Raw genomic sequence first — 53,762 nt, forward strand, 5'->3', positions numbered from 1 at the left:
TGTCCACGCGTAACCGATGCCGGCCGGCAGTTCCTTGGCAATGCGCTCGACTTCCGCCATCGCGTCACCGGTACTGTAGCCAGGCGCCGGCGTGCCGAGGATTTCCATCGCCGCTACACCGTTATAACGCGAGAGCTTCGGCGAGCCGTAGATCCACTTGCCCGACGAAATGGCCGACAGTGGCACCATTTTCCCGGAGTCGGCGCGCACGTACCATTTGTCCAGGTCTTCCGGCGACATACGGCTGGCCGCATCACCCTGCACATACACCTTCTTCACACGACCACGGTCGATGAAGTCGTTGATGTAGCTACCGCCCAAGGCGATGGCCAGGGTCTGCTGGATGTCCGAGAGGCTGATGCCCTGGGCGCTGGCTTTCTCGTCATCGACGGTCAGTTCGTACTGCGGCTCATCGTTCACGCCGTTGGGCCGCACGCCTGCCAGTATCTTGCTTTGGGCTGCCGCACCGAGGAACTGGTTACGGGCTGCCATCAGCTTGTCATGGCCGACACCACCCTGGTCTTGCAGGAACACGTCGAAGCCGGTGGCGTTACCCAATTCCAGAACCGACGGCGGCACGATGGCAAAAACCATGGCGTCCTTGAAGGTCTGCATGAAGTAGCCCTGGGCGCGCTTGGCAATCTCGAATACCGACGTGGACGCATCACGCTCGTCCCACGGCTTGAGCATCACGAAGGCCAGACCCGAGCTTTGACCACGACCGGCAAAGTTGAAGCCGTTCACGGTGAACACCGATTTCACACCCTTGCCTTCGCCTGGCTCGCCTTCCTTGTCATGCAGCAGGAAGGCCCGCATGTCGTCGATGACTTTTTGCGTGCGTTCCGCCGAGGAGCCTACCGGTGTCTGCACCTGGGCAAAGATCACGCCCTGGTCTTCTTCAGGCAGGAACGCGCTTGGAATACGGGTGAACATCCAGATCATGCCGGCCAGGATCAGCACATACACCAGGAAGGCCGGGATTTTGTGCTTGATCATCGCGCCCACGCCGCGCTCGTACTTGAGTACGCCGCTGTCGAAGGTGCGGTTGAACCAGCCAAAGAAGCCGCGCTTGGGTTGGCCGTGTTTTTCCGGGTCGATCGCCTTGAGCATGGTGGCGCACAGGGCTGGGGTGAAGATCAGGGCAACCAGTACCGACAACGCCATCGCCGACACGATCGTGATGGAGAACTGGCGGTAGATCACACCGGTGGAACCGCCGAAGAAGGCCATCGGCAGCAGTACCGCCGACAGTACCAGGGCAATACCCACCAGGGCGCCCTGGATCTGGCCCATGGACTTGATCGTCGCTTCCTTGGGCGACAGGTGTTCCTCGGCCATTACCCGTTCGACGTTTTCCACCACGACGATGGCATCGTCCACCAGCAAGCCGATGGCCAGGATCATGCCGAACATGGTCAGGGTGTTGATGGTGAAGCCGAACGCCGCCAGGATCCCGAAGGTACCCAGCAATACCACCGGTACGGTCATGGTGGTGATGATGGTGGCGCGGAAGTTCTGCAGGAACAGAAACATCACCAGGAACACCAGCACGATCGCTTCGACCAGGGTGTGCACCACACCGGAGATCGATTCGGTCACCACCGGGGTCGTGTCGTACGGCACCACGGCTTTCATGCCCGGCGGGAAGAACGGTTCCAGGGACGCCACGGTAGCGCGGATCGCTTTACCGGTGTCCAGGGCGTTCGCACCGGCTGCCAGCTTGATCGCCATACCGGAGGCCGGCTTGCCGTTGAACTGTGCACTGATGCTGTAGTTCTGGCCGCCCAGTTCGATACGCGCAACGTCGCCCAAGCGCACTTGGGAACCGTCGGCGTTCACCTTCATCAGGATCTTGGCGAACTCTTCAGCGCTTTGCAGGCGGGTCTTGCCAATGATGGTGGCGTTCAGCTGCGTGCCGGGCAGGGCAGGCAGGCCGCCCAGTTGGCCGGTGGCCACCTGCACGTTCTGGGCCTTGATGGCGTTGCTGACATCCACCGGGGTCAGCTGGAAGTTGTTCAGCTTGGCCGGGTCGAGCCAGATACGCATGGCGTACTGCGAACCGAATACCTGGAAGTCACCCACACCCGAAGTACGGGAGATCGGGTCCTGGATGTTGGACACGATGTAGTTGGAAAGGTCGTCCTTGGTCATGCTGCCGTCTTCCGACACCAGACCGATCACCATCAGGAAGTTCTTCACCGACTTGGTCACGCGGATACCCTGCTGCTGCACTTCTTGCGGCAGCAGTGGGGTCGCCAGGTTCAGCTTGTTCTGCACCTGGACCTGAGCGATGTCCGGGTTGGTACCCTGGTTGAACGTCGCGGTGATGGTCATGCTGCCGTCGGAGTTACTGTCCGAGGCCACATAGCGCAGGTTGTCGATACCGTTGAGCTGTTGCTCGATGACCTGCACCACGGTGTCCTGCACGGTTTGTGCGGACGCGCCTGGGTAGGTCACCTGGATATCAATAGCGGTTGGCGCAATGGCCGGGTATTGGTTGATGGGCAACTTCAGGATCGACAGTGCCCCGACCAGCATGATTACCAGGGCAATTACCCAGGCAAAAATGGGACGGTCGATAAAAAATTTCGACATGGATTACTCCCCTTGACCAGCAGCGGCAGCAGGCGCTGCAGCAGTACCGGCGGGTTTGGCGTTGTCGGCGTCCTTGACCTTGACTTCAATGCCCGGCTTGATGAATTGCAGGCCCTCGGTGATCACGCGGTCGCCGGCGTCCAGGCCTTTTTCCACCAGCCAGTAGGCGCCTGAAGTCCGATTGGCAACCAGTACGCGTTGCTCGACCTTGTTGTCCTTGTTCACGATCAGTGCGGTCGGAATGCCCTTCAGGTCACGGGTCACGCCTTGTTGCGGCGCGAGAATGGCCTTGCTGTTCACACCGGCTTGCAGTTGGGCGTGCACGAACATGCCGGGCAGCAGCACATGGTCAGGGTTAGGGAACACGGCGCGCAGGGTCACGGAACCGGTGGTCTGGTCGACCGACACCTCAGAGAACTCCAGCTTGCCTGGGTGGCCGTAGTCGCTGCCGTCTTCCAGGGTCAGCTTGACCATGGCGGCGTTGTCGCCGGCTTTTTGCAATTGGCCGCTTTCCAGGTCGCGGCGCAGTTTCAGCATTTCTGCCGAAGACTGGGTGACGTCGACGTAGATCGGGTCCAACTGCTGGATTACAGCCATGGCATCGGCCTGGCCGTTGCTGACCAGCGCGCCTTCGGTCACCGAAGAACGGCCAATGCGCCCGGAAATCGGCGCGAACACCTTGGTGTAGCGCACATTGATCTGCGCGCTCTGCAGGTCGGCCTCGGCGGTCATGCGGTCGGCGACGGCAGTGTCGTATTCCTGGCGGCTGACGGCTTGCTCATCGACCAATTGCTTGTAGCGATCGGTGATCGACTTGGTCTGGGTCAGCTTGGCCTGGGCGCTCTTGAGCGTGGCCTCATACACCGACGGATCGATCTGGTAGAGCTGCTGCCCTTCCTTCACGTCGGCGCCTTCCTTGAACAGGCGCTTGAGAATGATGCCGTTCACCTGCGGGCGCACTTCGGCAATGCGGTAGGCCGTAGTGCGGCCTGGCAGCTCGGTGGTCAGGGTAAAGGCTTGCGGTTGAATGGTGACCACGCCGACCTGAGGGGTTTGAGCGGGCGGTGCCGCTTCTTCCTTTTTACATCCGCTGAGCAGCGATGCCAGGGCGACGGCAGTGACCAGAGCGGTAACAGCTGGCTTAAGTTGCATGAAGATCCTCGGGTCAGGCGCGCAGGGTGCGCACAAGAAGTGTGGAAGGGTAAAAAACAAGCTGTGAGTAGATAAGTAGCTTGCTACGCAATATACTTACGTTCATGGTTGTTTGTAAACTCTTGACAGGCAGGGCGGAATGTAGACAAAGCACCGCCCAAAGCCTCGATTTTAGTACGTTCGGCGCCCATGACGGTGTCGTCCCACAATTATTCTGATGATCGTTCGCGTCTATTAACGTTGCGTTAACGATAGTCCCAAGTGTTCTGATTGAGGTTTTACTGCCATGGTTCGTCGCACCAAAGAGGAAGCTCAGGAAACGCGCAGCCAGATCCTCCAAGCCGCCGAGCAAGCCTTTTATGAACGGGGCGTTGCGCGGACCACGCTGGCGGATATCGCCGCCCTGGCCGGCGTGACGCGCGGTGCCATCTACTGGCATTTCAGTAACAAATCCGACTTGCTGCAGGCGCTGCTCGACACGCTGCACGAACCCTTGGACGAATTGGCCCGGGCGAGTGAAAGCGAGGATGAAGTCGACCCGTTGGGGTGCATGCGCAAGCTGCTGATTCATCTTTATCATCAAGTGGCTCTGGACCCGAAAACCCGGCGCATCAACGAGATCTTGTTCCATAAGTGCGAATTCACCGATGAAATGTGTGACATGCGCCGCCAGCGCCAGGCCCATAGCCTGGAGTGCAACCTGCGCATCGGCCTGACGTTGCGTAATGCGGTGCATCGCGGGCAATTACCGGCAAATCTTGATACCACCCGTGCAGCGGTGTGCATTCATGCCTACATCCACGGCCTGATCGGCCAGTGGCTATTGGTGCCTGACAGCTTTCAGTTGCATCAAGACGCCGAACGCTGGGTGGATGCAGGGCTGGACATGCTGCGCCTGAGCCCCAGCCTGCGCAATTGAGACAAAATGCGTAATTACGTCCAGTTGTGTCAACAGTAAAGCCTAAGGATGGTCAATCGTCCTTCTGCCTGATTGAAGGGATGACTTTATATACGGGCTGGTGGGCGGTTGATAGGTAGCGGCCTAAGTATTTTGTAGCGATTTTGTTGCGGTTCTGTGAAGCGATGTTTCCAAGGGACTACACACAGGCAAAATGTGGGAGGGGGCTTGCTCCCGATAGCAGTGGTTCAGTCAACACTTCATTGACTGACAAACCGCCATCGGGGGCAAGCCCCCTCCCACATTGTTCCATGTTTCAATCAGTTAGATCGGCAGCGTTGGGTAGTCGATATAGCCAACTGGCCCTTTACCGTAGAAGGTTTCCGGGTGCGGCTCGTTCAGTGGCGCATCGGCCTTTAAGCGTGCCGGCAGGTCCGGGTTGGCAACGAACGGTATGCCGAAGGCCACCGCATCGGCCTTGCCGGCGGCCAGCCAGGCGTTGGCGCTGTCTTTGGTGAAGCGCTCGTTGGCGATGTAGACGCCGCCGAAGGCTTTCTTCAATTGTGGGCCAAGGCTGTCGGCGCCTTCTTTTTCACGGGAGCAGATAAAGGCGATGCCACGCTTGCCCAGTTCGCTGGCCACGTAGGTGAAGGTTTCCGCCAGGTTGGCGTCACCCATGTCGTGAGCGTCAGCGCGCGGTGCCAGGTGCACGCCCACGCGGCCGGCGCCCCAGACTTCGATGGCGGCGTCGGTCACTTCCAGCAGCAGGCGCGCTCGGTTTTCCAGGGAACCGCCGTACTGGTCGGTGCGCTGGTTGGTGCTGCTTTGCAGGAACTGGTCGAGCAGGTAGCCGTTGGCACCGTGGATTTCCACGCCGTCGAAACCGGCGGCCTTGGCGTTTTCGGCGCCGGTGCGGTAAGCGTCGACGATATCGGCGATTTCAGCGGTTTCCAGGGCGCGTGGGGTCGGGTAGTCGGCCAGTGGGCGCACCAGGCTGACGTGGCCTTTGGGCTGGACCGCGCTCGGCGCCACCGGGGTTTCGCCGTTCAGGTACGACTCATGGGAGATGCGCCCGACGTGCCACAGTTGCAGGAAGATCTTGCCGCCCGCGCCGTGGATCGCCTTGGTCACATTGGACCAGCCGCGAACCTGGTCGTTGGACCAGATGCCCGGCGTGTCGGGGTAGCCCACGCCCATGGGCGTTACGGAGGTGGCTTCGCTGAGGATCAGCCCGGCAGACGCACGCTGCACGTAGTACTCGGCCATCAGCGCATTGGGCACGCGGCCGGCGTCGGCACGGCAGCGGGTCAGCGGCGCCATGATGATGCGGTTTTTCAGTTCCAGGTCGCCCAGTTTGATGGGATCGAAAATAGTCGGCATGGGAAAGCACCTTTGTCTCAAGTTGATCAGTGGGTCGTGGGGGCCAGCTCGGCATCGCCGGGGGCGCTGAGTTCGGTGAAGAGCGCAGTGAGGAAAGCTTGGATCACGTCCTCATTGCGTTTGAAAAAATGCCACTGCCCGGCCTTCTGGCTGGTGATCAAGCCCGCCCGTTGCAAAGTGGCCAAGTGGGCCGACACGGTCGACTGGGACAAGCCGCAGCGCTGGTCGATCTGCCCGGCGCAGATGCCGTATTCGTGATTGTGCAGTTGCTCGGGAAATTGCACTTTCGGGTCTTTCAGCCAGGTGAGAATGTCTCGTCGTACTGGGTGCGCCAGGGCTTTTATTATGTCGTCGAGGTCGAAGGGCATGGCAGAGGCTCGGTGTCGTAAAACGTTATATCGCGATGAGGCGAACCTTAAATCGTTATATCCCGATATACCAATATGATTTTGCTCTGAGGTCAGTCGAATTGGGTATATCGGGTTATAACGATACGTTGGCGGCAGTGGTAGACTGCGCGCCATGAATTATCTCGCACACTTGCACCTGGGCGGCCAACTGCCTGCGCAACTGCTGGGCAGCCTGTATGGCGACTTCGTCAAAGGCCGCTTGCAGGGTCAGTTCAGTCCCTCGATCGAAGCGGCGATCCAATTGCACCGTTCCATCGACCGCTTCACCGACAGCCACCCGTTGGTAGGGGAGGCGTTGTCGCGTTTCAGCCTGACCCGCAGGCGCTATGCCGGGATCGTGCTCGATGTGTTTTTCGACCATTGCCTGGCGCGAGACTGGGCGCGGTATGCCGACCAGCCGCTGGAGCACTTCACCGCGCAGGTGTACCGCGTGCTGGCGGCCGAACCGCAGTTGCCGGGGCGGCTGGCGCAGATTGCACCGTATATGGCGGCGGATGATTGGTTGGGCTCGTATCGTGAGTTCGCGGTGATGGAGCAGGTATTGCGCGGGATTTCGCGGCGGCTGACCCAGCCTGAGGAGTTGGGATATGCGATGCAGGAGTTGCGTGTGTTGTATGAGCCGCTGAGCGAAGACTTCCGACTGTTCTACCCCGAGTTGCAGAAATTCGCCCAATCCCAACTGACAACGCAAAACTAAATGTGGGAGGGGGCTTGCTCCCGATAGCACTGTGTCAGTCACTGTATATATTGACTAAACCACTGCTATCGGGAGCAAGCCCCCTCCCACATTTGACCGTGCCCGCTTCAGGCCGCATAGGCGGGGCGAGTGTCTTCCAATTCGGCTTCCGGCAACGGCCCAAACAACGCCCTCTGCACCGCCTGTTGCGCCTGATACGCCAGCGCCGCGCGTTCCTGCCCGGTGCAGGCAATCGGCTTGAGCAGGTGAATCTCCACATCGCCCTGGTCATGGGCAAACAGCCGCATCAGATGCGACAGCAGATCATCATCGCCGATGAACGGTGCCAGTGCGTCCACCTCGCCGTTGCGCAGATAACGAATCGCCACCGGCTGCAGCGACACATCCGCATCGATCGCACTGGCCAACAACCGCCCGTGAAACGTGCGCAGGCTGCGACCGTCAGTGGTGGTGCCTTCCGGGAACATCAACAGCGGGTGCTGTTGCTCCAGATGGCGGGTCATTTGTTTGCGAATCAACTGGCTGTCACCCGCGCCGCGGCGGATGAACAGGCTGCCGGCCTTCGCCGCCAACCAGCCGGCCACCGGCCAGGTGCGCACCTCGGCTTTGGACAGGAACGACAGCGGCGTCACCATGCCCAGCAGCGGAATATCCGTCCAGGACACATGATTGCTGACCCACAGCATCGGCGTTTGCGGCAACTGGCCGTGCACCGTCACGCGAAAGGGCAGGGCGTGGGTCAACCGCGCCATGAAGAACCGCGACCAACGCTGGCGCCGCACCATCGAATTGGCCACGCCCAAACGCTCGAACAGGCCAAACACACTGGCCATGGTCAAGCCCAGCGCCACCACCAGCAGCACCCGGGCGATGCGCCCGTACACGCGCAGGCGGCCCATCACATGGCTGCCTTGAAGTGACGCGCATAGCGCGGGCACAGCTCATCGCGCTTGAGCAGGATGAACACGTCGGCCACCTGGAAGTCTTCATCCCAGCACGGCTCGCCGCAAATCTTCGCCCCCAGGCGCATGTATGCCTTGAGCAGCGGTGGCATTTCGGCGATGACGTTGGACGGCAGGTCCATCGCCGGCAGGGGGTTTTTCGGTTCGGCGCGCAGGTGTTCATTGCACAGGTAGCGCTCGCGCAGACGCTGCATGATCGCGTGGGCCTGGATGCCGCCGTCGTGCATCGGGATGCTCGCGCACCCCATCAGGTAGCTGTAGCCGCCCTCGTTGAGCACTTCGGCCAACTCGCCCCAAAGCACCGCGATGGTGCCGCCGTTGCGGTAGGCCGGGTCGACGCAGGTACGGCCGATTTCCAGGATCGGGCCCTGCAAGTGCAGCAGCCCGTGCAGGCTGAATTCCTCTTCGCTGTAGAACCGGCCCAAGGTGCTGGCGGCCTGGTGATCGAGCAAACGGGTGGTGGCCACCAGTCGACCGCTGTTTAAGTCACGCACGCCGATGTGGCTGCAGTGAACATCATAGTCATCCATGTCCAGACCCAGTTCCGCGCCTTTCAGCTTGGCGTTGAACTCGCCGCTGAACACGTTGAACCGCAGGGCCTGGGCTTCCTGCAAGGCCGCGGCGCCAACCAGGCGTTCGGCTTGCAGGCGGCGTTCATTGCCGGTGTCGCTGATGCGGGCGAGCTGAGTCATAGCGAGTCTCCGAGTGCCGGCCAGGTTGCGGCCAGTCGACTTTGTTGTCCAAACTCAGGCTATGTAGCCTCGGTGTCATCTCCATGAAGTTACGGTGACGGTTGGATGACAGGCCAGTTGTCGTCAATCTGTCATCGGCCTGGATTAGGCTCGCGGGCTTGAATGCCCCTTGAGTTTGCGTCCATGGTCAAAGGCCTGCTGTGCGTTGTCTTGTTATTCATCACCGTGAGTGCGCGTGCTGAAACCTGGCCTGGCCATGACTGGGTGACGGGCAGGTTGATCGAAGGCCCTGCTGTCGACGCGCTGAATGCCTTCGCTTTCCCGCCCCGTGACGACAACACTCGCCAAGGTATCCGTACCGACGCGCTGTTGGTGATCCGCGACGGCCAGATCATCTATGAACGCTACGCAGCACCCACTAACGCCAGCACGCCGCACCTGACTTGGTCGGTCAGCAAAAGCCTGATGGCGACCGTACTGGGCGTGGCCTACGGCGAAAACCGCTTCAAATTGAACGACCCCGCCGCACGCTTTTACCCACCAATGAAACAGCACCCCAAGGTGACGATGGCCGACCTGCTGCACTGGGCCTCGGGCCTGGACTGGCAGGAAGACTATGAATACGCGCCGCTCAAATCCTCGGTAGTGGCGATGCTCTACACCCGTGGCCGCGCCGATATGGCGCAATTCGCGGCCGAGACCGAGGCCGCCGATGCACCCGGCCAGGCTTTTCGTTACTCCAGCGGCGACAGCAATATTCTGTCGGCAGCGCTCAAAGGCATGCTCGGGCACAAGGCTTATATGAGCTACCCGTGGGAGGCGTTGTTCAAGCCATTGGGCATTCGCACTGCAACCTGGGAAACCGATGCCGACGAGACGTTTGTCGCCTCATCTTATGCCTACCTCACCGCCCGCGATCTGGCGCGGGTCGGGCTGTTGATGGAGCGGGACGGGCGTTGGGAAGAACGACAATTGCTGCCCAAGGAGTGGGTCGCGTTCAATCGCCAACCCTTCGCCAATTACAAAGCGGGCCAGGATGAAGCCGTGCCAGGCGGGCAATGGTGGCTCAACCAGGGCACCCCCGCACCCTGGCCCGACGCACCGGCCGACACCTTCGCCGCATTGGGGCACTGGGGCCAGGCGCTGTTCGTACTGCCCGACGAACACTTGGTCATCGTGCGCTACGGCGATGACCGCGACGGCAGCTACCGGCATAACGAACTGCTCAAACGCGTGCTGGCGGCGGTGCGATCATGATTCGGCGCCATCCGCTTATCAGCGTTTTGCTGGTGCTGTTGCTCGTGTTGTTGGGCTGGGTTTGGCATGAGCGCATCAACCTGCAAGCCTTTCCCGACATCATCGCGGCGTACACGGCCAAGGAGTATTGCTCGTGTCGCTACGTGGAAAACCAACCGGCCAATTACTGCCGTGGCTATGTGAAGCAATACGTGCCGACCAGTGCCTTCAGTGATAACCCCGAGCGCAGTGAAGTGACGGCGAGCGGGTTGGGGCGCACGCATACGGCGCGGTGGCTGGGCGACCGTCAGGGCTGTCGCCTGAATCCCTGAAGCCCACACATCACCCCTCCCACATTGGATTTGCGCCGGTCGGGACATTGCGCTTACTGTTCGTGCAGATTTTTCGCCCCTGAGTCCTTATGTTCAATGTCAAACCCCTTGTCTTCGCATTGCTGACCTGCGTCGCCGTGCCTGCCCATGCCGACTGGTACCTGGATAACGAGTCTTCACGCTTGTCGTTCGTCACCACCAAAAACACCGAAATCGCCGAAGTGCAGCGCTTCCTCGTGCTGCACGGCAAGGTCGACAGCAACGGCGCGGCACAGGTGCAGGTAGAGCTGGAGTCGATCAACAGTGGTGTCCCGCTGCGTGACGAGCGCATGCGCAAAGAGTTGTTCGAGATCAAGCAGTTTCCCGAAGCGTTGGTCAGCACTCAGATCAACCTGCAACCGATCAATGACTTGGCCTCTGGCGCGCAACTGGAGTTACGCCTGCCGCTGAGCATCACCTTGCATGGCAAGACCCAGACCTACACGGCCGAGCTATTGGCCACGCGCCTGGATGACCGGCGCTTCCAGGTGGTGACCCTGGAGCCGGTGGTGGTGCATGCCGAGGATTTTGACCTCGCGCCAGGCGTGGCCGCGCTGCGCAAGGTCGCAGGTCTTAAATCGATCAGTTTGTCGGTGCCGGTGGGTGCGGTGCTGATCTTTACGGCGCGCTGACGTGGGCGGCGCGGTGTTCCCGTGGCGCAGCGCCAACCGTTTCGAGTTGCTGATCGACGGGCCGAGTTTCTTCCCGCAGATGTTGGTCGGGATTGCGCGGGCTGAGCAGCAAGTCGATCTGGAGTTGTACCTGGTGGAAGCCGGCGCCTGTGCCGAGGCGATGGTGCAGGCATTGGTACTCGCCGCCGAGCGGGGGGTGCGGGTGCGTTGCCTGTTCGATGATTACGGCAGCCTGGCGTTTACCCTTGGGCTGCGCAAGCGGTTGACCGACGCGGGTGTGGAGCTGCGGTTCTACAACCGCCTGAGCTGGCGGCGCTGGATGCGCAACCTGTACCGTGACCACCGCAAGGTGTTGTTGGTCGACCAAGGTATCGCGGTGATTGGCGGCACCGGTGTGACGGATGAGTTCTGGACGCCGGGCCAGGACACCGCCGACTGGCATGAAGTGATGGTGCAGATCAGCGGTCCGCTGGTGCTGGATTGGCAGGCGCTGTTCGATCGTCAATGGCACGCCAACGCTGCCCGCCGGGAGTGGAAACCCGCGACGCATTTCGGCCTGCCGCGGTTGCCCAAGGTGCCGGCGACCGGGCCTGGCCTGGGCCGGGTGGCCTATGCCGACGCCCGGCAGCACCGGGATATTTTGCAATCGCTGATCCGTGCCTTGAACAGCAGCAAGACGCGTATCTGGCTGGCCACGCCGTACTTCCTGCCCACCTGGAGCGTGCGCCGTGCCTTGCGCCGCGCGGCCGGGCGCGGGGTGGATGTGCGCTTGCTGCTCACCGGCCCGCGCACCGATCATCCGTCGGTGCGCTACGCCGGGCACCGTTATTACCCGCGTTTGCTGCGTTCGGGGGTGCAGATCTTCGAGTATCAGCCGTGCTTCCTGCACTTGAAGATGGTGCTGGTGGACGATTGGGTCAGCATTGGCTCGTGCAATTTCGACCACTGGAATCTGCGCTTCAACCTGGAGGCCAACCTGGAGGCGTTGGACCCGGCATTGACGGCGGCGGCGGCGGGCAGTTTCGAGCGTGATTTTGCCCAGAGCCTGGCGGTCAGCCTGGAAGCGTGGAAGGCTCGGCCTTTATGGCGGCGGGTGAAGCAGCGGGTGTGGGGATGGATTGATCGGTTGGTGGTCAATCTGCTGAATCGGCGCGGCTAACGATCGTTCCCACGCTCTGCGTGGGAACGCCGCCCTGGACGCTCTGCGTCCGCTTTTGTGACGCAGAGCGTCACGGTATGCATTCCCACGCAGAGCGTGGGAACGATCAGTTACAGCAGTTCAAAACTCTGCTGCTGCACATCCTGGGAATCCAGCCCGATCTGCACATTGAACTCACCCGGCTCCGCAGCGAATTTGAGCTGGCTGTTGTAGAACTTCAAATCTTCCTCGGTAATGGTGAAGTGCAGCGTGCGCTCCTCTCCAGCCTTGAGCATGACCTTCTGGAAGTTCTTCAGCTCTTTCACCGGGCGGATCATCGAGCCGGCCACGTCCTGGATGTACAACTGCACCACGGTTTCGCCCTCCACCTTACCGGTGTTTTTCAACGTGACGCTGGCGTCGAGCTTGCCGGTCTTGTTCAGGGTGGTGGACGACAGCGCCATGTCCGACAGGTCGAACGTGGTGTAGCTCAGGCCATAGCCAAATGGGAACAGGGGGCCTGTGGTGTCATCGAAGTACTGCGAGGTGTAGTTGCCCGGTTTGCCCGGCGTGAACGGCCGGCCGATGCTCAGGTGGTTGTAGTAGGTGGGAATCTGCCCCACCGAACGCGGGAAGGTGATTGGCAGCTTGCCCGACGGGTTGTAGTCACCGAACAGCACGTCGGCGATGGCGTTGCCGCCTTCGGTCCCGGAGAACCAGGTTTCCAGAATCGCGTCAGCCTGTTGGTTCTCTTCGAGAATCGACAGCGGCCGGCCATTCATCAGCACCAGTACCAGCGGTTTGCCAGTGGCCTTGAGGGCCTTGATCAGGTCGCGCTGGCTTTGCGGAATGTTCAGGTCGGTGCGGCTGGAGGACTCGTGGGACATGCCACGGGACTCGCCTACGGCCGCGACGATGACATCGGCGCTCTGCGCAGCCTTCACCGCTTCATCGATCAATACCTGCGGCGCACGCTTGTCATCCACCACTTCCGGGGCGTCGAAGTTGAGGAAGTTGAGGTAGTCGACCACGGCCTTGTCGTTGGTGATGTTGGCGCCGCGAGCGTAGATGATTTTGCCTTTATCGCCGATCACGGCGTTCATGCCGTCCAGCAATGTCACCGACTGTTCCGGCTTACCGGCGGCGGCCCAGCTGCCCATCATGTCGATCGGCGCCTTGGCCAGCGGGCCGACCAGCGCGATGGTCGCCGATTTTTTCAGTGGCAGGGTCTGGTTCTGGTTCTTCAGCAACACCAGGCTGCGGCGCGCGATGTCACGCGCGTCGGCACGGTGCAGGCGGCTGTCGGCATAGGTATCGGCCGGGTCATCCTCGGCCTTGCCGATGCGCAGGTACGGGTCCTTGAACAGGCCCATGTCGTACTTGGCGCCGAGCACTTCGCGCACGGCGTTGTCGATGTCGCTCTGTTCGATCTCGCCGGACTTGAGCAGCCCCGGCAGTTCCTTGCCGTACAGCGTGTCGTTCATGCTCATGTCGATGCCGGCCTTGATCGCCAGTTTGGCGGCTTCACGCCCGTCCTTGGCCACGCCGTGCTTGATCAGTTCGAAGATCGCACCGTGGTCGCTCACGGCCAGGCCCTTGAAGCCCCAGTCCCTGCGCAGTAAGTCGTTCATCAGCCAGGTGTTGGCGGTGGCGGGTACGCCGTTGATCGAGTTGAGCGCTACCATCACGCCGCCGGAACCGGCCTTGATCGCCGCGTGGTAGGGCGGCAGGTAGTCCTGGTACATCTTGACCGGGCTCATGTCGACCACGTTGTAGTCGCGCCCGCCTTCCACCGCGCCGTACAGGGCAAAGTGCTTGACGCTGGCCATGATGCTGTCGGCGTTCGCGGCGCTGGCGCCCTGGAACGCCTTGACCATGACTTCGGCAATGCGCGACACCAGGTACGTGTCTTCGCCGAAGCCTTCGGAGGTGCGGCCCCAGCGCGGGTCACGGGAGATGTCGACCATCGGCGCGAAGGTGATGTCGAGGCTGTCGGCGGCGGCTTCCTGGGCGGCGATGCGCCCGGAGCGGCCGATGGCGTCCATGTCCCAGCTGGAGGCCAGGGCCAGGCTGATCGGGAAAATCGTGCGGTGGCCGTGGATTACGTCGTAGGCAAAGAACATCGGGATCTTCAACCGGCTGCGCATGGCCGCGTCCTGCATGGGACGGTTTTCCGGGCGAGTGATGGAGTTGAACGTGCCACCGATGCGGCCGGCGGCGATTTCCTTGCGGATCAGTTCGCGGGGCATCTCGGGGCCGATGCTGATCAGGCGCAATTGGCCGATCTTTTCATCGAGGGTCATCTGTTTGAGCAGGGCGCTGACGAAGGCGTCCTTGTCGTCAAGCGCAGCAGGCTTTGTTTCTGCCCATGCGGGGTGGCTGGCCAGAGTGGCAACAAGGCCGAGCAAACACAGCTTCTTCATGAATATCCTTTTTCGGCTCACTGCACAGCGGTCAGGCTGATCGGCCAAAATGTGGGGAGCGTCTATTGTTGTTCGGGTGTTGTTCAGATAAATGCAGCACACTCTGAACTCTTTTTCGCGCTGGGCATCTTTGTAGCTGATTGGCTCGAAGCATTCCAGTGGTGGCGGATTATGCCCCAAGCGCGTGGTTTATAGGGTTAGTCATCACATTCCATCCAGATTGGCAGGAGATACACCATGCAAGCAGCACAAGGTTACCGCTGGGGCTTGAAAGCCGCGGCGCTGTTATTGATCAGCAGCGTATTGAGCGGTTGCGGCATCAACAACATTCCGACTCTGGACGAACAGGCCAAGGCGGCCTGGGGCCAGGTGCAGAACCAGTACCAACGCCGTGCCGACCTGATCCCCAACCTGGTGGAAACGGTGAAGGCCTATGCCGCCCATGAGCAGGACACCCTGACCGCCGTGATTGAAGCGCGGGCCAAGGCCACCTCGATCCAGGTCGATGCCAGCACCCTCGACAACCCGGAAAAACTCAAGCAGTTCCAGCAAGCCCAGGACGGCCTCAGCGGCGCACTCAGCCGTTTGATGGTGGTGTCCGAACGCTATCCGGACCTGAAAGCCAACCAGAACTTCCTGGCCCTGCAATCGCAACTCGAAGGGACTGAAAACCGTATCGCCGTGGCCCGTCGCGATTTCATCCAGACCGTGCAGGCCTACAACACCGAAATCCGCACCTTCCCAGGCCGCCTGTGGCACAGCGTGATGTACAGCGACTTGCCAATTCGCGCCACGTTTGAAGCCACCAGTGCCGATGCCGATAAGGCGCCGCAGGTGAAGTTCAAATAACGCTGCCTTGAGGTATCGATGCGTTTATTACGGATAGGCCTGGCGCTGTGGCTGCTGGCCTGCGTGGGCATGGCCCAGGCGGCCTTGACCTTCCCGGCGTTGACCGGGCGGGTGGTGGACAACGCCCAGATGATCGACCCGGCGGTGCGCCAGCAACTGACGCAGCAATTGCAGGCGCTGGAACAGACCTCCGGTGACCAGATCGTGGTGGTCACCGTGCCCGACCTGCAGGGCGTGCCGATTGAAGACTACGGTTATCAATTGGGCCGCCAGTGGGGGATCGGCCAGAAGGGCAAGGATAACGGCGCGCTGTTGATCGTCGCCCGTGACGAGCGCAAGTTGCGCATCGAAGTTGGCTACGGCCTGGAAGGCGTGCTGACGGATGCGCAGTCCTGGGTGATCATCAACCAGGTGATCGCGCCCAAGTTCAAGGCCGGCAATTTCAGCCAGGGCATCAGCGACGGTGTCGCGGCGATGATCCAGGTGGTGGGCGGTGAACCGCTGGCCGTGCCGGCCCGTGTGGCGGATCCGTGGTCCGCGCCGAAGGACAATCCCGCGCTCTCCATCGGTTTCTTCATCCTGCTGATCGGCGTGTTGTGGCTGTGTCATCGCATGGGCCTGCCGGTGGGCACTATCCTGCTGGTTATCCTCAGCCTCATCGGGCGTGGAGGGGGCGGCGGTGGCGGTGGCGGCGGTGGTAGTGGGGGAGGCGGTGGAGGAGGTTTTCGCGGCGGCGGTGGTGGTTTCGGCGGTGGCGGGGCGTCGGGCGGCTGGTAATGACAATAACGAGAAAAGAGCATCTACAACCATGGCATTACTGACTGAACACGAGCAGCGCCAAGTGGCCGAAGCGATCGCCCGGGTCGAGCAACAGACCGACGCCGAACTGGTCACGGTGCTGGCTGCGCGCGCTGATGACTACGCCTACATTCCGTTGCTGTGGGCCAGCCTGATCGCATTGGTGGTACCCGGGGTGGTGCATTACCTGTCGGGCTACCTGACCATGTACACCTTGTTGTTGGCGCAGTGGGCGACCTTCATTGTGTTGTGCCTGCTGTTTCGCCTGCCCAAGGTCACCACCCGTTTGATCCCGCGCTCGGTCCGCCACTGGCGCGCCTCGAACCTGGCACGCCGCCAATTCCTCGAGCAGAACCTGCACCACACGCTGGGCAGCACCGGTGTGCTGATTTTTGTCAGCGAGGCGGAGCGTTATGTGGAAATCCTGGTGGATGAAGGCATCTCCAAGCGCCTGGACGACAGCTGCTGGGATGGCATCGTCAAGGCATTCACCCAGCAGGTGAAGCAGGGGCAGACGTTGGCGGGGTTTATCGCGTGTATCGAGGCCTGTGGTGAAGTGCTCAAGGTGCATGTGCCAGTGACGCAGACGCGTAATGAACTGCCGAACCGTCTGGTCGTACTGGAGTAGCCCAGTCAACAAAATTCCAAATGTGGGAGGGGGCTTGCTCCCGATAGCTATGGTTCAGTTAGAACATCTCTGACTGACACACTGTAATCGGGAGCAAGCCCCCTCCCACATTTGGATCTACTTTGGCTGTTGGAACGTACCATTGGTCAAATAACTCCGTGCCCTGGCCAGTTATCCCCCCTAAAATGCCCCGCATTCTTTGCCCGAGGCGTTTTTGTTCATGTCTGTCACCGCTCAACCTGCCAGCCCAGCGCCGGATCATCACGCCCAGTTCATCGAACTGCTGAGCGCAAGCCTGGCGCAGAACGCCTTCATCAAGCTGGTGCTGGCCAAGTACGTGGGCACGGAGGCCGAACTGCAGCGGCTGATCGTCAAGCCCGTGACGGTCAAGGAGCAGCCCTGCCTGTCCTTCGTCTACCGCTACAAGACCCGCGACATCACCAAGAACTTCCCGCTGGCGGACGGCGTGGCGGCGATTGCCGAGCTGCTGCCAGCCTCGTTCAAGAACGCACACTTGTTGTCGCTGACGGACGAAGCCCAGCTGGAATACAGCAAGAAGAACAAGAGCTCGCTGTTCAAAAGCAAGCCGCAACAATTGCGTGAGGCGCCATCGGCCGAGCATAACCGCGAAAAAAATCGCTTCCTCGACCTGAGCCGGCCGTTCCTTGCCGACCTGGGCGTGACCGACGCCAGCCAAGCGCTGATCCCGTCGATGTCGCGCAAGTGGAAGCAGATCAACAAGTTCATCGAAGTGTTCAGCCATGCGCTGACAGCCTCGCCGCTGCAGCTGGACCAACCCGTGCGCGTCGCCGATTTCGGCTCGGGCAAGGGCTACCTCACGTTTGCCATCCACGACTACCTGCGCAATACCCTCAAGGCCGAAGGCGAAGTGACCGGTGTCGAGCTGCGTCAAGACCTAGTGACCCTGTGCAACGCCGCCGCCGCACGCTTGGAACACCCCGGGTTGGTATTCAAGTGCGGCGACGTGCGCAGCGTCGCGCCGAGCGAGCTGGACGTGATGATCGCCCTGCATGCCTGCGATATCGCCACCGATTACGCGATTCACACCGGCATCCGTTCCGGCGCGTCGATCATCATGTGCTCACCGTGCTGCCACAAACAGATTCGCCTGCAGATCCAGAGCCCGGTGTTGCTCAAGCCTATGCTGCAATACGGCCTGCACCTGGGCCAACAGGCAGAAATGGTCACCGACAGCTTGCGCGCCTTGTATCTCGAAGCCTGTGGCTATGAGACCAAGGTGTTCGAATTCATCTCGCTGGAGCACACCAACAAGAACAAGATGATCCTGGCGATCAAGCGCGCGCAGCCGTTGGACAACGCGCAACTGCTGGGGAAAATTCAGGAGCTGAAGGCGTTCTACCACATCACCGAACATTGCCTGGAAACCTTGCTGCGCGCCGATGGTTTCTTGAACTAGGCAGGGGATCAGTGTGGGAGCAAGCCCCATCCCACATTTGATCTTTTTTGTTCACTGGATCAGTGTTCGACAGGCACCGACAGCGCCGGGTTACCCAGCGGATGGGTGCGCGCCGCGAAGAATTTCAGCTGCGCCCCAGTACCTGCAAACAGCTGCGAATACCGCTGCTTTTGCTGGCGAATGAACCCGTCGCTGCGCCCCGATACCGAAATCGCCAGGGTGGTGATGCTGGCCTGGCGGATGGCGTCCACCAAGTGTTTATCCTGCGGCCCCAGGCCATGGCCGAAGATGCACAGCGCGCCTTCGTGGGTGAGCAACTGTTCATAACAGAACGACAGATAATCCGAGCTGCGGATGGTCTTGAGCTTCTCGTGCACCGGGCCTTCACTGACGAACAGCGGCACGTCGTCCAGGGTCTTGATCGTGTTGTTGATCGCGAAACTGCTGAGCAACGTGCTGTCGGTGGACGGCAGTTTGCGCGCGGTGCCGTCGAGGTTGCGCACCAGGTGCAGGCCGCCGTGCAGGTACAAAATACGTGTGGCGTCGGTGCGGGTATCGCGCAGGTCGAAGCTTGAGTCGGCGCTGCGGAACAGGTCGTCGATACCCGGCGTGTGCAGGATCGCCCAGTAGTTGAGCAGGTCGTAGTTGCTGGTGAAGACCGTAGCGTAGCGGGCCAGTTCGGTGTTGAGCGTCGCCAGGGTCGAGGGCTGCACCAGGCGCCAGGGGATGTGCACGGCGTGGATCGTATTGATCAGCGCTTCCTTGATCGCATAGTAGCGATTGCGTGGCGCCGCCGAGCTGACCGCCAGGGCCTTGTTGACGCGGCTGGTGGTTTTCAGCGCGCCAAGGGCCTGCTCGAAGCTGCGGGTTTGCAGCGCGTCGAATACGCTGAGTTCGGATTGGCCCAGGGGTTTTTCTTCCACTGTGCGGGCGTTTTCAAACAGTGAGTCGTAGGCAAAGTCTTCCCAAATCGTGCGGCTTGCGCCGTTGCCGATCAGAATCCCGTTGAAGTCGATGGCGCCACGCAGTGCGCTCCAGTCTTCAAGGTGGGCGTCAATATCCTGGAAATCCTTCATTGCGGCGGGTCTACTCGAAATCGGCTGGACGGTGACTTTATCACGAGCCGGCGTTGATCCTGGTCAAGATGCGGCAAGTGGTACCGGTGGATTCTGTGGGTATAAAGCCCCTGAGGATCGACCATGAGCAGCACGTTCTTTATTCCCGCCGTCAATATCATGGGCATCGGCTGCCTCGACGAAGCCATGATCGCCATGCGCAACTACGGCTTTCGCAAGGCGTTGATCGTCACTGACCAGGGCCTGTGCAAAGCCGGCGTGGCCAGCATGGTCGCCGAAAAGCTGGCGCTGCAGGACATCGATTCGGTGGTCTACGATGGCGCCAGGCCCAACCCCACGGTGGAAAACGTCGAAAAAGGCTTGGCGCTGCTGCAACAGAGCGCCTGCGATTTTGTGGTGTCCCTGGGCGGCGGCTCGCCCCATGACTGCGCCAAGGGGATCGCCCTGTGCGCCACCAACGGCGGGCGTATCGGCGACTATGAGGGTGTCGATCAATCAAGCAAGCCGCAACTGCCGCTGGTGGCGATCAACACCACCGCCGGCACGGCCAGTGAGATGACCCGTTTCTGCATCATCACCGACGAAACCCGCCACGTGAAAATGGCCATCGTCGACCGCAATGTCACGCCGCTGCTGTCGGTCAACGACCCGGCGTTGATGGTTGCAATGCCCAAGGGCCTCACCGCCGCCACCGGTATGGACGCCTTGACGCATGCCATCGAAGCCTATGTGTCCACCGCCGCCACACCGATCACCGACGCCTGCGCAATCAAGGCGATCGAACTGATCAGCGCCAACCTGCGCCTGGCCGTGCGCGATGGCAGCGACATAGCCGCGCGGGAAAACATGGCGTATGCGCAGTTCCTCGCGGGCATGGCGTTCAACAACGCGTCGCTGGGATTTGTGCACGCCATGGCGCATCAGCTCGGCGGCCTGTACGACCTGCCCCATGGCGTGTGCAATGCGGTGCTGCTGCCCCACGTGCAGAGTTTCAATGCCAGTGTCAGCGCCGAGCGTTTGAGTGACGTGGCGCGCGCGTTGGGGGCCGATATCAAGGGCGTTACCCCGGAAGAGGGCGCGCAGGCCGCTATCGTCGCGATTCGCGCCCTGTCCCAGGACGTAGAAATCCCCGCCGGCCTGCGCGAACTTGGCGCCAAATTGCAGGATATTCCGCTGCTGGCGAGTAATGCGCTGAAGGATGCATGTGGCCTGACCAACCCACGACGGGCGGATCAGCGTCAGATCGAGGAGATTTTTCGCAGCGCGTTTTGATAGGGGGCAGCTTTGGGCTGCAAGCGTTAAGCTAAAGGTTGAACGCGTTCAACTTGAGCTTGAAGCTTGCGGCTTGCCGCTGAGGTCCCCCATGAGAGTTCTATTATTCGGCGCCACCGGCATGGTCGGTCAGGGCGTACTGCGCGAGTGCCTGCTGGCGCCTGACGTGCAGGAAGTCGTTGCCGTCGGCCGCACGTCGTTGACCCAGGAGCACGGCAAACTGCATCAGGTGTTGCACAGCGACATGCTGGATTTCCAACCCTTGGAAAACCTGCTGCAAGGCTTTGATGCGTGTTTCTTCTGCCTGGGCGTTTCCTCGGCGGGCATGAATGAAATCAACTACACCCACCTCACTTATGACCTGACTTTAGTCGCCGCCAGCACCCTGGCGCGGCTCAATCCGCAGATGACGTTTATCTATGTCTCCGGCGCCGGCACTGACAGTTCCGAGACGGGCAAGTCGATGTGGGCGCGGGTCAAGGGCAAGACCGAGAACGCCTTGCTGCGCTTGCCGTTCAGGGCGGTCTATCTATTCCGGCCGGGGATCATCCAGCCGTTGCACGGTGTGCGTTCGAAGACGCCGCTGTACCAGGCGTTCTATAGCGTGCTCGGGCCGTTGCTCTCTTTTGTACGTCGGATAAAGCCGAGCTGGGTCGTCAGCACCGAGACCGTCGGCCGTGCGATGTTGCAGGCGGTGAGCCATGGCGCGCCGCAGCCTGTGGTGGAGCAGGCCGAGATCAATCGCTTGGCGGCCGAGCGTCGCTGATGCTGCACAAAAGCCTGGTGCGCCGCCTCGACTTGATCACCCTGCAACTGTTTGTCGCGGTGTTCGAGGAGGGCACCTTGACCCGTGCCGCCGCCCGTGAGGCTATCGCGGTGTCGGCAGCCAGCAAGCGCTTGATGGAGCTGGAGCAAGTGCTCGGCGTCAGCCTGTTTGTGCGCCGCGCCAAGGGTATGGCACTGACGGCGGCCGGCGAAACCCTGCTGCACCATGCGCGGCAGATGCTGTTCAATGTCGAGAAAATGGGCCTGGAACTGAGTGAACACAGCCATGGCGTGCGCGGCTATGTGCGGATGTTGGCCAACCTCTCGGCCATCATTCAGTTTCTTCCCGAAGACTTGCGCGACTTTTGCGCGTCGCACCCGCAAATACAAACCGACCTTGAGGAACGCCCCAGCAACGGCGTGGTGCAAGGCGTGCTGGACGGTGTGGCAGACCTGGGCATCTGCTCCAGTGATACCGACACCAAAGGTTTGCCTAGCGTGACCTATCGCCATGACAAACTGGTGGTGCTGATGCCTGTCGGACACCCGCTGGCATCACGTGAGGCGCTGGCTTTCAGTGAGACCCTGGGCAGCGATTATGTCGGCCTGCACGCCGCCAGCTCGATCAATATGCGCACCCATGCCGCCGCGCGCGAGGCCGGCCAGATGCTGCGCCTGCGTATTCACGTGCCGGGGTTCGATGCGATGTGCCGGATGGTCCAGGCGAATATGGGCATCGGCATCCTGCCGCAAAAAGCCTATGAATTGTTCGGCCGTACGCTGGGTTTGCATGCGGTGCCGCTGACAGATGCCTGGTCGAACCGCAGCCTGATCCTGGTGGTGCGCGATGAGGCGCAGTTGTCGCCGGTCAGCCGGTTGCTCTTTGATTACCTGAGTAGCGCGGCGGATTCCTAGAGATAATGCTTTGTTCGTTCGCGTTTCGCGAACGCTCCTTGCCAACTGACGGTTGGATTTCTTCTACGGCTGTCCTCTAGCCTTGGCGACACATTCCAAGAACAAGAGGTACACCCGATGACGGCTCCCCTGAACGGTATCAAGGTGATCGAGATCGGCACCCTGATTGCCGCGCCGTTCGCGGCGCGGATATTGGCCGAGTTTGGTGCCGAGGTGATCAAGATCGAAGCCATGGGGCAGGGCGATCCGCTTCGCAAATGGCGAAAGCTGCACGAAGGCACGTCGCTGTGGTGGTACCTGCAGTCGCGCAACAAGCAGTCTCTGGCCCTGGATCTCAAGTCGGCAGAGGGCTTGAGCCTGATCAAGCAACTGCTCGGCGATGCCGACGTGCTGATCGAAAACCTGCGCCCCGGTGGCCTGGAAAAACTCGGCCTGGGGTGGGACGTGTTGCATGCCCTCAACCCCAAGCTGACCCTGGTGCGCATCTCCGGCTATGGCCAGACCGGGCCCTATCGCGACCGCCCGGGTTTCGGTGCGATCGGCGAGGCCATGGGCGGCATTCGCTACACCACCGGCAACCCGGATTCGCCACCGGCGCGGGTCGGCGTGAGCCTGGGGGATTCGCTTGCGTCGTTGCACGGTGTGATCGGCGCGCTGATGTCGCTGCTGCGGGTCAAGACCGGCCAGGGTGACGGGCAAATCGTCGACGTGTCCCTGGCGGAAAGCGTGTTCAACCTGATGGAAAGCCTGGTGCCCGAATACGACATGCTCGGCCATGTACGTGAGCGCAGCGGCGGTGCTTTGCCCGGTATCGCGCCGTCCAATACCTACCTGACCGCCGACGGCGCCTACGTGGTGATCGCCGGCAACAGCGACCCGATCTACAAGCGCCTGATGACCGCCATCGGCCGCGCCGACCTGGCCGCTGCGCCTGAGTTCGCCCACAACGATGGCCGTGCGGTACAGAGTGGTTTGCTCGACGCGGCAATCACCCACTGGACCAGCAGCCTGCCCATCGAGCAGGTGCTCAGCGCCCTGGAGGCCGCTGAAGTGCCGGCCGGGCGCATCTACTCTGTGGCGGACATTGTCAGCGACCCGCACTACCAGGCGCGGGATATGTTGCTCGATGCCGATTTGCCCGGTGGTGTGTCGGTAAAGATGCCCGGCATCGTACCCAAACTCTCGGAAACGCCCGGCGCGGTGAACTGGCAAGGTCCTGCGCTGGGCCAGCACACCGATGACATCCTCGGCGGTCTGGGCCTGACAGGCGCCGAAATCCAACGTCTGAAAGCTTTGGGAGTGGTGCAGTGATCACTGATTATTCCGACTCGCTGATCGTGCAGGAAGTCTCCCCGCGCGACGGGCTGCAGATCGAGCCGACATGGGTCGAAACCGCCGACAAGATCGCGCTGATCAACCAGCTTTCCCTCGCCGGTTTTTCGCGTATTGAAGCGGGTTCGTTCGTCTCGCCCAAGGCCATTCCGGCATTGCGTGACGGTGAGCAGGTATTCCAAGGTATCGAGCGCAAGCCCGGCGTGATCTACGTGGCGCTGATCCCCAATCTCAAAGGCGCCCAACGCGCCATCGAGTCCCGCGCCGATGAGTTGAACCTAGTGATGTCTGCCAGCCAGACCCACAACCTGGCGAACATGCGCATGCGCTGCGAGGCGTCCCTGGCAGCCTTCGGCGATATCGCAAGCTTTGCCGCCGACCACCCGGTGCGCCTCAACGGCAGCGTCGCCACCGCCTTCGGTTGCCCGTTCGAAGGCCGCATCGATGAAGACCGGGTGTTGCGGATTGTCGAGGCGTATCGAGAGTTGGGCATCCAGGGCATCACCCTGGCGGACACCACTGGCATGGCCAATCCGCGGCAGGTCGAACGCCTGGTCAAGCGCGTGTTGGCACATATACCCGCGTGCGACCTGACCCTGCATTTTCACAATACCCGCGGCCTGGGTTTATGCAATGTGCTGGCCGCTTACGAAGCCGGGGCCCGACGTTTCGACGCGGCGCTGGGCGGCCTGGGTGGTTGCCCGTTTGCACCGGGTGCGTCGGGCAATATCTGCACCGAAGACCTGGTCAACCTGTGCGAAGAGGTAGGCATTCACACCGGTATCGACCTGCCGCACTTGCTGCACATGTCGCGGCGCCTGCCAGCGTTGCTGGGCCATGAACTGCCCGGCCAGGTGGCCAAGGCCGGGCGCAACAGCGACCTGCACCCAACGCCTGAATACATCGCCGGTTTGTAATTTCGCACCAGACAACAAAAACAATCGGACGCCTCTGAGCAGTCCGCTGGAGAGACACATGAGCACTAATACGTTAGAGGCCGGCGCGCGCCCGGCCGCTGAGATCGACGCGGAAAAAGCCCTGGTCAGCAAGGTCGCCTGGCGGCTGATGCCGCTGATCATGGTCTGCTATCTGTTTGCGTTTTTTGACCGCATCAACATCAGCTTCGCCAAGTTCCAGTTACAAGCCGATCTGAGCCTGAGTGACACCGCCTACGGGCTGGGCGCAGGGTTATTTGTGGTGGGTTATGTCATCTTCGAAGTGCCCAGCAACATGATGCTGTACAAGGTCGGCGCGCGGCGCTGGATTGCGCGGATCATGATGTCCTGGGGCCTGGCCACGGCGGCCATGGTGTTTGTCACAGCCGAGTGGCAGTTCTATGGTTTGCGCTTCATCATCGGCGCGATGGAAGCCGGGTTTGCGCCGGGGGTGTTGTATTACCTGACGCTATGGTTCCCGCAACACTTTCGGGGGCGCATCACGTCGATGCTGTTCCTGGCGTCGGCGTTTGCAGGCCTGGTGGGCGCACCGTTCTCCGGGCTGGTGCTGGAACATCTCGACGGCGTGCTGCATATGCGCGGCTGGCATTGGTTGTTCCTGCTCGGTGGCTTGCCGTGCATCGGCCTGGGCTTGCTGGTGTTAATGCTGCTCAAGGATCGTATTGAAGACGCCCATTGGCTGACGTCGGCGGAGAAGGTTTTGCTGTCGAGCCGGATCGCCAAACATGAGCCCAATCAACATGGCGGTTCGCTGTGGTCGGCGATCCGTATTCCTGGTTTTCTGATGCTCGGCTTCATCTACTTTCTGATCCAGGTGGCGTCCTACGGCCTGAACTTCTGGGCCCCGCAATTGATCCGCAGCGCCGGCACGCAGAGCCCGGTGATGATTGGTCTGCTCACTGCGATTCCTTATATATGCGGGGCGATCAGCATGGTGGTGATCGGACGTCTATCGGATGCGACCGGTGAGCGCCGCAAGTTTGTCTGCGGGCTGGTGGTCCTGGGCGCGGTGGGCTTCTTCAGTGCCGGCATCTTCGCTGACCACACCACCTTCTTGATCATCGCCTTGGGCATGCTCGGCGCGGGCATCATCGCCTCGATCCCGACCTTCTGGACCCTGCCGCCCAAACTGCTCGCCGGTGCTGGCGCGGGTGCGGCGGGTGGGATTGCGGTGATCAATACCCTCGGCCAGTTCGGCGGCATCGTCAGCCCGGTGATGGTGGGACGCATCAAGGACCTTACCGGCAGCACCACACCGGCGCTTTATGTGATCGGCGTGTGTGCGTTGCTGGCGGCCGCGTTACTGCTGTGGGGGTTGCCACACAAGTTGCGCACATTGGATAAAGGCTGATCAGCCAGTCGTTGCCAATGCGCGGGCCGGCGTCGCGCTGAACTGAATCAGTGCGACGCCGCCGATCAACAGCAATGCCCCCACCACGCGGGGCGTTGTGAGTTGGCGCTCCACCAGGCCGAACAGGCCGAGATGGTCGAGCAGCAACGACGCGAGAGTCTGCCCGGCCATCGCCAGGGCAACGAAGCCTGATGCGCCCAGCGTGGGCATCAGCACCAATGCCAGCGAGATAAAGCACACCCCGAACGCGCCACCGGCCCACATCCACAGCGGCGCCTGGGTGATAAAGGCCAGGCTCGGCAAGGGCAGCCGTAGGGCGATGATCACCGGCAGCAACACAATGATGCTCACCAACAGCGAAGCCAGCGTCGCCCACAACGGGTGACCGAGGCCGCGACCCAGGTTGGCGTTGATCGCACTTTGAAACGGCACCACGGCACCAGCGATCACCGCCAGCAGCAATAAACCCAGCCAATGCAATGTCGTCATGTCGAATCTCCCAGAGGTTTTGCTGGACTCTAAGTTATTCATCGCGCAAATTTAAATTCCAAGTTCTTATGGCGGGTATGCAGCTGATGAATGATCTAAGGCGCATCGACCTCAACCTGTTGGTGATCCTCGACGTGTTGCTCAGCGAGCAACACGTCACCCGCGCCGCCGAACGCCTGCACCTGAGCCAACCGGCGGTCAGCCACGCGCTGGCGCGCTTGCGTGACCTGCTGGGCGACCCGTTGCTGGTGCGTCAGGGCGGCTCATTGATACCAACGGCGCGTGCGCTGGAGTTGGCTACGCCGTTGGCGGAGGCGCTGGCCCAGGTGCAAGCGCTGCTGGCGCCGAACCGCTTTGACCCGGCGTCGGCCAAACGCCGCTTTCGCGTGGCAATGTCGGACTACAGTGCAGCGATTTTCCTGCCGGGATTGGTGCGTTTGTTGCGCCGTGAAGCGCCGGGAATCGACCTGCAAATCATCCAGGCCAGCCGCGAAGGCATGGTCGACGGCGTGCTCAATGGTGATCTCGACCTGGCCGCCGGGGTTTTCCCTGACATGCCTGCCGAACTGCGGACTACGCCCTTATTCGAAGAGCATTACACCTGCCTGGTCGACCGCGACAGCTTGCCGGCAACGGGTGTGCTGGACCTGCCTACCTACCTGTCACGCCCCCATGTCTTGCTGGAAATGCGCGGCAGCGGCACGCCGGAAATCGAGCGTGCGCTGACCGCGATTCGTCAGCGCCGGCATGTGGCCGTCAGCCTGCCGCACTGGGGCGTGGCGCCGCAGTTGATTCAGGGCACAGACCTGATCCTGACCGTCTCCTCCCGAGGCCTGTTGAATATCGATCATGCGCATCTGATCGCCGTGCCGCCGCCGTTTCGTATTCCTTCGTTTGCATTTGAGCTGGCATGGCATGCGCGACGGGGTGGGGATGCGGGGTTGCAGTGGTTGAGTGGGCGGGTGCAGGGTGTGCTAAAGGGCTGATCAGCCGCTACCAGGAGGTCGGTGGTTGGCGGCGGGTATGAAAAATTCGCATCACCTGTAGTCGCCCTTCACGAATACGGTAAGGGACAATGTAGGGCCACCGGGGCACCACCCATTCACGCGTCCCTGGGACGCGCCCGGTTTTTCCCAGCGCGGGAAATTGCGCAATGTGTTCAAGCCCGGCCAAAATCGCCTGGACGAACTCGTAGGCGGCTTTGGGGTTTTCTTCAGCAATAAAGGCCGCTTCATCATCCAGGTTTCTGAGGGCTGTCCTCAGCCACTCAACCTGCATTGTTGCGCCATTTGTCAGCGACGGCTTTTACCTCGGCAGCCGTCGCGAAATCCCCCGCATCAGCTTCTTTCAGCGCCTTTTGAATCTCTTCGATTTGCCATGCTTCACGCGTCAAGTATTCACGTAGCGCGTCAACAGCGAGGAACGATTTGCTGCGACCGGTCGCTTTGGCCAGACTGGCAAGCGTATCGGCGACATCGTCCGGTATCCGCAGGGACATAACAGACATACGAACCTCAATGTAGTGATAGGTAGTGCAACATACTACAGCGTCATCTCATTGATCGATTGTCCCGTTCGTCAGAGGCATTCCGAACAAGGAAAAACTTATGTTATCCGGGCTGAATCACCTCACCCTGGCCGTCACCGATCTGCAGCGCAGCATCCGTTTCTACCATGAGCTCTTGCAGCTTCGGCTTGACGCCACTTGGGATAACGGCGCCTACCTTTCGTTGCCTGGGCTGTGGTTATGTTTGTCGCTGGACCCGTTACGTAACCCGATCCCGGCCGCCGATTACACGCATTACGCGTTGACCGTCGAAGCGCACGATTTCATTCCCCTGGTCGCACGCTTGCGAGCCGCTGGCGTGGGGGAGTGGCGCGACAATCGCAGTGAAGGCGCCTCGTTCTATTTTCTCGACCCCGATGGTCACAAGCTCGAAGCCCATGTCGGCGATCTCGCCTCGCGGTTGCAAGCCTGTCGCGCCAAGCCTTATGCCGGAATGAAGTTTTACCCCCTGCCCGAGAACGTGCAGAATCCCTGAACCTTTCAACTGCTATCAGAGCCACGCCCATGACCCCATCTTTGTTGCTCGCGGTCCTTGCGTCCGGGTTTATCTACGGTATTACGCCCGGTCCCGGCGTGTTGGCCGTGTTCGGTATCGGCGCCGCCCGTGGCCGGCGTGCCGGGGCAGGCTTTTTGGCTGGGCATTTGCTTGGCGACGTGGTGTGGTGCAGCACCGCATTGATTGCGATTGTGGGCGCTCGGGAAGTCGGCAGCAGTGCGTTTGATGCACTGGGCGTGCTCAGCGGGCTGTATCTGTTCTGGCTCGGCTGGCGTGCGATTCGCACCCAGCGGCGTAGCAGCGAGGCCCCTCAGGGAGCGGCGCGGCATCCGTTCTGGCACGGGATTCTGTTCGGCCTGACCAACCCCAAGGCGTACCCGGTGGCTGTTGCGACATTCACTGCATTGCTCTCCAGTCGTGCCGAATTGCTGACGTGGTCGATGCTGCCATGGCTGATTGTCCTGAGCTTCATCGGGGGCCTGTTGGCCTATGCGATCCTGATCGGCGTGGTCGGTGCCCAACGTGTGCGCACGCTGTATCAGCGTCATGAAATCCTTATCACGAGACTGTGCGGCGTGATGTTTATCGGGTTCGCCATCAACGCGTTGGCGCATGCGTTGCCGGGTCTGTTTGCCAGCAAGCCCGCCTGACTCAACAACGACCGTTCGTCGCACTGGAAAGTTTTTTCTAAACCTTTGCCGTGAGCAAAATTCGAATCCAGGGCGAGGCGCTGTTTCCTCGCACCTATTTTTGCCCTGGAGGAACCCATCATGAGCCGCATGGCTATCCGGTTACGCACCGCCAGTTTCGCGATGCTGCTGGGCCTCGGCGCCAGCAATGCTTTCGCCCAGTCACCTGCCGAATTCATCGAGCAGGCTTCGGCCAAAGGCATGGCCGATATCGAAACCAGTCGCATGGCCCACGCCAGAACCTCGTCCCAGGAGATCAAGGATTACACCATCGAGGTGATCAATGAGCGCACCCTGGCCAACCAGCATCTGGCGGCTATCGCCAAAAAGCTCGACTTGCCGGTAGCCCCACGTGAGAAGATCGTCGACAAGGCCGAAACCCTGATGCCCGAACTCAAGGACGGCGACTCCTTCGACGCCGCCTACACCGCGCAGCAGGTCAAGGAAACCGAAGACGCCATCGCCCTGTTCAAGCAGGAAGGCGCAGCGTCGCAGGTGCCAGAGATAAAAGCGTTGGTGGATGAGACGCTGCCCAAGCTGCAGGAGCGTCTGGAAAAGGCCCGCGCCCTGGCCTCGACCTACGGCAAGGGGCACCAAGGCGACGGTTGAAGCTCCCTTTGAAAATAAAAACGGCGGTTGGATCATCTCCAACCGCCGTTTTTTTCAGGCCTGGTTCAAATTTGTTTTCGGTGCCGCCGCGTCGTCGGCGGCAGGGCCGCAGCTGCTGTTGAGGTTCAAGCTGCCGGCTTTGCCGATATCGCGATATTCCTGGCGTAGCTTTTCAAGCTCCTTACGGTCCAGACCGTCCAGGCTCAGCACCGCGTTCTGCGCATCCTTGGACACACGCAACAGCTCGTCGATCTTGATATGCAGGATGTCATTGTCGCGGTTCTGTGTGTTCTGGATCAGGAACACCATCAGGAACGTGATGATGGTGGTCGAGGTGTTGATGATCAATTGCCAGGTGTCGTTGTAATGAAAGTATGGCCCGCTCAGGCTCCACGCCAGGATCAGCGCCACCGCCGTGTAGAACGTCCGGGGGCTGCCGGCCCAGCGCGACAGGGTTTGGGAGACTGCAGAGAAGTTCATGACCGTTTTCCTCAAAAAGGGTGATGAAACTACTGACAGCAGTCGCTCGCTGAAATTTCTTTTTACAACTTAACAGGCGGACAAAAGTAGAGGTTTTTCTGCCGAGCTTTTAGGAGCGGGCCTACGGCGCGGTGAAACCGTGAGCACAAGACTGGGTTTTTGCCTGGTTATTGCTTATGCACGCTAAAAACGCCCATGACCTATTCGCACGCTATGACTTGACCGAAGCGCATTTTTTTGCGGCAACCTGCGCGATGTATTGTCGGCATAGCGCCGGTATCAGCACCTACTTTGCTGAGGAACATTGCGCGCCGTGGAATATGTTGTTTATTCGTCTGGGCGCCGACCCGCTGTGCGAAGCGACGGAGTTACCCCTGGAACTGATCCGCCGTACCTTGATCCCCATTCGTATCGTGATTCCTCAGGAACAGGTCGATGGCTTGCGCGACGTGCTCGCGCAGCTCGGCTTTCAGCCGGCTGAAGAGACCACGGCGATGGTCCTGTCATTGGCGCGCCTTGCGCCATTGATAAACGAGGAAGGTGTGCAGATCAGTCTGACTCGGAACCTGAACGAATGGGCGACTCCGCTCGACAGTGCATTCCTGATAGCGCCCAAGGCGGTCGCGCATTACCAGGCTCGCCACCAGCGATCCCTGGACGTCGGTGAAGCCCTATATCACTTCACATTGTCTGTGGAGGGGCAGGTGAGCTGTTCGTTGACCTTGTCGTTATGTGAGGGGGAGGCCCGGCTGAGTGATGTCGGCACGCGGGTCGGCTTTCGTGGAAGAGGCTACGCCACTCGATTGATTCAAGCGGCTCTGCTTCACGCCTCGGGCCTGGGGGCTCGCCGGTGTTTTCTCGAGGCCTCGACGGCCGCCGTTGCACTGTATGGAAAGCTCGGTTTCCAACGCTTGTTCGATTGCGCGTCCTTTATTCGCGGGGCTGCCCCACAGCCATGATCAGAATGCCAGTTTCGCCTGGCCGCGATTCTCCAGCGTCAACAGATATTGCTTGGCCTCAAGCCCTCCCGCGAACCCGGTCAGCCCGCCCGAAGCACCCACCACTCGGTGACAGGGCGCAATGATCGAAATCGGATTACGCCCATTCGCCGCCCCGACTGCACGCACGGCTTTCGGGTTGCCGATCTGCTGGGCTATCTGGCTGTAGCTGCGCGTTTCGCCAAAAGGAATGGTCAGCAGGGCCTGCCAGACTTGTTTCTGAAAGTCGGTGCCGGCGAAGTCCAACTCCAGCTCGAACTGGCTGCGTGTTCCCGCGAAGTAGTCGTTTAGCTGGCGCTGGGCTTCCAATAGCACCAGGCTGTTGTTGGCCTCGATCAATTCACCCAGGCGTACGCGGTTGGCGCGCTCTGTTTGCCACAGGATGGCGCCAAGTTTGCCATGGCGCGCCACCAAGGTGAGTTCGCCGACAGGGGAGGGCATGAGTGTGTATTCACAGGGCATGGGTGGGCTCCTCGAAGGGATGCTGAAGCGTAAGGCGCCAGTGTAGGCCCATCAGGGTATTGGCAAACTACGTTTCTTGCGCTCGAATTCTTCGTAGAAGGCGAGCGTTATAGCCACCTGAACGTCAGCCAAAAAAAACCGGCCCCCAGGAGCCGGTTTTTTATGCATTTCGTGTCAGCGATGGCATGACATGAAAGCCAATTTGAGTGGAGCGGGTAGAGGGAATCGAACCCTCAACTAAAGCTTGGGAAGCTTTCGTTTTGCCACTAAACTATACCCGCTCAAAGCGGCTGACTTTGTACCAGATGTTCACCCGGATTTGAAGTTTTTCTTCGAAAAAATCGCATGTTGCGCGCGCACCGTACGCAGACAAGCGGCGCCACTGCAGGAACCCGCGCCTACAGTGGGCCTCATTTCAGACCGCAAATGCATGGTGCGTCTGACCCTGCTGATACCGTAACCGACCCACCGGCCGCTGCCCTTTCAAAAAGCCTACCACCGCCTCCCGGCTGTCCCGGCATGCCGCTTTATGCTCCATATCCAGGAAATGCCCCGTGGCCTGGACAGTGCTGAAGCTGCTGTGGGTTATGTGTTGCCCAAACAGCCTGGCATCCTGGGCACTGGTGTACTCGTCCCATTCGCCGTTCAGGAATAGCACCGGAATGTCGATCTGCCTGGCTGCGTTGAGGTAACACAAGCGGTCGCTGTAAAGCACTTGGCTGATGTGGAAGTGCATCTGCCCGTATTCATGCTCGGCCAGGCTGCTTACGTGCTTGTAGTTGAAGCGCTTGAACAGCGACGGCAGGTGCTTGCCGATGGTGCTGTTGACCAGATGGCCGACGCGGTCGCGGTCGAGGTTGCCGAGGTAGTCGACGCCGCGCTCAAGGTAGTCGCGCATGGGCGGGTTGATCACTGGGGAGAATGAGCTGATCACCGCCTTTTCAATGCGTCGCGGGCGTTGGGCGAGGGCGAACAGGGCGGCAGTACCGCCCCACGAGAACGAGAGCACGTGTTCGGCGGCGAAGCGCTCGATCAGCTCCAGCAGGATCTGGCCTTCGACTTCCTTCGTCAGCATCCGCTCGTGGCGGTTGTGGATTTTGGAACGGCCGGCGTAGGGCTGGTCGTACAGCACCACATTGAATTGGGGGTAAAGGCTTTTCACGGTTTGGGCGAAAGAGGCCGTGGTGGCCATCGAGCCGTTGACCAGAATGATGGTCTTTTCAGCGGCATCCGCGCGATAGAACTCCGTGTAAACCCGGTACTGACCCTGTATATCCAACACAGCGATTTCTGGCCTCATGTCGTAAGACTCCTGGCAAGCGGGTAGGGCGCGCAAATGACTTTGCACGAGCTTTATGACAGGTAGGCATACGCCTGGAGATGAGCGCCCTGTCGGTCCGATTGCGGATGGCCGACAGCGGTTGTCAGGGCGGGATGTTTGCCGGGACGGCCCGTCAATCCAGCACGGGCGGGGCAAGGTGTTTCTTGGAGGTTATAGGTGACTCGCCAGTCATATTTCAACGGGTGAACTTGATTCAAGCACAGACTCGGCAGGTCGCAAGCCGCCTGGCTGGTTTTTTGCCACCAGCGGCTGAACGGTCGTCAGACTTGTCGGATTTCATCGTCAGTCAGGGCTCGGTATTCCCCCGGCGCAAGGGACGGATCCAACTGCAGCGGGCCCATGCGCTCACGGTGCAGCGCGATCACCTTGTTATTGAAGTGCCCGAACATGCGTTTCACTTGGTGATAACGGCCTTCGATGATGCTCAAGCGCGCCGTGGTCGGTCCGAGTAATTCCAGCTCGGCGGGTTGGGTGGTGAGGTCTTCGAAAGCGAAGTACAGGCCCGCCTTGAATGTCACCGCGTATTCGGGACCGATTTCCTGCGCTGTTTCCACGCGGTACACCTTGGGCAACTTGGTCGTCGGTTGTGTCAGGCGCCGCGACCACTGGCCGTCGTTGGTGATCAACATCAGGCCGGTCGTGTTGTAATCCAGGCGCCCGGCAATATGCAGCGTGCCTTTGTCCGGCTCATTCAGCAGATCGAGCACGGTAGGGTGTTGCGGATCCGCCGTGGCACTCACGCACCCTTGGGGTTTGTGCAGCATGAAATAGCGCGCCGGTTTGCCCGCCTGCAGCACCTCACCATCAACGCACACCTGGCTGAACTCGCGTACCTCATGGTGGGGATTACTGACCGTTACACCCTCGACGCTGACGCGGCGTTCCACCAACAGCAGCCTTACTTGCCTGCGATTGAAGCGCGGCAGGTTGCTGAGGAACCGATCAACGCGCATCAGGGGTGCGCAACTGTTCATCCACTTGGGCGCAACGCGGGCACAGGCAGGCTTTATTGCGAAGTTCGTCAGGTAGCGCGAGGACTACCGCTGGGTCAATGGTGACATTGAAGCACCAGCACGCCTGGTCAACCGTGCGTGGGTCTGCCAGGGCGCAGTCGTTGACGGCTCCGCAGGCGGGGCAAAGCGTGGGTGTGGTCATGGCAGGGTCAGGCTGTATAGGCAGGTGTGCTGGGCCTTGCACAATACAGCTCGGACCCGCAGCAGGACAATGCCGTCATCGAGAGCGACATGGTATCTGCGTGAAAGTGACTGAAACGATATAGCTTGGGCTCCCGTTGGTTGCCCCTACAGGAGTTGCGTGTTGATGTATCAAGTTGTTACTGAAACGCACCAGATGTTGTTTTTGATGTCAGATATTGTGTCATTCGGCGCAAGCTGGATGCCGCTCTCCAGCGTCGCTGGAGGTGCTCTTCCGCGGTCCAGGAGGCCGCCATGTATCGACGACTGCTGCTCACTGCATTACTCGGCCTGACTTTGTCAGCTTGTGTGCCCTACTACGATGGAGGCGCCACTTACTATCGCTCCGAGGTGTATACCGCACCGGCGCCTGCCTATTATTACGGTGGCCCTCGCTATGACAGGGGCAGCTACTACGCGCCGGCTCCACGTTACTATCCGGCCCCGCGCTATTACTCGGCGCCGCGTTATTACCAACCCGCGCCACGTTATTATCCGAGGTCTGCCTACCGGGCGTATCCGAACCAGGGCTGGGGAGGAAATCGTTGGGGAAACGGCGGTCACGGACGGGGTGGTGAGCATGGCGGTGGGCGCGGTGGTCACCGCTGAAGAAAGGCTTTGAACGAAGCGGCGCATGATGCGCCGCTTTTTTTTGCCTGCCATTCGTCGGCACTGTCAGATTTAACAGCTATCTTTGAGGCTCAAGATCTAATTCACTGCGGGGAACGCTGTGTGCTTGTGAAGGAAAGCCTCTATGTTCAAACAACTGATGTGCGTGCTTTTACTAGTCGGCTGCGTCATGGGCCCGGCGGGGGCAAAGCAGTTTTGTCCGGATAAATCGATGATCCGAAACGTCAAAGGCTACTTTCAATACCAGCAGGATGGCGTGCTCTGGCAAGGTCCCAAGGTTGAGCCTAACGAATATATACATAGCTTTCTTGGCGCTTTATTCACGCCTGAAAAGGGCACTGACCGAAAAAACGGCTACGTGGAAAAGTGCGTTTATGAAAACCAGCGTGAAGAGCTGGTCGTTATGCGTCCTTGCATTTCGGGCGCTGCCAACACCATGTCGCTGACCGACAGCTTGCATTGGGAGCTCGGCAAGATTCCCTTCGATCAACAGGTTTACGTCTGCCGTGACAATCAACCCGATAATTGCGCATTCACGATAAATGACTCGCAACGATAGGCTGTCAATAATCGGATAAATCTGCCAGAGGATTCCTACCCTCCCAGGCTTTTTCAAAATGCGCCTGCACCACCGCCTCTGGAATTGTGTTGATATCCGGCCAGTGCCAGTGCGGCGCCTGGTCCTTATCGATCAACCGCGCCCTTACCCCTTCGGCGAATTCCGGATGACGGCAGCAGTTGAGACTCACCGTGTACTCCATCTGGAACACTTGGGCCAACGACAAATGCCGAGCCCGGCGGATTTGCTCCCACACCAGATGGGCGGTCAGCGGGCAGCCTTCGCTCAGCGTCTTGCCGGCGCGAGCCAGCAGCGGATCAGCGTGATCACGCAACTGGCTCAACGCGCGCCAGGCGCAGCGTATGTCACCCACATCCAGCCATTCGTCGATCTGCCCACGGCGCGGCAACCACTGCGCTTCGGGTTGCTCGTCGACGGCTTCCTGGGCGAGGGCCTTGAGCAGGCTGTTGAGCTGCATCGCGCTCTGTTCCTGCCAGTTCAGTTGCAGCAGGCCTTCGAGCAGTTCCTCTTGCTGGTCATCGCGCAGGAAACGGTCGGCCAGGCCCAGGTCCAAGGCATCGCGGCCATTGATATGGGCGCCGGTAAGGCCCAGGAACAACCCGAGTTTGCCGGGCAGGCGCGACAAGAACCTGCTGGCACCGACATCCGGGTAAAGGCCGATACTGATTTCCGGCATGGCCAGACGGCTGGTGGGCGTCACGACACGCACGGACGCGCTTTGCAGCAGCCCCATGCCGCCGCCCAGCACATAGCCGTGGCCCCAACAGATCAGCGGCTTGGGATAGGTGTGCAGGCGATAATCGAGGCGGTACTCCGCAGCGAAAAACTGCGCGGCCAGGGCGGGCACTTCGCCGGGTTGTTCGCGACAGGCCTGCGCCAGGCTGCGCACTTCGCCACCGGCGCAAAAGGCCTTGGGGCCATTGCCGCGCAGCAATACGCAGACGATGTTCGGGTCCTTGGCCCAGGCATCCAGGCGATCACCCAAGGCCAAAATCATCGGCAGGGACAGGGCGTTGAGGGTCTTTTCCGCGTCCAGGCTGGCGATGCCGATGCGGGCGCCGTCGCTGCCGGTCAGTTCTTCGAAGTGCAGGTTCATCGTGACCTCAATCGAGAAGGTGAAGGATGAGTATGATCCCTTCGTGGGAAAGCGCCGGTGGTGTGTCAGATCAATTGACAAGCGGGGTCGGCTTTCCTAGGGTTCGCCTCATTCTTTTTTACAAGACAATTCAACTATGACCGATGGCGACCGTATCAAACTCGAACCCAGCTGGAAACACGCCCTGCGCGATGAGTTCGAGAAGCCCTACATGGCCCAATTGCGCGAGTTCCTGCGCCAGGAATATGCGGCCGGCAAAGAGATCTACCCGCCCGGCCCGCTGATTTTCAATGCCCTCAACTCGACGCCGCTGGACAAGGTCAAGGTAGTGATCCTCGGCCAGGACCCGTACCACGGCCCCGGCCAGGCCCACGGCCTGTGCTTTTCGGTGCAACCGGGCGTGCCGGCGCCGCCGTCCCTGGTCAATATCTATAAAGAACTCAAGCGTGACCTGAACATCGACATCCCCAACCACGGCTACCTGCAAAGCTGGGCCGACCAGGGCGTGCTGATGCTCAACACCACCATGACTGTGGAACGCGCCAATGCCAATGCCCATGCGGGCAAGGGTTGGCAGTTCTTTACCGACCGGATCATCGAGGTGGTCAGCGAGCATCAGCCGCATCTGGTGTTTTTGTTGTGGGGCGCCCACGCCCAGAGCAAGCAAAAGCTGATCGATGCCACCAAGCACCTGGTGCTGACCTCGGTGCACCCGTCACCGTTGTCGGCGTATCGCGGATTTCTGGGCTGCGGGCATTTCAGTCGCACCAACAAGTTTCTTGAGCAGAATGGCGAGGCGCCGATCGAGTGGCGGTTGCCGCCTGTCTGACCCGTGCGTTGCTATAGCCTGACCATGCATATCGTTTGGTTTTGAATATCAGCGACATACAGATTGCGGCCATCCGGAGCCACCACAATACCTCGCAGACTGCCGAAACCTGCGATCGTGCCGACCATGCGTTCAAGCCGGGTGTCATAAATGCTGATGTGTCCTCTCTCAGTGATATAGGCCATCTCGCTGAGGGGGCTGAATGCTATGCCCCAGGGCTCGTTGAGGCCGCTGATGTACTTGCTGACTTCAGGAATCAAGGCGTCGCCGATAGTCAAGCGGCCCTCGTCGCGGTGAGTGATGTAAATGCGCGGATAGCGTGGGCTATGACCGATCGAGGTAGGACTGCCTGCGGCGATGGCGAGCTGCCTGACGATCGGCTCGGTTCCAAGGTTGACGATGCTCCAGCCCGCTAAATCCGACACAACGTAAGCGCGGGTGTCGTCATGGGGCGCCACTATCACTTCCTTAGCGTAACGCACAGATGTTTCGGTTACGCGTTGGTGGTCGCTGGTGTCAATGGTTACCAACTCTGAAGCCCCGTAATCAGCGACGTAGAGCCGGGTGCCGGTTGAGTTCAAAGCCATGCCATTAACCGTCGTAAACCCCGTGACTCTTGCGATGACGCTGTTACTCACGGTTTCGATAACGGTAATCGGGTTTCCCGATGCGGCGCTGTTGTCACTCACGTAAATGCGCGAACCTGCCGGGTTGATTGCCAGCCATATCGGGGAGCCGAGATTTTCTACCGTCTGTATGACGCTAAGTGGCTGGGTATCTAGAACGGTGAGGGATCCCGATGCTGTGGCGCTTGCCACATAAAGGCGTGTTCCTGCACGGTTCATTACCAGGCGATTGGGAGAGCCCGGCACTGCAATGGTTTGCACAATTTGTGCAGGTGTACCGGCATCGCCAGGGGGGCTTTGAATAGGTTCTTCCATCATGTGCACTCCCAGGGGTTCACAGGCTGCAGGTAGGAGCCCTGCCCCGGAATTCATGCGCTCTGTGGTTGAGAATGCCTAGCTGTGAGAAATGACAGTCCAGATGAACGGTCACAAAACCTGGCAAGCACTACAAGCTGCTTGTTCAAAGCTGACGATTCCAGTACCTGAACAACGGCTCCGCCAGGAACAGCACAAACAACAAACGCATCACCTGCATCGCTGTCACCAACGGCACCGACAATTGCAAGGTTTCAGCCGTAAGGCTCATCTCCGCAATACCGCCGGGCATCATGCCCAGGGTCAGGGAGCGCAGGTCCAAGTGAGTCACGGCGCTCAAGCCCACCGCCGCCAATGTCGCCAGTGCCATGGTCAAGGCGGTGCCGATCAACGTGCGACCCATAAAGGATGGAGCCCTGCGAAAGAACTGTCGGTTGAAGTGGCAGCCCAACCCGCTGCCGATCAACCACTGGCCAATCTGACTGCCACCGTCGGGCAAACCAATATGTAGGTCCCACACAACACTGGCAGTCGCACTCACCAGCAACGGGCCGAACAGCCAAGGGTTCGGCTGGTGCAAACGCTGCCAGCCCCAGGCCACCAGAGCCCCCATCGGAAACAGCAACGCCAGCCACAGCCAACTAACGGGTGCCGGATGAAACTGCGGCGCGCCACCGCCCAGCAAATACTTGAAGATCGCCGGCACGCACAGTACCACTACCAGCACGCGCAAACTCTGCCCCGCCGCAACCCGGCTGAGCACCGCACCATTGCGCGCGCCGAGGTTGACCATCTCCCCGGAGCCACCCGGCATGCTGGAGAAAAACGCGGTGGCGCGATCTTCGCCACTGCGGCGCATCAACCACACCCCGACCACGCTCGACAGGCTAGTGACCAATGCGCCGAAAAAAATCAGCCCGAAGTGGCTCATCACCTGTTCGATCACTACCGGCGTGAAGTGCAGGCCGATGCCGATGCCCACTACCCATTGGCCGCATTTGCGCCCGCCGGGAATTTCCGCCAATTGCCAGGGCGTGAGGCAGCGCACCAGGATGATCGCCAGCAACGAGCCGACCATATAGGGCAAAGGCCAGCCGACGAGGCTGGCCAGGTAACCGCCGGCCAGGCCGACCAGCGGTGTTCCCCACCATTGCTTGAAAGTGACCTCAGACATCGGCCACGGCACGACGCTGCAAGGCACGTTTGCGGTAGATGCGCACCAGCGGGAACATCAGCATCAGCGCGGTCAGTACCCAGACGCCGAAGGTGATCGGGCTCGACCACAGGATGTCCAGCGCACCGTTGGAGATCGACAGCGCGCGGCGCAGGTTCTGCTCCATCAGGCCGCCGAGGATAAAGCCCAGCAATACCGGCGACAGCGGAAAGTCGAGCTTGCGCAGGATGTAGCCGAAGATGCCGATACCGACCATCAGGAACAGGTCGAACGTGGTGGCATGCACCGCGTACACGCCAATTGCGGTGATGATGGCGATCACCGGCACCAGCGCCCAGTTCGGCACGGCGAGGATACGGGTGAAGATGCGGATCATCGGGATGTTGAGGATCACCAGCATGATGTTGGCGATAAACAACGAGGCGATCAGGCCCCAGACAATGTCCGGTTGCTGTTGGAACAGCAGCGGGCCGGGCGTGATGTTGTAAAGCGACAGGGCGCCGATCATCACGGCCGTGGTGCCCGAGCCGGGCACGCCCAGGGTCAGCATCGGCACCAGGGCGCCGCAGGCGGACGCGCCGATTGCGGTTTCCGGCGCGGCGAGGCCGCGCATGTCGCCCTGGCCGAATGTGCCGTTGGCGCCGGCCAGGCGTTTTTCGGTCATGTAGGCCACGGCAGACGCCAGGGTTGCACCGGCACCCGGCAACACGCCCATGATGAAACCGAGTAAGCCGCAGCGGATGTTAACCACGAAGACCGCACTGGCTTCCTTCAGGTTGAACATCATCCGTCCGGTGGCTTTGACCGCTTCCTGGCCACGGTGGGTTTTCTCCAGCAGCAGCAGGATCTCGCTGATGGAAAACAGGCCCAGCACCAACACCACGAACTGAATACCATCGGTGAGGTGGATGTTGTCGCCGGTAAAGCGGTACACGCCGCTGTTGGCATCGATGCCTACCGCCGAGAGGAACAGGCCGATCAGCGCCGCCACAAAGGTCTTCAACGGCTTGTCGCCGGCCATGCCGCCCAGGCACACAATCGCGAACACCATCAGTACGAAATATTCCGCCGGGCCGAAGGCAATCGCCCATTTGGCCAGCAGCGGGGCAAACAGCACCATGCCGCAGGTGGCGATAAAGGCACCGATGAACGAACTCCACGCCGACAACGACAGCGCTACGCCGGCCAGGCCTTTGCGGGCCATTGGGTAGCCGTCGAGGGTGGTCATCACGGTGGAGGCTTCGCCCGGAATATTGAGCAGGATTGAGCTGATACGGCCGCCGTATTCGCAGCCCAGGTACACCGCTGCGAGCAGGATCAACGCCGATTCGGGGGGCAGGCCCAGAGCAAATGCGATGGGGATCAACAACGCCACGCCATTGATCGGCCCCAGGCCCGGCAACAGGCCGACCACAGTGCCGATCAACGTGCCGCACAAGGCGGTCACCAGGTTGTACGGGCTCAGCGCGACGCCGAATCCCTGGCCCAAATAGCCAAAAGTATCCATATCAGTTCTCCAGTACGTCGAGCAGGCCGAGGGGCAGCGGCACATCCATGGCTTTGTCGAACAGCAGGTACAGGCCGATGGCCATCAGGCCGACGATCACTACGCTGGGTATCCAGCGCCCGCCATACAGGCGTGCCATCGGGATGCCGATCAACAGGCTGCTGAGGATGAAACCCAACGATTCGAAGGTGGCGGCGAACACGATCAGCAGCGCTACGCAAATGCCGATCTTGACCAGTGTGTCGCGGTCCAGCGCCGGGTCTTCTTCGGTGTGTTGGGTGGGTTGCGGGCGAAACAGCATGTAGATCAGCGCCAGGCTCATCAGCCCGAGCATCAGCAGCGGAAAGGCGCGAGGCCCGACCGGCTCGTAGGAAAACGCTGCCTGATACGGCCAGGCCATCAGGGCGAGGCCGGCGCAGGCCAGCAACAGTACGGCGGCGAAAATGCGTTGTAAGAGCATGGTGAACTCCTGGGCCACACCGCGTATTTAAACGGGCGTGGCCGCGCGAAAGCGGGGCGTTTACTGGATCAGGCCGAACTCTTTGGCCAGCACTTTGTAGTCAGCCACCTGTTTTTTCACGTAGGTGTCCAGTTCCGGGCCGGTCATGGCGAACGGGAACAGCTCGCGCTGGTCACGCAGCTTGGCGAACTCGTCGGAAGCCAGCAGTTTGTCGAAGGCATCCTTCCACCAGGCGTAGTCGGCATCGCTGACTTTTGGCCCGAGGTAGAAGCCGCGCACCACTGGCCAGACGATGTCATAGCCTTGCTCTTTGGCGGTCGGGATGTTCTTCATTTCCGGCTCGTCCAGGCGCTGCTCGGAGAACACCGCCAGCAGGCGCATGTCACCGCTGAGGATGTGTGGCATGGAGTCGGAAATATCGGTACTGCCCACCTGAATGTGGCCACCGAGCAACGCGGTAGCGATTTCGCCGCCGCCTTCCAGCGCGACGTAACGCAGCTCGCGCGGATTGATCCCGGCGGCCTTGGCGATCAGGGCGGTTTGCATCCAGTCCTGGCTGCCCACTGTGCCGCCGGAACCTATCACTACGCTGCCTGGATCTTTCTTCAAGGCTTTTACGAGATCGTCGAGGGTCTTGTAGGGCGAATCACTTTTCACCGCGATGGCGCCGTAGCTGGTGCCCACCGCGGCGAGCCAGCGCACGGCGCTTTCATCGAAGCGACCGAACTTGCCCTGGGCCAGGTTCAGCAATGAACCGCTGGACCAGGCTACCAGGGTACCTCCATCCGCAGGGCGCTGAGCGACCACCGCGTTGTAGGCCACTGCGCCCACGCCGCCTGGCATGTAGGTCACGCGCATCGGCTTGCTCAGCAGTTTCTGGTTGACCAGCGCGCTTTGCGCCAGCTTGCAGGTCAGGTCAAAACCACCGCCCGGGGAAGCCGGGGCGATGCATTCAGGGCGCTTGGGTTCGTCGGCGGCCAGCAGTTGGCCGGCAAACAGCATGCAGCCGGCGGTAATGGCAACTTTACGCAGTGAAAGGGTCATGGTGATCTCCGTATTTTTGTTATGAGTGGCTTAGCCGCGTGCAATGCTGTGCCTGGCGTTGCGCGAGCGCACGGCCACCGTCTTCGAAGACGGCCAGGGCAGAGTGGTGTGAGTAAGGCGGGAATTTCTTGCAGGCGGGCGAGCCTGGGGCTGTGTCGACAGCATCGTGGTGCACTCCGTTATTGTTCTTATTTTGGCGAAAACGCTTCGAGGCGTTTTTCGGGCGCTACGGGTGAGGTAGCTCGGCGGGCGTAACCACCGTGACTGGATCCTAAAGGGCGAAGCTTTCACTAACCTTTCAGTTGCCTTTCAATGTTTTCGGGCTTCACAGGGCAGGTTGCGCCTGTAAACTGCCCGCCAAAGCGTGGCGTCGACCACGCCTGCACGAGGTAGAAATTCATGCGTGTCCTTCTGGTTGAAGACCATTTGCAACTCGCCGAAAGTGTCGCCCAAGCGCTCAAGAGCATAGGGTTGACCGTCGACGTGTTGCATGATGGCGTGGCTGCGGACCTGGCGTTGAGCAGCGAGGAATACGCGGCGGCGATCCTTGATGTGGGGCTGCCGCGCATGGATGGTTTCGAAGTGTTGGCACGCTTGCGCGCCCGTGGAAAAAATTTGCCGGTGTTGATGCTGACGGCACGCAGCGATGTAAAAGACCGCGTGCATGGCTTGAACCTGGGCGCCGACGATTACCTCGCCAAACCGTTTGAACTGACGGAACTGGAAGCGCGGGTCAAGGCGCTGCTACGACGCAGCGTATTGGGCGGCGAGCGCCAGCAGGCGTGCGGCGTGCTGGTGTATGACCTCGATACTCGGCGTTTCACGGTCGGTGGCGAACTGCTGACGCTGACCTCGCGCGAGCAAGCGGTGCTCGAGGCGCTCATCGCCCGGCCTGGCCGCGTGATGAGCAAGGAGCAACTGGCCTCCCAGGTGTTCGGTCTCGACGAAGAAGCCAGCCCGGACGCTATCGAGATTTATGTGCACCGCCTGCGCAAGAAACTCGACGGCCAGCCTATCGCCATTGTCACCTTCCGTGGCCTTGGCTACCTGCTGGAAGCCCGCGATGCATAAGCCCAGCAGCCTGCGCTGGCGCCTGCTGTGGAACCTCGCGCTGTTGCTGGTGCTGCTGATGCTCGCCAGCGGCATGAGTGCCTACTGGAACGGGCGCGAAGCGGCCGACACCGCCTATGACCGCACGCTGCTGGCCTCGGCGCGCACCATTGCCGCCGGCTTGACCCAGGTGGACGGCACGCTCAGTGCCAACGTGCCCTACGTGGCTCTGGACACCTTTGCCTACGACAGCGCCGGGCGTATCTATTACCAGGTCAACGACATCAACCAGAAGCTGATATCGGGTTATGAAAACCTTCCCGGCCCGCCGCCCGGCACCCCGCGTACTGACGATTACCCGGCCTTGGCGCGGTTCTACGACGCCGTGTATCAGGGCCAGCCGGTGCGCGTGGTGAGCCTGCTCAAGGCTGTCTCCGAGCCGAACATGAATGGCATGGCGGAGATCCGTGTCGCAGAAACTGACGAAGCCCGGGTCGCCATGGCCCGCAGCCTGATGGCCGACACCTTGTTGCGCCTGGGCATGCTGGCTATTGGCGCGCTGTTGCTGGTGTGGTTTGCCGTCAGCGCGGCGCTGCGCCCGCTGGAGCGCCTGCGCACGGCGGTGGAAGAACGCCAGCCCGATGACCTGCGGCCCTTGCCGCTGGTAGAGGTGCAGGATGAGTTCGGCCCGCTGGTGCGTTCCCTCAACCATTTCACCGAACGCTTGCGCGGCCAGTTCGAACGCCAGGCGCAGTTCATTGCCGACGCCGCCCACGAGTTGCGTACGCCGCTGGCCGCGCTCAAGGCCCGCCTGGAACTGGGCCTGCGCGCCGAAGACCCGACCACGTGGCGCACCACCCTGGAAACCGCCGCCCAGGGCACCGACCGTCTCACGCACCTGGCTAATCAGCTGCTGTCCCTGGCACGCATCGAAAATGGTGCCAGGGCCATTGCCGAAGGCGGCGCGCAGTTGCTAGACCTCAGCCAATTGGCCCGAGAGCTGGGCATGGCCATGGCGCCATTGGCCCACGCGCGAGGCGTTGCCTTGGCGCTGGAAGCAGACGAGCCGGTGTGGCTGCGCGGCGAACCGACGCTGCTCAATGAGTTGCTGAGCAACCTGGTGGACAATGCGCTGGCACACACACCACCGGGCGGCAACGTGATTTTGCGGGTGACGGCGCCAGCAGTGCTCGAAGTCGAAGACGACGGCCCCGGTATCCCACTGGATGAGCGGGATCGGGTATTTGAGCGATTTTATCGGCGCAGCCAGCAGGGTATGGGGTCGGGCCTGGGGCTGGCGATTGTCGGGGAGATCTGCCGTGCGCACCTGGCGCAGATCAGCCTGCACGATGGCGAATCGGTGGGGTTGAAAGTGCGCGTGAGTTTTATCGCCGGGGATCAGTAGAACATCGAACGTGCTTCATCCAGCTCGGTGCGCAACGTTTCGCTGTAGGGGTCAATCCGCAGCTTCTTCACCGCTGGTACACCCGCCATATCGACGTTCGCCAGTGGGTGTCCGGTGTGGCGGTGACAGTAGAGCACGGCGACCTGCACCACATCGATGTAATCGAGCTGGGCGCCGTCGCGTTCCAGGTTCAGATACTGGCCGGGCAATTTTGCCAGCATTTCGGGGAAGTCCCAGCCGCTGAGCAGCTTGTCGCCCAATACCGGATGGATGCTGTCGATCACGTGGTTGAGGCTGACCGGGTCGGACAGCAGCTCGTAATGGTCTTCGGCATAGGTGAGGATCGGCAGCACGCCGATCTGGTGCACCAGGCCGCCCAGGGCCGCCTGGTCGGGCTTGAGTTGGCTATGCCGGCGACACAAGGCATAGCTGACGCCCGCTACCTCGAGGCTGCGGCGCCACACTTCGCGCATTTTCTGTTCGACCACCTCGGAGCGGGCGTGAAAGATCTGCTCCATGACCAGGCCGATGGCCAGGTTGCTGCTGTAATTGGTGCCGAGCCGCGTGATGGCGGTGTGCAGGTCGGTAACTTCCTGAGTTGCTCTGAGCAACGGGCTATTGACCACTTTGATCAGGCGCGCCGACAGGGCGGTATCGCGACTGATCACTTTACTCAAGTGGCTGATGCTGATCTCCGGGTCTTCGGCGGCCTGACGAATTTTCAGGGCCACCTCCGGTAATGTCGGCAGAACCAGGTCATCGTTGTCGATGGCCTTCATCAAAGCCTGTTGGACTTTTTCCGCCAGCTCGTTCATTCATACTCTCTAGGGTGTTGCAAAAAAAGTACGGCGGTTAACGCTGGATCTCACGATCGCGGTCCAGCGCGTAGGGCAGGTCAAGCAGTCGCAGGCCCGGGCCTTCCAGGCTGCCTAAGCGTACGTCGCCGTTATCGGCAGCTTCGGCTTGCAGCACGGCAAGAAGTTCAATGGACTGATCCGCTTTTGCCGCGATGACCACTTCGCCGATCGAACTGTTATGGCTCGGGGAAAACAGTGCGGTGCCTGGCTCGGGTAATTCGGTCGCAGCCAGACTCATGCGGTACAGGCGGCGTTTGAGTTTGCCCAGGTACTGCATGCGCGCGACGATTTCCTGGCCGGTGTAGCAACCTTTCTTGAAGCTGACGCCGCCCACCGCTTGCAGGTTGAGCATCTGCGGGATGAACAGTTCGCGGGTCTGCGGCATCACCTGGCCGATGCCGGCGCGGACCTGGCCCAGCAGCCATTCATTCAGCTCGGCTTGCGGCAGGCTTGCCGCCAACTGGCTGCGCAGGCTTTCGGCGTGTTCGGCGGGTGCCCAGAGTTCAGCGCGGCCAGGCGACACGCGGATGGCGATCAACGTCTCGGTGCGCGTCACGCTGTCGGTCTCGACCGGCAACGCCAGGCCCAGCGCGGCCAGCGCATGGTCGGCATGCGCCAGGCCGAAACGCACCCAGGCGGCGCTTTCATCGGTGAGTTTGGATTTGGAGAACACTGCGTATTTCTTCAGGTCCGCCAATTGCGGCTCGAGCAGTTCACTGGCCATGGCCAGGAGCACGCCGTCACCTTGTAGCAGGATGCGAAAACTTGACTGCATCCGGCCTTTTTGCGTGCAGCGCGCGCCCAGGCTGGCCTGGGTGTCACTCAGGTAATTGAGGTTGCAGGTCAGTTGGCCCTGCAGGAATTTGGCAGCGTCCGCGCCGCGGACGGCGAGAACGCCTTCGTGGGACAGCGAGCAGAAGAAAGCAGAGTCGGCCATGGGTCATCGCAGGTCAAAAAGTCATGGGTGCATCATAGAGGGGCGCCCGGCAAATGCATAGTTTCCATGGGGCGCGACCAAAGCCGGCTGTCCCGGTGCCGTCGGGCCTGTATACTTGCGCTCTATTTGAGGAGCGTTCCATGGTCGAAGATGTAGAAATCAATCGCCTCTACTGGCACAGCCGTCGCGGCATGCTGGAACTGGACGTGTTGCTGGTGCCTTTCACCAAAGAAGTCTACGCGACGCTCAACCAGGTAGATCGCGACCTTTACGTACGGCTGCTGACATGCGAAGACCAGGACATGTTCGGCTGGTTCATGGAGCGCGCCGAATCGGAAGATCCGGAGCTGCAACGCATGGTTCGGATGATCCTGGACCGTGTCCAGCCCAAGTAACCGTTTTGAGTGCCGCTGGCAGGCCTCACGGCTGTTGCTGGCGGCGTATCTGATTGCGCAACTGTTTGCATTGGGTGCCTGTCTGGTAGTCGATCTGCCGCTTGCATCCCTTGGCATGCTGGCGTGCCTGGCCCACGCCGCCTGGGTGTTGCCGCGGCATGTGTTGCTGACTCACCGCTCGTCGATTCGGGGCCTGCGCCGCGATGAGGATGGCTGGCAATTGTTCAGCGCCGAGCGCGGCTGGCACAGCGTGCAGTTACGGCCCGACAGCCTGGCGCTGCCGCTGGTCGTGGTGCTGCGCTATCGGGTGCAAGGTGAACGATGGGTGCGCTCGACGTGCGTGCCTCACGACGCGCAGGCTGCGGATATGCATCGGCGCCTGCGCGTACGCTTGAAGTTCAGTCGCCGTAGGTGGCTGGCACCAGAATAGTGTCGCGGGCCTCAGGCAGCATCTGCGGGTAGTCGAGGGTGTAATGCAGCCCTCGGCTTTCCTTGCGCGCCATGGCCGAGCGGATCATCAACTCGGCGACTTGGGCCAGGTTGCGTAATTCGATCAGGTCGCGGCTGACTTTATAGTTGCTGTAGAACTCGTCGATTTCATCCAGCAGCAATCGCACCCGGTGCTGTGCCCGTTGCAGGCGCTTGTTGGTGCGCACGATCCCCACGTAGTCCCACATGAAGCGCCGCAGCTCGTCCCAGTTGTGCGCGATGATCACGTCTTCGTCCGAATCCGTCACCTGGCTGGCATCCCAGCGCGGCAGGGCGGCCGGCACCGCGATGCGCGGCAGTTGTTCGAGGATGTCCGCCGCCGCCGAGCGCGCATACACAAAGCATTCGAGCAGCGAGTTGCTGGCCATGCGGTTGGCGCCGTGCAGGCCGGTGAAACTGGTTTCGCCAATGGCGTACAGGCCGGGCACGTCGGTGCGGCCATGCTGGTCGACCATTACGCCGCCGCAGGTGTAATGCGCGGCAGGCACGACCGGGATCGGGCCTTTGGTGATGTCGATGTTGAAGGTCAGGCAGCGCTCATAGACGGTGGGGAAGTGCGTCTTGATGAAGGCTTCGGGTTTGTGGCTGATGTCCAGGTAGACGCAGTCGATGCCCAGGCGCTTCATCTCATGGTCGATGGCGCGGGCGACGATGTCGCGCGGTGCCAGCTCGGCGCGCGGGTCGAAGCGTTGCATGAAGCGTTCGCCATTGGGCAGCTTCAAGTGTGCACCTTCCCCGCGCAGCGCCTCGGTGATCAGGAAACTCTTGGCCTGGGGGTGGTACAGGCAAGTGGGGTGGAACTGGTTGAATTCCAGGTTCGCCACCCGGCAGCCCGAGCGCCAGGCCATGGCGATGCCGTCGCCGCAGGCCCCGTCGGGGTTGCTGGTATAGAGGTAGACCTTGGCCGCGCCACCTGAGGCAAGGATGGTGAAGCGCGCGCCGTAGGTGTCGACTTCGCCGCTGGTGCGGTTGAGCACATAGGCGCCGAGGCAGCGCTCGCCGGGAAGGCCCAGGCGTTTTTCGGTGATCAGGTCGACGGCGACTCGCTGCTCCAGTAATTCGATGTTGGGGCGTTGGCGAGCCTGGTCGAGCAAGGTCCTGAAAATGGCGGCGCCGGTGGCGTCGGCGGCATGGATGATGCGGCGGTGGCTGTGGCCGCCCTCACGGGTCAGATGGAACTCGAAGCCGCCGTCATCGCTGCCCGCGTGTTCATCGCGGGTAAAGGGCACACCCTGGTCGATCAGCCATTGGATCGCCTCGCGACTATGCTCGACGGTGAAGCGCACCGCGTCTTCATTGCACAGGCCGCCGCCTGCATTGAGGGTGTCTTCGACATGGGACTGTACGGTGTCGGTGTCGTCCAGTACGGCAGCGACGCCGCCCTGTGCCCAGAATGTCGAACCGTTGGCCAAGTCGCCTTTGCTCAGTACGGCTATACGCAGATGGCTGGGGAGGGTCAGTGCCAGGCTCAGGCCGGCGGCGCCGCTGCCGATCACCAGGACATCGTGTTGAAACTGTTGGCTCATTGAATGGATTCCGCAAAAAGCGATCCGAAGAGGAGGCGCAAGCAGGACGCCTGGATCGGCGAATCAAAGGGGCACACGGACCACTAGTATATAGAGGGGTGGAGCGGCACAATAGCCAGGCATTCGTGGCATTGTGAGATTACGGTGCACAGCACCCGGTTAAACAGCCAGTCAGCGAGCGGGAACTTTTTGCATAAGCCCCGACTCAATAGCAGGTTGCCCGAAAGCTGGGAAAAACGTTGTGTTTATTGGCCCGTCGGGAGCATTGGACGCGTCAGAAAACCGACGAAAAGATTATTCGCGCAGCCGGCGTTGCCTGAGCTGCGTTTTTCGTGTGTGCCAAATCAGTGCGTGCCGGAAACTTGCTTGAAGGGGGAGAACTTTTGCGAAAAGCCCGAGTCTATGTTTACAAGCCTGATCGTTTAGTTATGCAAGCCTCCTTCGAGTACAACGAGGAGTGTTCATGCTAACCCAGGAAGAGGATCAGCAGCTGGTCGAGCGCGTACAACGCGGCGACAAGCGCGCATTTGATCTGCTAGTGCTGAAATATCAGCACAAAATTCTCGGGTTGATCGTGCGGTTTGTGCACGACACCCATGAAGCGCAGGACGTTGCACAGGAAGCCTTTATCAAGGCGTATCGTGCACTGGGCAATTTCCGCGGTGATAGTGCGTTTTACACGTGGCTATATCGCATCGCCATTAACACGGCGAAGAACTATCTGGTGTCTCGCGGCCGCCGCCCACCAGACAGTGATGTCAGTTCAGAAGATGCTGAATTCTATGATGGCGATCACGGCCTCAAAGATCTCGAGTCGCCGGAGCGTGCGTTGCTGCGCGACGAAATCGAGGGAACCGTTCATCGAACAATTCAGCAACTGCCAGAAGATTTGCGTACGGCGTTAACTTTACGTGAATTCGATGGTCTGAGTTACGAAGACATTGCGAGCGTCATGCAGTGTCCGGTGGGGACTGTAAGGTCACGGATTTTCCGGGCCCGGGAAGCCATCGACAAAGCCTTGCAACCGTTGTTGCAGGAAAACTAAAGACAGCGGCGACAGCCAAGAGAGGAACCGCCATGAGTCGTGATGCCCTGCAGGAATCGCTGTCCGCAGTGATGGATAACGAAGCGGATGAACTGGAACTTCGTCGAGTGCTCAACGCATTTGATGATGCCCAAACCCGTGATACCTGGTCTCGTTACCAAGTCGCTCGGGCGGTGATGCACAAGGATCTTCTAATCCCTCGTCTGGATATTGCTGCGGCCGTTTCTGCCGCGCTGGCCGATGAAGCCGTTCCGGCAAAAGCTGCTCGTGGTCCATGGCGTAGCCTGGGTCGTCTGGCAGTCGCTGCTTCGGTGACCGTCGCCGTACTGGCCGGTGTTCGTCTGTACAACCAGGACGAAATCGCTGGTGCCGAACTGGCCCAGCAGACTCAGCAACCGGTCATGGCCGGTCCGCAAGTCAAAGGCCCGGCTGTACTGGCTGGCTACAAGGAAAGCTCTGATACCGCCGGCCCTATGGCTAACGGTGTGCTTCAGGGGCAATCCGGCTGGCAGGATCAGCGTCTCCCAGGCTACCTGCGTCAACATGCACAGGAAGCGGCTGGCAAGAACGCTGAAAGTGCTCTGCCATACGCTCGCGCAGCAAGCCTGGAAAACCGCTGAACCGCTAAGGAGCCCTATGCGCGCCATACCGCTCCTTACGCTCTTGTTCAGTAGTTGGTTTGCACTACCCGCCCATGCCGATGAAGCCCAAGACTGGCTGACTCGACTTGGGCGTGCGGAGCAGCAGCAAAGCTTTCAAGGTACGTTCATCTATGAGCGTAACGGCAGTTTTTCTACCTACGATATCTGGCACCTTGTCCACGACGGTCAGGTCAGGGAGCGGCTTTTGCAGCTCGATGGTTCTGCCCAAGAAGTCGTGCGGGTAGAAGGTCACACTCAGTGCGTCAGCGGCACCCTTGTCGCCGGCCTGGGTAATTCCCGTGACAGTGCGTCACGTTCGCTGAACCCGCAAAAACTCAATCAATTCTACGAACTGGCCGTTATCGGCAAATCTCGCGTGGCTGGTCGTAATGCAATTATTGTTTCGATCACCCCGCGCGACCCTTACCGCTATGGTTTCGAGTTGCACCTGGATCGTGAAACCGCGTTACCCCTCAAGTCGTTGCTACTCAGCGAGCAGGGGCGACTGCTGGAGCGCTTTCAGTTTGTTCGATTGAATACGTCTGCCTCTCCCGTTGATCGAGACTTGCAGCCCAGCAGCGAATGCACGCCTGTTGCGATTGGCCGCAGCGAGACATCGCAAACGCCCGCCTCCAACGCGTGGCACCTGGACTGGTTGCCGCCTGGCTTTGAGCTGAGTAGCACTACATCGCGCAGAGACCCACAGACAAAATCCACCCTCGACAGCTTGATGTACGATGATGGGCTTGCACGTTTCTCGGTATTTCTTGAACCCACCGACGGCGCGAGTGTGTCGGAAACCCGCACTCAGCTTGGGCCTACGGTTGCGGTGTCGCGGCATGTGAATACGGTGGACGGGCAGATGATGGTGACGGTTGTCGGAGAAATCCCAATCGGCACCGCTGAGCGCATCGCGTTGTCGGTTCGCGGTGAAAAGGCCGCAGCCAATCCGTGAGTCGTTAATTCAGTGTTCATCCTGATCTTTCACCCTGCTGCCATGCTAGGGTGCCTGTCGAGAGCATGAAATGTCTGGATCAGCATTTTCACTTGCAAAAAATCCTTATGTTTTTTATAGGTCAGGGCTTCTCGGCCCTTGCCTTGTTTTGTTCGCGGAACAAAAAATGCCGGGCGCGGTTTCCGGCTTTTTTTGAACCCTGTCGCTCAACCCTGCTCGTCGTAACGGGAGCTGTATGTCGATACCACGTTTGAAGTCTTACTTATCCATAGTCGCCACGGTGCTGGTGCTGGGTCAGGCCGTGCCCGCACAAGCGGTCGAGCTGCCTGATTTCACCCAACTGGTGGAGCAGGCCTCGCCTGCGGTGGTGAACATCAGTACCACGCAGAAATTGCCGGATCGCAAAGTTTCGAACCAGCAGATGCCCGACCTGGAAGGCTTGCCGCCGATGCTGCGCGAGTTTTTCGAGCGAGGCATGCCGCAACCACGCACCCCGCGCGGTGGTGGCGGTGGCCAGCGCGAAGCGCAGTCCCTGGGCTCCGGTTTCATCATTTCGCCCGACGGCTATATCCTCACCAATAACCACGTGATTGCCGATGCTGACGAGATCCTCGTGCGCCTGGCCGACCGCAGTGAGTTGAAAGCCAAGCTGGTCGGCACCGACCCGCGTTCCGACGTGGCCTTGCTGAAAATCGAAGGCAAAGACTTGCCGGTGCTTAAACTGGGTAAATCCCAGGACCTTAAAGCGGGCCAGTGGGTGGTAGCGATCGGTTCGCCGTTCGGTTTTGACCACACCGTCACCCAGGGCATTGTCAGCGCCATCGGCCGCAGCCTGCCCAATGAAAACTATGTGCCGTTCATCCAGACCGACGTGCCGATCAACCCAGGCAACTCCGGCGGGCCGCTGTTCAACCTGGCCGGCGAAGTAGTCGGGATCAACTCGCAGATCTACACCCGCTCCGGTGGTTTCATGGGCGTGTCTTTCGCGATTCCGATCGACGTGGCCATGGACGTTTCCAATCAGTTGAAGGCCGGTGGCAAAGTGAGTCGCGGTTGGCTGGGCGTGGTGATCCAGGAAGTGAACAAGGACCTCGCTGAGTCTTTCGGTCTCGATAAGCCGGCGGGTGCACTGGTCGCGCAGATCCAGGACGACGGCCCGGCTGCCAAAGGCGGCCTGCGGGTTGGCGACGTGATCCTGAGCATGAACGGCCAACCGATCATCATGTCGGCTGACTTGCCGCATCTGGTCGGCGCACTCAAGGCGGGCAGCAAAGCCAAGCTGGAAGTGATTCGTGACGGCAAGCGCCAGAATGTCGAGCTCACCGTGGGGGCAATCCCGGAAGAGGGCGCGACCCTGGATGCTCTGGGTAACGCCAAGCCAGGCGCCGAGCGCAGCAGCAACCGCTTGGGCATTGCGGTAGTTGAGCTGACTGCCGAGCAGAAGAAAACCTTCGATCTCCAGAGCGGTGTCGTGATCAAGGAAGTGCTGGACGGCCCAGCCGCCTTGATCGGCCTGCAACCGGGCGATGTGATCACCCACCTGAACAATCAGGCGATCGATACCACCAAGGAATTCGCCGACATCGCCAAGGCGTTGCCAAAGAATCGTTCGGTGTCGATGCGCGTGCTGCGTCAGGGGCGTGCCAGCTTCATCACCTTCAAGCTGGCCGAGTAGCCTTCCAGCTCAATAAAAAGCCCCGCCATCGGTGAATGATGGCGGGGCTTTTTTGTGGGCGATGGGTTTAGCTCATCATCCCTTTCACCAGGCGTTCCTGTTCGATCAACTCGCGCTGGCGTGCATCGATGCGCGAGGACAGTGGGAAATTATTGCCTGCGCGGCGCTTGGCAAAGTCCAGTTGCTGGATGGCTTGCTGGAAGTCGCCCACCAGCGCGAAATATTCGGCGCGTGC

The 53,762-nt window shown here is 60.6% G+C and carries 58 protein-coding genes and 1 tRNA gene (2 of these 59 cut by a window edge); 32 read left to right on the top strand and 27 right to left on the bottom strand.

The window, feature by feature from the left end; translation table 11 throughout:
• Positions 1-2,595, bottom strand: partial view of an efflux RND transporter permease subunit gene (locus C4J90_RS06700; RefSeq protein ID WP_124366171.1) — the 5' portion only. 567 nt of this gene lie to the left of the window's left edge; only the first 2,595 of its 3,162 coding nucleotides appear in the window; the start codon lies at positions 2,593-2,595; its stop codon lies off the left edge, out of view.
• Positions 2,596-2,598: 3 nt separating this feature from the next.
• Complete coding sequence (locus C4J90_RS06705) at positions 2,599-3,747, bottom strand: efflux RND transporter periplasmic adaptor subunit (RefSeq protein WP_124361682.1); 1,149 nt, start codon at positions 3,745-3,747, stop codon at positions 2,599-2,601.
• 286 nt (positions 3,748-4,033) lie between these two features.
• Between C4J90_RS06705 and C4J90_RS06710 the strand changes: the two genes are divergently transcribed.
• Positions 4,034-4,666, top strand: coding sequence for a TetR family transcriptional regulator (locus tag C4J90_RS06710; RefSeq protein ID WP_124361683.1), 633 nt, complete (start codon positions 4,034-4,036; stop codon positions 4,664-4,666).
• A gap of 303 nt (positions 4,667-4,969) precedes the next feature.
• On the opposite strand, the gene C4J90_RS06715 is transcribed toward C4J90_RS06710, so the two are convergent.
• Together C4J90_RS06715 and C4J90_RS06720 are read right to left on the bottom strand one after the other, a co-directional pair.
• The gene (locus C4J90_RS06715; RefSeq protein WP_124419464.1) at positions 4,970-6,025 is read right to left on the bottom strand and encodes an alkene reductase; all 1,056 of its coding nucleotides are present in this window, start codon (positions 6,023-6,025) and stop codon (positions 4,970-4,972) included.
• Positions 6,026-6,051: 26 nt separating this feature from the next.
• Positions 6,052-6,393 carry a helix-turn-helix transcriptional regulator gene (locus C4J90_RS06720; protein WP_124361685.1) on the bottom strand — a complete coding sequence of 114 codons (342 nt, stop codon included), beginning with the start codon at positions 6,391-6,393 and terminating at the stop codon, positions 6,052-6,054.
• 154 nt (positions 6,394-6,547) lie between these two features.
• Here C4J90_RS06720 and C4J90_RS06725 point away from each other — a divergent pair, with 154 nt between their 5' ends.
• Entirely contained in the window at positions 6,548-7,132 is a 585-nt protein-coding gene (locus C4J90_RS06725) for an ACP phosphodiesterase (protein ID WP_124414064.1), read from the top strand.
• Positions 7,133-7,239: 107 nt separating this feature from the next.
• Here C4J90_RS06725 and C4J90_RS06730 read toward each other — a convergent pair whose 3' ends face one another.
• Positions 7,240-8,031 carry a 1-acyl-sn-glycerol-3-phosphate acyltransferase gene (locus tag C4J90_RS06730; protein ID WP_124361687.1) on the bottom strand — a complete coding sequence of 264 codons (792 nt, stop codon included), beginning with the start codon at positions 8,029-8,031 and terminating at the stop codon, positions 7,240-7,242.
• The gene (gene olsB, locus C4J90_RS06735; protein WP_124414065.1) at positions 8,031-8,786 is read right to left on the bottom strand and encodes an L-ornithine N(alpha)-acyltransferase; all 756 of its coding nucleotides are present in this window, start codon (positions 8,784-8,786) and stop codon (positions 8,031-8,033) included. Before olsB ends, C4J90_RS06730 begins: the two co-directional genes overlap by 1 nt.
• A 183-nt stretch (positions 8,787-8,969) precedes the next feature.
• Between olsB and C4J90_RS06740 the strand changes: the two genes are divergently transcribed.
• The 4 genes from C4J90_RS06740 (at position 8,970) to C4J90_RS06755 (ending at position 12,184) form a co-directional block, all read left to right on the top strand.
• A complete protein-coding gene (locus C4J90_RS06740; protein WP_124421191.1) occupies positions 8,970-10,043 on the top strand; it encodes a serine hydrolase in 1,074 nt (357 codons plus the stop codon).
• On the top strand, positions 10,040-10,354 hold the full coding sequence (locus C4J90_RS06745) for an amidase (protein WP_124419465.1): 315 nt from the start codon (positions 10,040-10,042) through the stop codon (positions 10,352-10,354). Before C4J90_RS06740 ends, C4J90_RS06745 begins: the two co-directional genes overlap by 4 nt.
• 89 nt (positions 10,355-10,443) lie before the next feature.
• A complete protein-coding gene (locus C4J90_RS06750) occupies positions 10,444-11,025 on the top strand; it encodes a YceI family protein (protein WP_124419466.1) in 582 nt (193 codons plus the stop codon).
• 1 nt (position 11,026) lies between these two features.
• A complete protein-coding gene (locus C4J90_RS06755; protein WP_124419467.1) occupies positions 11,027-12,184 on the top strand; it encodes a phosphatidylserine/phosphatidylglycerophosphate/cardiolipin synthase family protein in 1,158 nt (385 codons plus the stop codon).
• 110 nt (positions 12,185-12,294) lie between these two features.
• Here the strand turns inward: C4J90_RS06755 and bglX are convergent, their stop codons facing one another.
• Positions 12,295-14,586, bottom strand: coding sequence for a beta-glucosidase BglX (gene bglX, locus C4J90_RS06765; protein ID WP_124414069.1), 2,292 nt, complete (start codon positions 14,584-14,586; stop codon positions 12,295-12,297).
• A gap of 237 nt (positions 14,587-14,823) precedes the next feature.
• On the opposite strand from bglX, the gene C4J90_RS06770 reads away from it, so the two are divergent.
• The 4 genes from C4J90_RS06770 (at position 14,824) to C4J90_RS06785 (ending at position 18,299) form a co-directional block, all read left to right on the top strand.
• On the top strand, positions 14,824-15,435 hold the full coding sequence (locus tag C4J90_RS06770) for a LemA family protein (RefSeq protein WP_124361693.1): 612 nt from the start codon (positions 14,824-14,826) through the stop codon (positions 15,433-15,435).
• Positions 15,436-15,453: 18 nt separating this feature from the next.
• Complete coding sequence (locus tag C4J90_RS06775; protein WP_124419468.1) at positions 15,454-16,212, top strand: YgcG family protein; 759 nt, start codon at positions 15,454-15,456, stop codon at positions 16,210-16,212.
• A gap of 31 nt (positions 16,213-16,243) precedes the next feature.
• Positions 16,244-16,861: a TPM domain-containing protein gene (locus C4J90_RS06780; protein ID WP_124361695.1), complete on the top strand. Its 618-nt coding sequence runs from the start codon at positions 16,244-16,246 to the stop codon at positions 16,859-16,861.
• A 220-nt stretch (positions 16,862-17,081) separates the two neighbouring features.
• On the top strand, positions 17,082-18,299 hold the full coding sequence (locus C4J90_RS06785; protein WP_124419469.1) for an SAM-dependent methyltransferase: 1,218 nt from the start codon (positions 17,082-17,084) through the stop codon (positions 18,297-18,299).
• Between the two features lie 59 nt (positions 18,300-18,358).
• On the opposite strand, the gene C4J90_RS06790 is transcribed toward C4J90_RS06785, so the two are convergent.
• On the bottom strand, positions 18,359-19,375 hold the full coding sequence (locus C4J90_RS06790) for a DUF4917 family protein (protein WP_124419470.1): 1,017 nt from the start codon (positions 19,373-19,375) through the stop codon (positions 18,359-18,361).
• Between the two features lie 123 nt (positions 19,376-19,498).
• On the opposite strand from C4J90_RS06790, the gene yiaY reads away from it, so the two are divergent.
• The 6 genes from yiaY to C4J90_RS06820 all read left to right on the top strand — a co-directional run bounded on the left by yiaY (position 19,499) and on the right by C4J90_RS06820 (position 25,966).
• Complete coding sequence (yiaY, locus tag C4J90_RS06795) at positions 19,499-20,647, top strand: L-threonine dehydrogenase (RefSeq protein WP_124361699.1); 1,149 nt, start codon at positions 19,499-19,501, stop codon at positions 20,645-20,647.
• A gap of 91 nt (positions 20,648-20,738) precedes the next feature.
• Positions 20,739-21,413, top strand: a complete 675-nt coding sequence (locus C4J90_RS06800; RefSeq protein ID WP_124361700.1) for an NAD-dependent epimerase/dehydratase family protein — start codon at positions 20,739-20,741, stop codon at positions 21,411-21,413.
• Complete coding sequence (locus C4J90_RS06805; protein WP_124419471.1) at positions 21,413-22,327, top strand: LysR family transcriptional regulator; 915 nt, start codon at positions 21,413-21,415, stop codon at positions 22,325-22,327. Before C4J90_RS06800 ends, C4J90_RS06805 begins: the two co-directional genes overlap by 1 nt.
• 117 nt (positions 22,328-22,444) lie before the next feature.
• Positions 22,445-23,638, top strand: coding sequence for a CaiB/BaiF CoA-transferase family protein (locus C4J90_RS06810; protein ID WP_124419472.1), 1,194 nt, complete (start codon positions 22,445-22,447; stop codon positions 23,636-23,638).
• Complete coding sequence (locus tag C4J90_RS06815; RefSeq protein WP_124419473.1) at positions 23,635-24,576, top strand: hydroxymethylglutaryl-CoA lyase; 942 nt, start codon at positions 23,635-23,637, stop codon at positions 24,574-24,576. Before C4J90_RS06810 ends, C4J90_RS06815 begins: the two co-directional genes overlap by 4 nt.
• Before the next feature lie 58 nt (positions 24,577-24,634).
• Positions 24,635-25,966, top strand: coding sequence for an MFS transporter (locus C4J90_RS06820; protein ID WP_124361704.1), 1,332 nt, complete (start codon positions 24,635-24,637; stop codon positions 25,964-25,966).
• Here the strand turns inward: C4J90_RS06820 and C4J90_RS06825 are convergent, their stop codons facing one another.
• Positions 25,967-26,455, bottom strand: a complete 489-nt coding sequence (locus tag C4J90_RS06825) for a DMT family transporter (protein WP_124419474.1) — start codon at positions 26,453-26,455, stop codon at positions 25,967-25,969. It abuts the gene before it with no gap.
• A gap of 68 nt (positions 26,456-26,523) precedes the next feature.
• Between C4J90_RS06825 and C4J90_RS06830 the strand changes: the two genes are divergently transcribed.
• Positions 26,524-27,441, top strand: coding sequence for a LysR family transcriptional regulator (locus C4J90_RS06830; protein ID WP_124419475.1), 918 nt, complete (start codon positions 26,524-26,526; stop codon positions 27,439-27,441).
• A gap of 7 nt (positions 27,442-27,448) precedes the next feature.
• On the opposite strand, the gene C4J90_RS06835 is transcribed toward C4J90_RS06830, so the two are convergent.
• Both C4J90_RS06835 and C4J90_RS06840 read right to left on the bottom strand, forming a co-directional pair.
• Entirely contained in the window at positions 27,449-27,733 is a 285-nt protein-coding gene (locus tag C4J90_RS06835; protein WP_124361707.1) for a type II toxin-antitoxin system RelE/ParE family toxin, read from the bottom strand.
• A complete protein-coding gene (locus C4J90_RS06840) occupies positions 27,723-27,962 on the bottom strand; it encodes a CopG family ribbon-helix-helix protein (RefSeq protein ID WP_124361708.1) in 240 nt (79 codons plus the stop codon). Before C4J90_RS06840 ends, C4J90_RS06835 begins: the two co-directional genes overlap by 11 nt.
• 100 nt (positions 27,963-28,062) lie before the next feature.
• On the opposite strand from C4J90_RS06840, the gene fos reads away from it, so the two are divergent.
• The 3 genes from fos to C4J90_RS06855 all read left to right on the top strand — a co-directional run bounded on the left by fos (position 28,063) and on the right by C4J90_RS06855 (position 29,816).
• Positions 28,063-28,497 carry a fosfomycin resistance glutathione transferase gene (gene fos / locus C4J90_RS06845; RefSeq protein WP_124419476.1) on the top strand — a complete coding sequence of 145 codons (435 nt, stop codon included), beginning with the start codon at positions 28,063-28,065 and terminating at the stop codon, positions 28,495-28,497.
• Positions 28,498-28,526: 29 nt separating this feature from the next.
• Entirely contained in the window at positions 28,527-29,168 is a 642-nt protein-coding gene (locus C4J90_RS06850) for a LysE family translocator (protein WP_124361710.1), read from the top strand.
• Between the two features lie 120 nt (positions 29,169-29,288).
• The gene (locus tag C4J90_RS06855; protein WP_124361711.1) at positions 29,289-29,816 is read left to right on the top strand and encodes a DUF4142 domain-containing protein; all 528 of its coding nucleotides are present in this window, start codon (positions 29,289-29,291) and stop codon (positions 29,814-29,816) included.
• Positions 29,817-29,870: 54 nt separating this feature from the next.
• Here the strand turns inward: C4J90_RS06855 and C4J90_RS06860 are convergent, their stop codons facing one another.
• Entirely contained in the window at positions 29,871-30,296 is a 426-nt protein-coding gene (locus C4J90_RS06860) for a low affinity iron permease family protein (protein ID WP_124361712.1), read from the bottom strand.
• A 218-nt stretch (positions 30,297-30,514) separates the two neighbouring features.
• On the opposite strand from C4J90_RS06860, the gene C4J90_RS06865 reads away from it, so the two are divergent.
• Positions 30,515-31,255: a GNAT family N-acetyltransferase gene (locus C4J90_RS06865; protein ID WP_305955585.1), complete on the top strand. Its 741-nt coding sequence runs from the start codon at positions 30,515-30,517 to the stop codon at positions 31,253-31,255.
• Here the strand turns inward: C4J90_RS06865 and C4J90_RS06870 are convergent, their stop codons facing one another.
• The 5 genes from C4J90_RS06870 to C4J90_RS06890 form a co-directional block, all read right to left on the bottom strand.
• Positions 31,256-31,756, bottom strand: a complete 501-nt coding sequence (locus C4J90_RS06870) for a methylated-DNA--[protein]-cysteine S-methyltransferase (RefSeq protein WP_124419478.1) — start codon at positions 31,754-31,756, stop codon at positions 31,256-31,258.
• A 207-nt stretch (positions 31,757-31,963) separates the two neighbouring features.
• Positions 31,964-32,037, bottom strand: a tRNA-Gly gene (locus tag C4J90_RS06875).
• Between the two features lie 134 nt (positions 32,038-32,171).
• Entirely contained in the window at positions 32,172-33,056 is an 885-nt protein-coding gene (locus C4J90_RS06880; protein ID WP_124414082.1) for an alpha/beta fold hydrolase, read from the bottom strand.
• 302 nt (positions 33,057-33,358) lie between these two features.
• A complete protein-coding gene (locus tag C4J90_RS06885; RefSeq protein ID WP_124419479.1) occupies positions 33,359-34,051 on the bottom strand; it encodes a pseudouridine synthase in 693 nt (230 codons plus the stop codon).
• The gene (locus tag C4J90_RS06890) at positions 34,041-34,253 is read right to left on the bottom strand and encodes a cysteine-rich CWC family protein (RefSeq protein ID WP_124361717.1); all 213 of its coding nucleotides are present in this window, start codon (positions 34,251-34,253) and stop codon (positions 34,041-34,043) included. Before C4J90_RS06890 ends, C4J90_RS06885 begins: the two co-directional genes overlap by 11 nt.
• A 293-nt stretch (positions 34,254-34,546) precedes the next feature.
• Here C4J90_RS06890 and C4J90_RS27010 point away from each other — a divergent pair, with 293 nt between their 5' ends.
• Both C4J90_RS27010 and C4J90_RS06900 read left to right on the top strand, forming a co-directional pair.
• Positions 34,547-34,900: a hypothetical protein gene (locus tag C4J90_RS27010; protein ID WP_124361718.1), complete on the top strand. Its 354-nt coding sequence runs from the start codon at positions 34,547-34,549 to the stop codon at positions 34,898-34,900.
• A gap of 145 nt (positions 34,901-35,045) precedes the next feature.
• Complete coding sequence (locus tag C4J90_RS06900; RefSeq protein ID WP_124361719.1) at positions 35,046-35,480, top strand: DUF3757 domain-containing protein; 435 nt, start codon at positions 35,046-35,048, stop codon at positions 35,478-35,480.
• A 4-nt stretch (positions 35,481-35,484) separates the two neighbouring features.
• Here C4J90_RS06900 and C4J90_RS06905 read toward each other — a convergent pair whose 3' ends face one another.
• Positions 35,485-36,597: an enoyl-CoA hydratase/isomerase family protein gene (locus tag C4J90_RS06905; protein WP_124419480.1), complete on the bottom strand. Its 1,113-nt coding sequence runs from the start codon at positions 36,595-36,597 to the stop codon at positions 35,485-35,487.
• Between the two features lie 136 nt (positions 36,598-36,733).
• Here C4J90_RS06905 and ung point away from each other — a divergent pair, with 136 nt between their 5' ends.
• Entirely contained in the window at positions 36,734-37,426 is a 693-nt protein-coding gene (ung, locus tag C4J90_RS06910) for a uracil-DNA glycosylase (RefSeq protein ID WP_124419481.1), read from the top strand.
• Positions 37,427-37,437: 11 nt separating this feature from the next.
• Here the strand turns inward: ung and C4J90_RS06915 are convergent, their stop codons facing one another.
• The 5 genes from C4J90_RS06915 to C4J90_RS06935 all read right to left on the bottom strand — a co-directional run bounded on the left by C4J90_RS06915 (position 37,438) and on the right by C4J90_RS06935 (position 42,558).
• On the bottom strand, positions 37,438-38,370 hold the full coding sequence (locus tag C4J90_RS06915) for a YncE family protein (protein ID WP_164488009.1): 933 nt from the start codon (positions 38,368-38,370) through the stop codon (positions 37,438-37,440).
• A 142-nt stretch (positions 38,371-38,512) separates the two neighbouring features.
• Entirely contained in the window at positions 38,513-39,541 is a 1,029-nt protein-coding gene (locus C4J90_RS06920) for an AbrB family transcriptional regulator (RefSeq protein ID WP_124414086.1), read from the bottom strand.
• A complete protein-coding gene (locus C4J90_RS06925) occupies positions 39,534-41,048 on the bottom strand; it encodes a tripartite tricarboxylate transporter permease (RefSeq protein ID WP_124414087.1) in 1,515 nt (504 codons plus the stop codon). Before C4J90_RS06925 ends, C4J90_RS06920 begins: the two co-directional genes overlap by 8 nt.
• 1 nt (position 41,049) lies before the next feature.
• Positions 41,050-41,508, bottom strand: coding sequence for a tripartite tricarboxylate transporter TctB family protein (locus tag C4J90_RS06930; RefSeq protein ID WP_124361725.1), 459 nt, complete (start codon positions 41,506-41,508; stop codon positions 41,050-41,052).
• A 60-nt stretch (positions 41,509-41,568) separates the two neighbouring features.
• On the bottom strand, positions 41,569-42,558 hold the full coding sequence (locus C4J90_RS06935; RefSeq protein WP_164484579.1) for a tripartite tricarboxylate transporter substrate binding protein: 990 nt from the start codon (positions 42,556-42,558) through the stop codon (positions 41,569-41,571).
• Positions 42,559-42,951: 393 nt separating this feature from the next.
• Between C4J90_RS06935 and C4J90_RS06940 the strand changes: the two genes are divergently transcribed.
• Positions 42,952-43,623, top strand: coding sequence for a response regulator (locus tag C4J90_RS06940; protein ID WP_124361727.1), 672 nt, complete (start codon positions 42,952-42,954; stop codon positions 43,621-43,623).
• Positions 43,616-45,007 carry a sensor histidine kinase gene (locus C4J90_RS06945; protein WP_124419483.1) on the top strand — a complete coding sequence of 464 codons (1,392 nt, stop codon included), beginning with the start codon at positions 43,616-43,618 and terminating at the stop codon, positions 45,005-45,007. Before C4J90_RS06940 ends, C4J90_RS06945 begins: the two co-directional genes overlap by 8 nt.
• Here the strand turns inward: C4J90_RS06945 and C4J90_RS06950 are convergent.
• Positions 45,001-45,822: an HDOD domain-containing protein gene (locus C4J90_RS06950; protein ID WP_124366212.1), complete on the bottom strand. Its 822-nt coding sequence runs from the start codon at positions 45,820-45,822 to the stop codon at positions 45,001-45,003. The two genes, C4J90_RS06945 and C4J90_RS06950, sit on opposite strands and share 7 nt — an antisense overlap.
• A 37-nt stretch (positions 45,823-45,859) precedes the next feature.
• The gene (locus C4J90_RS06955) at positions 45,860-46,801 is read right to left on the bottom strand and encodes a folate-binding protein YgfZ (RefSeq protein WP_124419484.1); all 942 of its coding nucleotides are present in this window, start codon (positions 46,799-46,801) and stop codon (positions 45,860-45,862) included.
• 140 nt (positions 46,802-46,941) lie between these two features.
• Here C4J90_RS06955 and C4J90_RS06960 point away from each other — a divergent pair, with 140 nt between their 5' ends.
• Entirely contained in the window at positions 46,942-47,196 is a 255-nt protein-coding gene (locus C4J90_RS06960; RefSeq protein WP_014717362.1) for a succinate dehydrogenase assembly factor 2, read from the top strand.
• Entirely contained in the window at positions 47,180-47,626 is a 447-nt protein-coding gene (locus tag C4J90_RS06965) for a protein YgfX (protein WP_124361731.1), read from the top strand. Before C4J90_RS06960 ends, C4J90_RS06965 begins: the two co-directional genes overlap by 17 nt.
• Here C4J90_RS06965 and nadB read toward each other — a convergent pair.
• Positions 47,595-49,211, bottom strand: coding sequence for an L-aspartate oxidase (nadB, locus tag C4J90_RS06970; protein WP_124361732.1), 1,617 nt, complete (start codon positions 49,209-49,211; stop codon positions 47,595-47,597). The genes C4J90_RS06965 and nadB overlap by 32 nt on opposite strands.
• A 463-nt stretch (positions 49,212-49,674) precedes the next feature.
• On the opposite strand from nadB, the gene rpoE reads away from it, so the two are divergent.
• From rpoE to C4J90_RS06990, 4 genes are all read left to right on the top strand, one after another.
• Positions 49,675-50,256, top strand: coding sequence for an RNA polymerase sigma factor RpoE (gene rpoE, locus C4J90_RS06975; protein ID WP_003172477.1), 582 nt, complete (start codon positions 49,675-49,677; stop codon positions 50,254-50,256).
• 32 nt (positions 50,257-50,288) lie between these two features.
• Positions 50,289-50,876: a sigma-E factor negative regulatory protein gene (locus C4J90_RS06980; RefSeq protein WP_057723059.1), complete on the top strand. Its 588-nt coding sequence runs from the start codon at positions 50,289-50,291 to the stop codon at positions 50,874-50,876.
• 16 nt (positions 50,877-50,892) lie between these two features.
• A complete protein-coding gene (locus tag C4J90_RS06985; RefSeq protein ID WP_124419485.1) occupies positions 50,893-51,852 on the top strand; it encodes a MucB/RseB C-terminal domain-containing protein in 960 nt (319 codons plus the stop codon).
• Positions 51,853-52,087: 235 nt separating this feature from the next.
• A complete protein-coding gene (locus C4J90_RS06990) occupies positions 52,088-53,527 on the top strand; it encodes a DegQ family serine endoprotease (protein ID WP_124419486.1) in 1,440 nt (479 codons plus the stop codon).
• Between the two features lie 67 nt (positions 53,528-53,594).
• On the opposite strand, the gene C4J90_RS06995 is transcribed toward C4J90_RS06990, so the two are convergent.
• Positions 53,595-53,762, bottom strand: partial view of a M48 family metalloprotease gene (locus C4J90_RS06995; RefSeq protein ID WP_124369958.1) — the end only. Its footprint extends 1,266 nt past the window's final position; 168 of the gene's 1,434 nt are visible here — the last part of the coding sequence; its start codon lies beyond the right edge, outside the window — the gene reads right to left on this strand; its stop codon occupies positions 53,595-53,597.

The sequence above is a fragment of the Pseudomonas sp. R2-60-08W genome (genome assembly GCF_003852335.1).
Taxonomy (GTDB): domain Bacteria; phylum Pseudomonadota; class Gammaproteobacteria; order Pseudomonadales; family Pseudomonadaceae; genus Aquipseudomonas.

What these genes read in the sequence shown, in the direction of transcription:
- C4J90_RS06705 (WP_124361682.1), bottom strand. Translation starts at nt 3,747, where the DNA reads ATGCAACTTAAGCCAGCTGTTACCGCTCTGGTCACTGCCGTCGCCCTG.
- C4J90_RS06710 (WP_124361683.1), top strand. Translation starts at nt 4,034, where the DNA reads ATGGTTCGTCGCACCAAAGAGGAAGCTCAGGAAACGCGCAGCCAGATC.
- C4J90_RS06715 (WP_124419464.1), bottom strand. Translation starts at nt 6,025, where the DNA reads ATGCCGACTATTTTCGATCCCATCAAACTGGGCGACCTGGAACTGAAA.
- C4J90_RS06720 (WP_124361685.1), bottom strand. Translation starts at nt 6,393, where the DNA reads ATGCCCTTCGACCTCGACGACATAATAAAAGCCCTGGCGCACCCAGTA.
- C4J90_RS06725 (WP_124414064.1), top strand. Translation starts at nt 6,548, where the DNA reads ATGAATTATCTCGCACACTTGCACCTGGGCGGCCAACTGCCTGCGCAA.
- C4J90_RS06730 (WP_124361687.1), bottom strand. Translation starts at nt 8,031, where the DNA reads ATGGGCCGCCTGCGCGTGTACGGGCGCATCGCCCGGGTGCTGCTGGTG.
- olsB (WP_124414065.1), bottom strand. Translation starts at nt 8,786, where the DNA reads ATGACTCAGCTCGCCCGCATCAGCGACACCGGCAATGAACGCCGCCTG.
- C4J90_RS06740 (WP_124421191.1), top strand. Translation starts at nt 8,970, where the DNA reads ATGGTCAAAGGCCTGCTGTGCGTTGTCTTGTTATTCATCACCGTGAGT.
- C4J90_RS06745 (WP_124419465.1), top strand. Translation starts at nt 10,040, where the DNA reads ATGATTCGGCGCCATCCGCTTATCAGCGTTTTGCTGGTGCTGTTGCTC.
- C4J90_RS06750 (WP_124419466.1), top strand. Translation starts at nt 10,444, where the DNA reads ATGTTCAATGTCAAACCCCTTGTCTTCGCATTGCTGACCTGCGTCGCC.
- bglX (WP_124414069.1), bottom strand. Translation starts at nt 14,586, where the DNA reads ATGAAGAAGCTGTGTTTGCTCGGCCTTGTTGCCACTCTGGCCAGCCAC.
- C4J90_RS06770 (WP_124361693.1), top strand. Translation starts at nt 14,824, where the DNA reads ATGCAAGCAGCACAAGGTTACCGCTGGGGCTTGAAAGCCGCGGCGCTG.
- C4J90_RS06775 (WP_124419468.1), top strand. Translation starts at nt 15,454, where the DNA reads ATGCGTTTATTACGGATAGGCCTGGCGCTGTGGCTGCTGGCCTGCGTG.
- C4J90_RS06780 (WP_124361695.1), top strand. Translation starts at nt 16,244, where the DNA reads ATGGCATTACTGACTGAACACGAGCAGCGCCAAGTGGCCGAAGCGATC.
- C4J90_RS06785 (WP_124419469.1), top strand. Translation starts at nt 17,082, where the DNA reads ATGTCTGTCACCGCTCAACCTGCCAGCCCAGCGCCGGATCATCACGCC.
- C4J90_RS06790 (WP_124419470.1), bottom strand. Translation starts at nt 19,375, where the DNA reads ATGAAGGATTTCCAGGATATTGACGCCCACCTTGAAGACTGGAGCGCA.
- yiaY (WP_124361699.1), top strand. Translation starts at nt 19,499, where the DNA reads ATGAGCAGCACGTTCTTTATTCCCGCCGTCAATATCATGGGCATCGGC.
- C4J90_RS06800 (WP_124361700.1), top strand. Translation starts at nt 20,739, where the DNA reads ATGAGAGTTCTATTATTCGGCGCCACCGGCATGGTCGGTCAGGGCGTA.
- C4J90_RS06805 (WP_124419471.1), top strand. Translation starts at nt 21,413, where the DNA reads ATGCTGCACAAAAGCCTGGTGCGCCGCCTCGACTTGATCACCCTGCAA.
- C4J90_RS06810 (WP_124419472.1), top strand. Translation starts at nt 22,445, where the DNA reads ATGACGGCTCCCCTGAACGGTATCAAGGTGATCGAGATCGGCACCCTG.
- C4J90_RS06820 (WP_124361704.1), top strand. Translation starts at nt 24,635, where the DNA reads ATGAGCACTAATACGTTAGAGGCCGGCGCGCGCCCGGCCGCTGAGATC.
- C4J90_RS06825 (WP_124419474.1), bottom strand. Translation starts at nt 26,455, where the DNA reads ATGACGACATTGCATTGGCTGGGTTTATTGCTGCTGGCGGTGATCGCT.
- C4J90_RS06830 (WP_124419475.1), top strand. Translation starts at nt 26,524, where the DNA reads ATGGCGGGTATGCAGCTGATGAATGATCTAAGGCGCATCGACCTCAAC.
- C4J90_RS06835 (WP_124361707.1), bottom strand. Translation starts at nt 27,733, where the DNA reads ATGCAGGTTGAGTGGCTGAGGACAGCCCTCAGAAACCTGGATGATGAA.
- C4J90_RS06840 (WP_124361708.1), bottom strand. Translation starts at nt 27,962, where the DNA reads ATGTCTGTTATGTCCCTGCGGATACCGGACGATGTCGCCGATACGCTT.
- fos (WP_124419476.1), top strand. Translation starts at nt 28,063, where the DNA reads ATGTTATCCGGGCTGAATCACCTCACCCTGGCCGTCACCGATCTGCAG.
- C4J90_RS06850 (WP_124361710.1), top strand. Translation starts at nt 28,527, where the DNA reads ATGACCCCATCTTTGTTGCTCGCGGTCCTTGCGTCCGGGTTTATCTAC.
- C4J90_RS06855 (WP_124361711.1), top strand. Translation starts at nt 29,289, where the DNA reads ATGAGCCGCATGGCTATCCGGTTACGCACCGCCAGTTTCGCGATGCTG.
- C4J90_RS06860 (WP_124361712.1), bottom strand. Translation starts at nt 30,296, where the DNA reads ATGAACTTCTCTGCAGTCTCCCAAACCCTGTCGCGCTGGGCCGGCAGC.
- C4J90_RS06870 (WP_124419478.1), bottom strand. Translation starts at nt 31,756, where the DNA reads ATGCCCTGTGAATACACACTCATGCCCTCCCCTGTCGGCGAACTCACC.
- C4J90_RS06880 (WP_124414082.1), bottom strand. Translation starts at nt 33,056, where the DNA reads ATGAGGCCAGAAATCGCTGTGTTGGATATACAGGGTCAGTACCGGGTT.
- C4J90_RS06885 (WP_124419479.1), bottom strand. Translation starts at nt 34,051, where the DNA reads ATGCGCGTTGATCGGTTCCTCAGCAACCTGCCGCGCTTCAATCGCAGG.
- C4J90_RS06890 (WP_124361717.1), bottom strand. Translation starts at nt 34,253, where the DNA reads ATGACCACACCCACGCTTTGCCCCGCCTGCGGAGCCGTCAACGACTGC.
- C4J90_RS27010 (WP_124361718.1), top strand. Translation starts at nt 34,547, where the DNA reads ATGTATCGACGACTGCTGCTCACTGCATTACTCGGCCTGACTTTGTCA.
- C4J90_RS06900 (WP_124361719.1), top strand. Translation starts at nt 35,046, where the DNA reads ATGTTCAAACAACTGATGTGCGTGCTTTTACTAGTCGGCTGCGTCATG.
- C4J90_RS06905 (WP_124419480.1), bottom strand. Translation starts at nt 36,597, where the DNA reads ATGAACCTGCACTTCGAAGAACTGACCGGCAGCGACGGCGCCCGCATC.
- ung (WP_124419481.1), top strand. Translation starts at nt 36,734, where the DNA reads ATGACCGATGGCGACCGTATCAAACTCGAACCCAGCTGGAAACACGCC.
- C4J90_RS06915 (WP_164488009.1), bottom strand. Translation starts at nt 38,370, where the DNA reads ATGATGGAAGAACCTATTCAAAGCCCCCCTGGCGATGCCGGTACACCT.
- C4J90_RS06920 (WP_124414086.1), bottom strand. Translation starts at nt 39,541, where the DNA reads ATGTCTGAGGTCACTTTCAAGCAATGGTGGGGAACACCGCTGGTCGGC.
- C4J90_RS06925 (WP_124414087.1), bottom strand. Translation starts at nt 41,048, where the DNA reads ATGGATACTTTTGGCTATTTGGGCCAGGGATTCGGCGTCGCGCTGAGC.
- C4J90_RS06930 (WP_124361725.1), bottom strand. Translation starts at nt 41,508, where the DNA reads ATGCTCTTACAACGCATTTTCGCCGCCGTACTGTTGCTGGCCTGCGCC.
- C4J90_RS06940 (WP_124361727.1), top strand. Translation starts at nt 42,952, where the DNA reads ATGCGTGTCCTTCTGGTTGAAGACCATTTGCAACTCGCCGAAAGTGTC.
- C4J90_RS06945 (WP_124419483.1), top strand. Translation starts at nt 43,616, where the DNA reads ATGCATAAGCCCAGCAGCCTGCGCTGGCGCCTGCTGTGGAACCTCGCG.
- C4J90_RS06950 (WP_124366212.1), bottom strand. Translation starts at nt 45,822, where the DNA reads ATGAACGAGCTGGCGGAAAAAGTCCAACAGGCTTTGATGAAGGCCATC.
- C4J90_RS06955 (WP_124419484.1), bottom strand. Translation starts at nt 46,801, where the DNA reads ATGGCCGACTCTGCTTTCTTCTGCTCGCTGTCCCACGAAGGCGTTCTC.
- C4J90_RS06960 (WP_014717362.1), top strand. Translation starts at nt 46,942, where the DNA reads ATGGTCGAAGATGTAGAAATCAATCGCCTCTACTGGCACAGCCGTCGC.
- nadB (WP_124361732.1), bottom strand. Translation starts at nt 49,211, where the DNA reads ATGAGCCAACAGTTTCAACACGATGTCCTGGTGATCGGCAGCGGCGCC.
- rpoE (WP_003172477.1), top strand. Translation starts at nt 49,675, where the DNA reads ATGCTAACCCAGGAAGAGGATCAGCAGCTGGTCGAGCGCGTACAACGC.
- C4J90_RS06980 (WP_057723059.1), top strand. Translation starts at nt 50,289, where the DNA reads ATGAGTCGTGATGCCCTGCAGGAATCGCTGTCCGCAGTGATGGATAAC.
- C4J90_RS06985 (WP_124419485.1), top strand. Translation starts at nt 50,893, where the DNA reads ATGCGCGCCATACCGCTCCTTACGCTCTTGTTCAGTAGTTGGTTTGCA.
- C4J90_RS06990 (WP_124419486.1), top strand. Translation starts at nt 52,088, where the DNA reads ATGTCGATACCACGTTTGAAGTCTTACTTATCCATAGTCGCCACGGTG.